The organism is Desulfuromonas acetexigens (assembly GCF_900111775.1).
Taxonomy (GTDB): domain Bacteria; phylum Desulfobacterota; class Desulfuromonadia; order Desulfuromonadales; family Trichloromonadaceae; genus Trichloromonas; species Trichloromonas acetexigens.
Map to the genome: position 1 here is coordinate 1 of NZ_FOJJ01000011.1, position 49,452 is coordinate 49,452.

At 59.0% G+C, this 49,452-nt stretch carries 41 protein-coding genes and 1 tRNA gene; 15 read left to right on the plus strand and 27 right to left on the minus strand.

What is annotated here, in order from left to right:
* The 14 genes from BQ4888_RS06365 to BQ4888_RS06430 all read right to left on the minus strand — a co-directional run.
* On the minus strand, positions 1-563 hold a 563-nt coding region (locus BQ4888_RS06365), incomplete at its 3' end, for an IS66 family transposase (protein ID WP_170232982.1).
* A 111-nt stretch (positions 564-674) separates the two neighbouring features.
* Positions 675-1,001: an IS66 family insertion sequence element accessory protein TnpB gene (tnpB, locus tag BQ4888_RS06370; RefSeq protein ID WP_140396608.1), complete on the minus strand. Its 327-nt coding sequence runs from the start codon at positions 999-1,001 to the stop codon at positions 675-677.
* A gap of 3 nt (positions 1,002-1,004) precedes the next feature.
* Positions 1,005-1,286 carry an IS66 family insertion sequence element accessory protein TnpA gene (gene tnpA, locus BQ4888_RS06375; protein ID WP_092055220.1) on the minus strand — a complete coding sequence of 94 codons (282 nt, stop codon included), beginning with the start codon at positions 1,284-1,286 and terminating at the stop codon, positions 1,005-1,007.
* 854 nt (positions 1,287-2,140) lie between these two features.
* Positions 2,141-2,896, minus strand: coding sequence for a hypothetical protein (locus tag BQ4888_RS06380; protein WP_092055223.1), 756 nt, complete (start codon positions 2,894-2,896; stop codon positions 2,141-2,143).
* Positions 2,896-4,890 (minus strand): BREX-3 system phosphatase PglZ, encoded by a 1,995-nt coding sequence (pglZ, locus tag BQ4888_RS06385; protein ID WP_092055226.1) that lies wholly within the window; start codon positions 4,888-4,890, stop codon positions 2,896-2,898. The genes BQ4888_RS06380 and pglZ overlap by 1 nt, the downstream gene beginning before the upstream one ends.
* Entirely contained in the window at positions 4,887-7,796 is a 2,910-nt protein-coding gene (locus BQ4888_RS06390; RefSeq protein WP_092055229.1) for a DEAD/DEAH box helicase, read from the minus strand. Before BQ4888_RS06390 ends, pglZ begins: the two co-directional genes overlap by 4 nt.
* Positions 7,793-8,482: an RNA ligase family protein gene (locus BQ4888_RS06395; RefSeq protein WP_205748053.1), complete on the minus strand. Its 690-nt coding sequence runs from the start codon at positions 8,480-8,482 to the stop codon at positions 7,793-7,795. Before BQ4888_RS06395 ends, BQ4888_RS06390 begins: the two co-directional genes overlap by 4 nt.
* An 8-nt stretch (positions 8,483-8,490) precedes the next feature.
* Entirely contained in the window at positions 8,491-9,018 is a 528-nt protein-coding gene (locus BQ4888_RS06400) for a hypothetical protein (RefSeq protein ID WP_092055232.1), read from the minus strand.
* Positions 9,015-10,415: an AAA family ATPase gene (locus BQ4888_RS06405; RefSeq protein ID WP_092055235.1), complete on the minus strand. Its 1,401-nt coding sequence runs from the start codon at positions 10,413-10,415 to the stop codon at positions 9,015-9,017. The genes BQ4888_RS06400 and BQ4888_RS06405 overlap by 4 nt, the downstream gene beginning before the upstream one ends.
* 2 nt (positions 10,416-10,417) lie before the next feature.
* Entirely contained in the window at positions 10,418-13,207 is a 2,790-nt protein-coding gene (locus BQ4888_RS06410) for a DNA methyltransferase (RefSeq protein ID WP_092055239.1), read from the minus strand.
* On the minus strand, positions 13,204-13,593 hold the full coding sequence (locus BQ4888_RS06415) for a four helix bundle protein (RefSeq protein WP_092055242.1): 390 nt from the start codon (positions 13,591-13,593) through the stop codon (positions 13,204-13,206). Before BQ4888_RS06415 ends, BQ4888_RS06410 begins: the two co-directional genes overlap by 4 nt.
* Positions 13,594-13,597: 4 nt before the next feature.
* Positions 13,598-17,401, minus strand: coding sequence for a DUF6079 family protein (locus BQ4888_RS06420; protein ID WP_092055244.1), 3,804 nt, complete (start codon positions 17,399-17,401; stop codon positions 13,598-13,600).
* On the minus strand, positions 17,388-17,912 hold the full coding sequence (gene brxF, locus BQ4888_RS06425; protein ID WP_092055247.1) for a BREX-3 system P-loop-containing protein BrxF: 525 nt from the start codon (positions 17,910-17,912) through the stop codon (positions 17,388-17,390). The genes BQ4888_RS06420 and brxF overlap by 14 nt, the downstream gene beginning before the upstream one ends.
* Positions 17,913-17,921: 9 nt before the next feature.
* Positions 17,922-18,134: a helix-turn-helix domain-containing protein gene (locus tag BQ4888_RS06430; protein WP_092055250.1), complete on the minus strand. Its 213-nt coding sequence runs from the start codon at positions 18,132-18,134 to the stop codon at positions 17,922-17,924.
* A 425-nt stretch (positions 18,135-18,559) separates the two neighbouring features.
* On the opposite strand from BQ4888_RS06430, the gene mobI reads away from it, so the two are divergent.
* Entirely contained in the window at positions 18,560-19,135 is a 576-nt protein-coding gene (gene mobI / locus BQ4888_RS06435; protein WP_092055253.1) for a conjugative transfer protein MobI(A/C), read from the plus strand.
* Between the two features lie 57 nt (positions 19,136-19,192).
* Entirely contained in the window at positions 19,193-19,459 is a 267-nt protein-coding gene (locus BQ4888_RS06440) for a hypothetical protein (protein ID WP_092055257.1), read from the plus strand.
* 298 nt (positions 19,460-19,757) lie between these two features.
* On the opposite strand, the gene BQ4888_RS06445 is transcribed toward BQ4888_RS06440, so the two are convergent.
* The 6 genes from BQ4888_RS06445 to radA all read right to left on the minus strand — a co-directional run bounded on the left by BQ4888_RS06445 (position 19,758) and on the right by radA (position 25,183).
* A tRNA-Ala gene (locus BQ4888_RS06445) sits at positions 19,758-19,833 on the minus strand.
* Between the two features lie 37 nt (positions 19,834-19,870).
* Positions 19,871-22,183 (minus strand): ATP-binding protein, encoded by a 2,313-nt coding sequence (locus BQ4888_RS06450; RefSeq protein WP_092055260.1) that lies wholly within the window; start codon positions 22,181-22,183, stop codon positions 19,871-19,873.
* A 39-nt stretch (positions 22,184-22,222) separates the two neighbouring features.
* On the minus strand, positions 22,223-22,579 hold the full coding sequence (gene dksA / locus BQ4888_RS06455; protein ID WP_092055265.1) for an RNA polymerase-binding protein DksA: 357 nt from the start codon (positions 22,577-22,579) through the stop codon (positions 22,223-22,225).
* Between the two features lie 109 nt (positions 22,580-22,688).
* On the minus strand, positions 22,689-23,213 hold the full coding sequence (locus BQ4888_RS06460; RefSeq protein ID WP_092055269.1) for a PH domain-containing protein: 525 nt from the start codon (positions 23,211-23,213) through the stop codon (positions 22,689-22,691).
* 35 nt (positions 23,214-23,248) lie between these two features.
* Positions 23,249-23,734 (minus strand): cyclic pyranopterin monophosphate synthase MoaC, encoded by a 486-nt coding sequence (gene moaC, locus BQ4888_RS06465; protein ID WP_092055273.1) that lies wholly within the window; start codon positions 23,732-23,734, stop codon positions 23,249-23,251.
* Positions 23,735-23,824: 90 nt separating this feature from the next.
* Positions 23,825-25,183: a DNA repair protein RadA gene (gene radA, locus BQ4888_RS06470; RefSeq protein WP_092055276.1), complete on the minus strand. Its 1,359-nt coding sequence runs from the start codon at positions 25,181-25,183 to the stop codon at positions 23,825-23,827.
* A 166-nt stretch (positions 25,184-25,349) separates the two neighbouring features.
* On the opposite strand from radA, the gene BQ4888_RS06475 reads away from it, so the two are divergent.
* The 7 genes from BQ4888_RS06475 to BQ4888_RS06505 all read left to right on the plus strand — a co-directional run bounded on the left by BQ4888_RS06475 (position 25,350) and on the right by BQ4888_RS06505 (position 34,871).
* Complete coding sequence (locus BQ4888_RS06475) at positions 25,350-26,123, plus strand: hypothetical protein (RefSeq protein ID WP_092055281.1); 774 nt, start codon at positions 25,350-25,352, stop codon at positions 26,121-26,123.
* A gap of 19 nt (positions 26,124-26,142) precedes the next feature.
* On the plus strand, positions 26,143-28,536 hold the full coding sequence (gene ppsA / locus BQ4888_RS06480; protein ID WP_092055284.1) for a phosphoenolpyruvate synthase: 2,394 nt from the start codon (positions 26,143-26,145) through the stop codon (positions 28,534-28,536).
* 71 nt (positions 28,537-28,607) lie between these two features.
* Positions 28,608-29,879: a nickel-dependent lactate racemase family protein gene (locus BQ4888_RS06485; RefSeq protein WP_240746432.1), complete on the plus strand. Its 1,272-nt coding sequence runs from the start codon at positions 28,608-28,610 to the stop codon at positions 29,877-29,879.
* On the plus strand, positions 29,876-31,429 hold the full coding sequence (locus BQ4888_RS06490) for a sensor domain-containing diguanylate cyclase (RefSeq protein ID WP_092055288.1): 1,554 nt from the start codon (positions 29,876-29,878) through the stop codon (positions 31,427-31,429). The genes BQ4888_RS06485 and BQ4888_RS06490 overlap by 4 nt, the downstream gene beginning before the upstream one ends.
* Before the next feature lie 36 nt (positions 31,430-31,465).
* Positions 31,466-32,845 carry an FAD-binding oxidoreductase gene (locus tag BQ4888_RS06495; RefSeq protein WP_092055292.1) on the plus strand — a complete coding sequence of 460 codons (1,380 nt, stop codon included), beginning with the start codon at positions 31,466-31,468 and terminating at the stop codon, positions 32,843-32,845.
* A gap of 56 nt (positions 32,846-32,901) precedes the next feature.
* Complete coding sequence (locus BQ4888_RS06500) at positions 32,902-34,167, plus strand: (Fe-S)-binding protein (RefSeq protein WP_092055296.1); 1,266 nt, start codon at positions 32,902-32,904, stop codon at positions 34,165-34,167.
* 101 nt (positions 34,168-34,268) lie between these two features.
* Positions 34,269-34,871, plus strand: coding sequence for a TorD/DmsD family molecular chaperone (locus tag BQ4888_RS06505; protein ID WP_170232983.1), 603 nt, complete (start codon positions 34,269-34,271; stop codon positions 34,869-34,871).
* Between the two features lie 64 nt (positions 34,872-34,935).
* Here BQ4888_RS06505 and BQ4888_RS17860 read toward each other — a convergent pair whose 3' ends face one another.
* Positions 34,936-35,655 (minus strand): lytic transglycosylase domain-containing protein, encoded by a 720-nt coding sequence (locus tag BQ4888_RS17860; RefSeq protein WP_092055303.1) that lies wholly within the window; start codon positions 35,653-35,655, stop codon positions 34,936-34,938.
* A gap of 153 nt (positions 35,656-35,808) precedes the next feature.
* Between BQ4888_RS17860 and BQ4888_RS06515 the strand changes: the two genes are divergently transcribed.
* The gene (locus tag BQ4888_RS06515) at positions 35,809-36,129 is read left to right on the plus strand and encodes a cytochrome c3 family protein (protein WP_092055307.1); all 321 of its coding nucleotides are present in this window, start codon (positions 35,809-35,811) and stop codon (positions 36,127-36,129) included.
* 53 nt (positions 36,130-36,182) lie between these two features.
* Here BQ4888_RS06515 and moaA read toward each other — a convergent pair whose 3' ends face one another.
* Both moaA and BQ4888_RS06525 read right to left on the minus strand, forming a co-directional pair.
* A complete protein-coding gene (gene moaA / locus BQ4888_RS06520) occupies positions 36,183-37,199 on the minus strand; it encodes a GTP 3',8-cyclase MoaA (RefSeq protein WP_170232984.1) in 1,017 nt (338 codons plus the stop codon).
* Positions 37,199-38,275: a type IV pilus twitching motility protein PilT gene (locus BQ4888_RS06525; protein WP_092055312.1), complete on the minus strand. Its 1,077-nt coding sequence runs from the start codon at positions 38,273-38,275 to the stop codon at positions 37,199-37,201. Before BQ4888_RS06525 ends, moaA begins: the two co-directional genes overlap by 1 nt.
* A 419-nt stretch (positions 38,276-38,694) precedes the next feature.
* Between BQ4888_RS06525 and BQ4888_RS06530 the strand changes: the two genes are divergently transcribed.
* Positions 38,695-39,672 carry a DUF814 domain-containing protein gene (locus tag BQ4888_RS06530; protein ID WP_092055315.1) on the plus strand — a complete coding sequence of 326 codons (978 nt, stop codon included), beginning with the start codon at positions 38,695-38,697 and terminating at the stop codon, positions 39,670-39,672.
* Between the two features lie 104 nt (positions 39,673-39,776).
* Here BQ4888_RS06530 and BQ4888_RS06535 read toward each other — a convergent pair whose 3' ends face one another.
* The 4 genes from BQ4888_RS06535 to pckA form a co-directional block, all read right to left on the minus strand.
* Positions 39,777-41,828, minus strand: coding sequence for a BCCT family transporter (locus BQ4888_RS06535; protein WP_092055318.1), 2,052 nt, complete (start codon positions 41,826-41,828; stop codon positions 39,777-39,779).
* Positions 41,829-42,118: 290 nt separating this feature from the next.
* Entirely contained in the window at positions 42,119-42,703 is a 585-nt protein-coding gene (locus tag BQ4888_RS06540; RefSeq protein WP_170232985.1) for a DUF2179 domain-containing protein, read from the minus strand.
* Between the two features lie 127 nt (positions 42,704-42,830).
* Complete coding sequence (gene ric, locus BQ4888_RS06545) at positions 42,831-43,544, minus strand: iron-sulfur cluster repair di-iron protein (protein WP_092055325.1); 714 nt, start codon at positions 43,542-43,544, stop codon at positions 42,831-42,833.
* A 259-nt stretch (positions 43,545-43,803) separates the two neighbouring features.
* Positions 43,804-45,393, minus strand: coding sequence for a phosphoenolpyruvate carboxykinase (ATP) (pckA, locus tag BQ4888_RS06555; protein WP_092055330.1), 1,590 nt, complete (start codon positions 45,391-45,393; stop codon positions 43,804-43,806).
* 255 nt (positions 45,394-45,648) lie between these two features.
* On the opposite strand from pckA, the gene BQ4888_RS06560 reads away from it, so the two are divergent.
* From BQ4888_RS06560 to BQ4888_RS17510, 4 genes are all read left to right on the plus strand, one after another.
* On the plus strand, positions 45,649-46,272 hold the full coding sequence (locus BQ4888_RS06560) for a cyclase family protein (RefSeq protein ID WP_092055334.1): 624 nt from the start codon (positions 45,649-45,651) through the stop codon (positions 46,270-46,272).
* Positions 46,273-46,386: 114 nt separating this feature from the next.
* Positions 46,387-46,803, plus strand: coding sequence for an archease (locus BQ4888_RS06565; RefSeq protein WP_092055337.1), 417 nt, complete (start codon positions 46,387-46,389; stop codon positions 46,801-46,803).
* A gap of 19 nt (positions 46,804-46,822) precedes the next feature.
* Complete coding sequence (locus BQ4888_RS06570; RefSeq protein ID WP_092055339.1) at positions 46,823-48,265, plus strand: RtcB family protein; 1,443 nt, start codon at positions 46,823-46,825, stop codon at positions 48,263-48,265.
* Between the two features lie 626 nt (positions 48,266-48,891).
* On the plus strand, positions 48,892-49,065 hold the full coding sequence (locus tag BQ4888_RS17510) for a hypothetical protein (protein WP_170232986.1): 174 nt from the start codon (positions 48,892-48,894) through the stop codon (positions 49,063-49,065).
* Positions 49,066-49,452 lie beyond the last annotated feature (387 nt).

The window sequence follows — 49,452 nt, forward strand, 5'->3', positions numbered from 1 at the left end:
ACATCGCTGCGTCGCAACATCTGCGCCTGCCGGTAGAGCGGCAAGTGATCGGCGTACTTGTCCGTTAAAATCGAGGCCAGCAGACTTTCATCCGCCGGACAACGAGCGATGACGCTGTCGGGCAGCGTCGCCGTCAGGATCCCCTGATCGGGGTCTTTGCGGGAGGCGTACTTGGGGCGGACATATTCGATGACAAAGAACTGCTCCGCCTTGCGGGCCAACTTGCGGGTAATCTCCTCGCCGATGCGAACCAGCGGTTCGCCCGTCTCCGCACAGATCTTCTCGTCTTCGGGCAGATCGAGAAGCCGGCGCTCGACGGGCAGATCGTCAGGATAGGAGATCGTGTCGTTGCCCCGGTTCTTAGCGGATTTGTGCCGCTGGTAGCGGATCTCCTCCGTCGCCTCGGCAGCGGGAGCCGCCACTATCTCGGCTTCGGCGAAGGGCAGACTCTGCTGCCCGAGGTCGGCCACGATCCGCTCACTTTTGGCGCCGAACAGCTGCTTCTTCAACCAGGATAACTGCTCTTGCAGCAGGGCAATCTGCGCGCTTTGCTGCTCGATCAATTGCGCCTGCCGGCGAACCAGATCCTGCAGATTATCGGTGAGTTTTGACGAGGTTAACATGCCGGAAATATAGCATGTTTGCCCCTGTTTTCGAAGCCAAAAGAGCCCACATTATAAGGAAAAACGCCGGCTTAAGCGCTTCGGAACGATCCCTTCCAAAAGCAGGACAAACTGCTGTCGGGTCAGTTCCCGGCGGCCGGGAAAGCAGTCCGGAAAGGTGCCCTGCTCCAACCGCTTGTACCAGATGGCGAAACCGTCGCCCTCCCAGGCCAGGATCTTGATCAGATTCCGGCGGCGGTTGAGGAACAGAAACAGCGAGCCGGTCAGAAGCTTTCCGGGGAAAGCGGCCTCGACCAGGGCGCTCAGCCCCTCGAAGCTCTTGCGCATGTCGACCGCCTGGTCGTACAACAGAATCGGCTGACAGCCCGTGGGACGCACCGGTTACACCGCTCGCAAAACCGACAGCACATCCCGCAGCAACTCAGGATCGAATCCGCGCTCGATATGCAGGGTCATGCCGTTGCAGGAAAGAAGCAGCGACGAGGGCCCGAGGGTCAGCTCGACAAAGCGACCTGCCTTCTCCTGTTTCGGCCCCAGGCGCTTGCGCCAGTAGATGAAGCGATAGTAGCTTTCTTCATGATGCCGGCACCAGGCGGCGATGCTCTGGCCGCTCTCGCGCCAGGCGGTAATTTTATCTGTCCATTCCTGCTTCAGGTCCGGCATCGGACAACCTCCTTGGGAGAAATACCATGGAGGCCAGCTTAGCCGACGCCTGCAGGCTCAACAAGATGGCTACGGTTGACGCTTACCTGGAGAACGACTAAGTCGCATTTGGCGTTTCTCGATCCCTCCCGGTTTTCTCAAATGCGAGATAGTCGACCTGGAGAACGACTGAGTCGCATTTCGGGCATATCGACCACCACCCGAAAAAAGTCGAACTCAAAAGAGGGAGATTCAATGGACGAAAGGCCAAGGTGGCGTAAATCAACAAGAAAACGGACTGGGGAGGGCGCTGCGGACCTAACATCATAGGTATAGTATGGGCGACAATTCGGCTCGTTTGATCCCCACCGAATCGCGGGCGGGCTGAAACACACTTGGACCCTTCCGTAGGCCCCTTATGCGGAAATCGATAGTCGAGTACCTAACATAATAAGCAGAATTACTTTCAAAAACCGAACGAGTGTTTGGTATGAATTGTGGTTTGGCACTTTGACCATTCAATTTTTAAAAAAAAGAGACTTAAAGTACCTAACATAATAGAGAAAAAGTTATTAAAAAACTTAACATGTTAAGTACCGTAAAATTAATGGAAATTGTGCGGAATGTTTGGTAATTAAACTATATGTTCCGAACAGATAGTAGTTAGGTAAATTCATGCAGAAAATATAATTCACATGTAATCTATTTTTTATAGATCGGAACGAATTTTTTTGACCAATAAAATAGCTTTTGGATTGCACAATCCAACGTGTTTTCATCTTGAAAATAATCATGGCGATTAATGGGCGGATTTTTTAGACGTGGACGACACAATCATCTGACCCCTGGGAAATAGAAAAGGTAAGAGCACTTGGTCAACCATCTTTCAACTTCAACAGTTCGTCGTCCAGTCCATAGCGAACTACGTCGATACGCTCGCTGCGCTGGGAGACAAAATCACCGGTCATCACTGGGAGCTGAAACGGGAAGAATGCCGGGTTGTTCAGGAGCAGCCCCAATGCACCCCTGGCCTCAGGGGTGGCCAAAAGTGCGGACTCGAACATCAGGATGGCCAGGTTGGGCTCGGCAATGCTCACCGGGGCAGCTTTCTCATAGCAGCCCTTGGCATCAACATCCTGCAGCACCCCCCATGCCACAAATGACCGCAATACATAACGACCATATCGAAAAACCGTCTGCCGATCGCCATACTGTTCCTTGAGCCGGTTGATGATCTGCGCCTGGGTCACCTGATCCTGCAAGGCCAGCAAACGGCCGGTCTGGCGGGCCACGTTGAACCAGAACGGATAGACCGCCGAGATCATCCCCCAGTGAACCGCCAGGGCCATGGACGGGTTTTCCCGCAGAAACGCCAGCGAGGCATCCCGGAACGGGATCAACTCGGGGTCAGGAGAGACCCAGATCTTCATCAGGTTGTTGACCACGAAGGTCCGGGTCTGATCGCTTCGCTCGCCCTCTGAGCCGTTGCCTTTTCTGTCCGCGAGGAACTCATGCAGCTCCTGGCGGATGGCTTTGGCGTCGAGCCCCGCCAGCAGCAGATTGGCTGCCTTCTGCATCCACTCGAAACGAATCGCCTGCTTGATGCCAATGGCTTCGTGTCTTTTGCCCATCACCGTGTTCTCCTTTCAAACTTCACAAGGGGCACGATGACTTCTTCGATGGCTACACCGCCGTGACCTACGATGGCATCTCCCGGGTTCACGAATGCGTCGCGGCCACCGGCCACCAGAGGGAAATAATTTGCCGGCAATCCAACTGGCTGCCACTCGTGGGCAAACGGGAAGGCCCCAGCTACCTGAGCGCGGAGTTCCGGCGTGGGATAGACACGAACACGCTCGCCGCGAGTTTCGGCAATCACACCCTCAGACGGGCGGCCTTTGCCTTCGCATTGGATGTTGCCGTGATCGGCCGTCAGCCAGACCTCATAGCCGTAATCCAACAGTTGGCCGACCAGCGCGGAAAGAAACCCGGCATGGCACCACTGCTTGATCTGGTTGTGCATCCCGGCCGAGCCGAGTTGCATGCCGTGCATGATCTTGTCGACCTTGTCCACGACCAGCCCCACCACCTTGGTCTTCCCGGGATTGATCAAGGAGTCGAGGATGCCCGCAGCATCTCCGTCGCCGAGGCCGCGATGGTAAGCGACATCCAACCGGGACAGATCATGGCCTTCCCAGAACTGCTTCCAGAGTTTCTCTTCGCTGTTGGTCGAGTTGATGGATGACGGGAAATAGAGCGGCGGCTTGCCCGAGAAGATCGATTGCCGCGATACCGAGGTGAGCGTCGGAATCCAGGCGAAGGTCGCGGATTCGCGCATGACCAGATTGCCGTCCTGCTTTTGAAGAAGCTGGCGGATGGTCACCCACTGATCGAGGGCCAGACCATCGACCACGATCAGCGCGGCACGGCAGCTACCGGAGTCCTCGATATCCCGAGCCAGGCGGCGCGGCACATGGTGCAGCATGGCCGGATTGGTCGGCGGCAAGTTGATCAGACTGGAGTAGTGGTCGGCCAGCCAACCGGCAAAGGTCGTGTTCAGTGTGTCGCCGATTTCCCTGAGTCGGGTCTGATACTCGGCGCTGTTGCCACAATGAACCAGCGAAGAGAGTTCGGCCCATTTCAGTGCGAAGGCGGTCCAGATCGAGTAACGGGCCTCCGCAGTGGGCAGTTCCTTCTCGACAAGGCCAAACAGGCGGGAGATCCGTAGCTCGTCATCGTCCACGCCGGACGTGGCGATACCGCTTCGGACCCAGGACCCGGCATCCACTTGAATGCCCTTGGCCGGGACAGGGGTGAGTTTCCCCTCCAGGAACAGGTTGTCGATGTAGACCTTGATGTCCTGATGGTCGAACGGCAGGTGATCAGGGCCGGGATACTTGAGCCCGTATTCAGGCGAATCTTCCCATGCCTTGTTGGCGCTACCCAGCCTGGAAAGAAATAGCGGCCAGCGTTCCTGTAAAAAGGCGAAGAAGGCCTCATCGTCCGGAACGATCTCGGAGAGCGGCCAGGCTTTGAACCCATCATGGCCTTTGAGAACCTGGATGAGCCGCTCGGCCAGCATCAGCGGGATTTGGAGCTTGCCGTAGTGCAGGCGCAGCAAGGCGCGAAACAACTCCACCTCGTTGGCAATAAGTTCCGCCGCAATGCCGAACACATGACGGAGAATGAAATCCTTGGTGGCGTTGTCGCCCATGCGATCCGATGGCGACTTACGCTGGGCCTCGAACAGCGCGTCCAACAGGCTTCGGTCGAGCTTCTCGATGACCGGATAGCTCAGGTTGGGGAAGAGATCCCCCAGGTTGAACGACAGCTTGCGACCCGCCTGGAGCAGGTCGTAGGGCAGGGATTCCAGCTCGGCATCCTGCAAGCGGAGAATCACCACCAGGTCGGTATGTTCGCCTTGATCCCAGATCGAGCGGTACTTGGACTCATAGGCATATCTGAATTCGACCGGGTCACTGAACTCGATCAGCTCGAACCCACGCTCCCGAAGCCCCAGCGCCAGTTTTTCCTCGGTCAGCAGACCATCCGGGTCCGCGACCAGGGTCAGCTTGCTGACGTTGGGGACGAAGTCATTCAGGATAGCGTCTCGCCAGCTACTCATTGAACGCCTCCCTTGACGATGCGCAGCATCAGCAGCGACCGGATTTCCGGTACGATCTGCCGCGCTGATTGCAGTTCATGCCGCCACTCAGTTTCCTCGGCAGCGCAGCGGGCCAGACGGTACTGGCGCACTTCGGGCAGCCCCACCCGCTCGATGGCCTTCCGCCGTGAGGTAAAGGCGACCATGCCGCGCTCCTCTTCCCGGGTCACAGAAGCTATGTGCGCCTGCTGCAGGGCGTCGAACAGCTCCTGTCCGGCCTGTTCGGCAGCAATCTGCAAGCGCTCATGGGCGGTGATGGATTCCTCCTGGCCGAGGGTTGCCTGCACCTGAGTTTCGGCTGTCTGCAGCGCATCCCAGATGTGCCGAGCCGTGGGCAGAAACAGTTTGCCTTCCTCGCTCAGGAACACACTGACATATCCCCGCCGCACCATGGGGATGCGCAGGAGTTGTGTCTTCTGGTGCCTCCCGGCCTGAAGGCGGATCTCAAAGAGACCCCAGAGCCCGGAAATACTGGCTGGCAGTCCGCTTACGGTTACGCAAGGTAAAGGTTGGCCAGCCGCGACCTGCGGCAGGTTCAGGGCAAGGCCACGGACACGGCTGTTTTCGAGATTGAGCAGGGTTGCGTCGGTCAGGCGGTTCGCTTCCCGGGCGTTGAACACGGCTTTGCGATGTTCCTGACCGTCCGGCCAAGTCAGATCCCACCAAGAGCGTTTACGGCCGGCCGTGCCGCCGTGCGAATTGAGATAGCCCACCGTCATCCGCTCCACCCAGTGGGGCAGCGGATGGGAGCGCAGACGCTCAGCCGTCTGCACGTCCGGCTCTTCGGAGATGCCATAGATGGCGGAGGACTCGCGCACCTGCTGAATCTCATCGCGGATTCTGGCCACCGTGTGATCGACGGAGGTTTCGATACCGCCAGGATTAAGGATGGCCGAGGCGAACATATCTTCGAACAGTTCACCGGCCTGGGCGGAGTCAAGCACATCGCCGGTCTTGTCGATGCCGAACTCGTCGAAGATCACCGAGAGCTTCTGCTCCAGCACTTCGCGGACCCGGAACTCGACCGAATCCTCAAACACGAAGTTGATCGCACGCACCGTCTTGGGCTGGCCGATACGATCCACGCGACCGATTCGCTGTTCCAGCCGCATCGGGTTCCAGGGGATGTCGTAGTTGATGATGACATGGGCGAACTGCAGGTTCAGACCCTCACCGCCCGCATCGGTGGAAACCAGCACGCGGTGGGATTTGCGGAAGGCGTCCTGGGCCTGCTTGCGTTCCTCCATATCCATGGAGCCGTTCAGGGTGACCACCGAGATCCCCCGGGCTTCCAGAAACTCCTTCAGCATCTGCTGGGTCGGCACGAACTCGGTGAAGATCAACACCTTCAGGTCCGGCTCGTTTTCCTCGGCCTGCAGTTCGTAGATCCACTCGATCAACGTCTCGGCCTTGGCGTCCGGTCCCGCCTGTTCGCAGCGAACCGCCGCATCCAGCAGGGTCTCCACATGGCTGCCTTCGCTCTGCAGGGCCGACACATGGGATTTCAGCAGCTCATCGAGCAGCTCCTGGCCGTCCATGTCATAAATCAGTTCCGAGGATTGAGGACTGAGGGCTGAGTCTTCCGAATCGAAAAGGGTCTCTGATTTTTCACTCAGTCCTCGTTGCTCAGTCCTCAGCACTTCAAGACGGCGCTCAATCGTCGTCTTGATCGCCCGGGCGCTGGAAACCACCAGGCGCTGCATCAGGATCATCAGGAAGCCGATGTGGCGTTTCTTCTCGCGCAGGGCTTGGTTGTAGCCCTCGCGGACATAATCAGTCACCGCCTCATAGAGGAGTTGCTGCAGGCGATGGCGGCTCTCCCAGGCCACCGGGACCATCTGTGTGCGCCGGGGTTTGAAGAGCGGCTTGCCGTCGGCATCGATGGCCTTGCGTTTTTCGGTGCGGATGACATGCGGTGCCACCCGCTCACGGGAGACGCTGTCCATGTCCGGAAAGGCGTCATCATCCAGCAGGTTCATCAGGCGATGAAAGGCGTCGGTCTTCCCCTGGTGGGGAGTCGCCGAAAGGAGCAGCACATAGGGCGCGGCCTCCGCCAGGCCCTTGCCGAGTTTGTAGCGGGCGACCTGATCGGTGCTGCCGCCCAGCCGATGCGCTTCGTCCACGATCACCAGGTCCCAGCCAGCGGTAATCAGATCCTCGAACCGGCTGCGGTTGTATTCGGCAACGCGCTCGGCGGTCCAGCCGCGTCGCTTGTCCATGGGCTTGACCGAATCCAGAGAGACAATGACCTGATCGAACATCGACCAGGCTGAGTTCCGCTGGTCCGTCCCTGAAGCCAGGCGTTGTAATGTGCCAATGTCGTCGCCCAGCACAAGCTGGAACTGTTCATTGAAATGGGTCTGCATTTCCGCCACCCACTGGGTAGCGATTCCCTTCGGCGAGACGACCAATGTCCGACGCACCAGCCCGCGCAGCTTGAGTTCGCGCATGACCAGCCCGGCCTCGATGGTCTTGCCGAGACCCACTTCGTCGGCCAGCAGGTAGCGCACGCGGTCGCCGGAGATGGCCCGGGACAAGGCGTGGATCTGGTGCGGCAGCGGAATGACGTTGGACTCCATGGGAGCCAGCAGCACATGGCCGTCGATGGCGCTGGTGGAGCCTTCGAGCACCTCGGCCACCTTGGCGGCGGCGGCCACATAAGCAATGCGACCGGCCTCGATCTCCGGCTGCAGATCGGCACTCAGCGGCCGCAAGGCGGAGCGGGGCACGCGCACCACCGCGTCCTGGTTCGGCAACCAGACACGGCACACCGTCTGCCCCCACAAGGTCTGTTCTTCGATGACCTTGCAGGCGCTGTTATGAACGGTGCTGAATTGCCACTTCTGGGCACCACTGGAAGATTTCATTCTTGAACCTCCAGTCTCAACCTGTTTGGCTTGATGACGGAGCGTGACCAGTGCTGCTCCATAGCCTGGATAAACGCCGGACGAACCAGTTTGGCCCGTTGCGCCAGCCAGTCGTCTTGGTCAAATCGAAGATAGATGCCTTCCGCAGGCTGTTCGCTGAGTTTTGATGTCGATAGGAATTTTTGAACTTCCGGGTACGCGAAGTGCCCGAATGCGAGAACAGGAACTTGAGCAACACCCATTTCCGTAAAGAGATCATCCCGGCGCTTTGAAGATAGAAATCGGCCAAATCGTTTGTCATAAACATCGAAACCAAGAAACCAATCTGGCAAACGGTCATAAAAAACCGAGTGCTGAGCATAGCACCATTCCCCGAAGAGTATGAAATGGTCGGAAAGATGCTCAAACAGCGTACAGGCCCGTGGCGTCAACCAATCGCCAAGTTTTTTCCATTGACCAGATCCAGGTAAATGCAGGTATGCGCCCCTGTTCTGTACTCGAATATTTCCTTCCGAATCAAAAGAGATTCCCAAATTCGCGCCATCTACCTTTTCCTCAACAATAAGATTGTGCTGCAAGAATTCACCACGCTCCGATTTCGACAGTACCTTGTCATCCCGGATGTCAACACCAGCCAGCGTTGCCAAATGTGGTGTGGAGGGGAATTTGAAGAAATCTTCTTTCATATATCGCTCTATTCAGCGAACTTCGCATATTTGATCTTCGTATATTCAGGGCAAAGGAAATTAACGGTAATACCTACTTTCTCCAAGGAGTCCTTCCATCCCCACCATTTGTTGTCGGTTGCCTGCAGAATTGGCGGCTTATCCTTATGTGCATTTGCGGCAGCAACAAACTTACGATCCGATTTATCGAAATTTTCCAGTCCGTCGTGATCTGGGAACTCATCGTATGAATCACCGGTTTTTGTGATGGTCACTCTATCGCAATATTCTGGATTATGACGGTGGTCGTTCACCCATTTCATAAAAGCATCGCCAATACCAGGTTGACCCTTCATAGAAAGCTGCTGCCGATATTCGTTGAAGATTTCATCCCCCGCATCGACAACCAGGCAACGCTTTTTGATGACATGCTCAACCGCATTAATACATGCGAGCACACACGCTTCGGGTACGTCAGAGTCCGGGTCTGGTTGGTTGGCGAGATTGGCCGTCTTGGGCACATTGGTATCCACCAGACATTTCTTCGGCAGGCTCATTCCGATGCCTCCGCCTTTTCGACTTTCTGCATTCGCTTCTTCATGGCGGCCTTCGCCTGCTCAGTGATGTCACCCATTTCATCACCGAAGAAATTTTCCGGCCAGTTCTGGATGTTGCCAAAGATGTCAATTTGCAGAAGGTCGAGTGTAGGAGGGATCTTGTCAATATTTGCAAAGTAAGCCGACACTTTTTCTTGGGGAACCACGTTCTCGGCAATTCGACGTTGCAACCGCCGCAGAAAATGTTCCGAATGGGTCTCGATGACCAACTGAATATTTCTATCCGTCCCGTTTTCTCTTGAGTTGATCACGTCAATCATCACATCTGCCAAAGCAGATTGCGCACTCGGATGTAAATGAATTTCCGGCTGTTCCATAATGATTATTGAACCGGGAGGTGCGTAAAAACATTGAACCAGAACCGGTAGTACCTGTGAGATGCCAAACCCGACATCGGGAAGATCTACCCAGTCTTTTGATCCTTTTGTTTGGACATTGACTTCATATTCCTGGCGATTTTCAGCAATTTTTTTAACCCTGAAGCTATCAATTAGCCCCATGGATTTTAGGCTTGCGGCAATTATTTCCTCGAAAGGTTTGGTAAGCTTTTTATATCCGAGGCTAATTTTTCTGTTTTTGCTTGCAAGAAGGGCCGCGATGGTAAGTTCACCTGAATAACCAACACTTTCAGGTGTAATACCGCCCCAAGTGTAGAGTCTTTCCGTTTTGATTCTTAATGGCCCGAGATAGCATATCGACTTAAATAGCTTTTCTTGGGCGAGATTCAGATCTTGGACAAATTCCGAGTTTTTATAGTAGTTGACCACTTCATCAGGGAATCCATAAAAACGTACTGGTGGACTTGGATACCAGACTCTGCCCGGGTTTCTGATCAATGAATATTGTTCAGAATTGACCTCATATTGACCTGGTTTCTTTGCAGATGGGCTCATCCCAACTTTCAAAACAGATTCTTCGCCTTCCTTTAGGTGGTAATTTAATTCTTCGATTTTTAAACTATCCGAGTCTTTGTCGCCTGCTACCTTTGCAGTAAAGGCGATCGTATCAGCTGTAAAATTAGTCTGTGAAACGGTGTCCCTGAATTTCAATTTTTGAAATGTCTCCCACTCGTATTCAAAGGCGATCTCATTTTCGAGATTCCTTTGATAGACCATCTCGCGAAACGACCCCAGCTGAACGACACTGTTTTTACCACCTGGATAAAAAATAGCCTTGCGATCCTGTGATTCAGCTGTTTGTTTCAGCATCATCAGGAACTGACCAATGCTGGATTTTCCGGAGCTGTTTGCGCCGAAGATCAAAGAAATAGGGGCCAGGCGAATGGTGCCGGTATCCTTCCATCCTTTGAAGTTCTGTATTCGTAACTGTTTGAGCATAACTATTCCCCTCCCATCCGAGTTACCGCCTGGTCGTACCACATGAGCAGTTTGGGGTCTTCTTCGAGGACGTTGTTGGGGATCTTGTCGGCCACGGCGACGATAACGGCGTAGTCGCGTTCCTGCCAGGCTTTCTTGAATCCGGCGCGGACAGCTTCCAGGCGGAAGACCTTGAGTTTCTTTTTGACCTCTTTGTATTCCTCGAACTCCTTGAGCAGTGCCTTCTCGCGCAGTTTCTCCAAATCGCCTGCCTTGTTGGGATCGGGCACGAACCAGCGGTCGCGGGCCTTGGCGACCAAGGTCGGGTCGTCCTTGGGCAGGTTGCGCAGCTCTTTCCAGTTGGTGGAGAGGTAGGCGTGGATCTGCTCGGGCACGGGGCCTTTACCGTCGTAGCAGAGGAAGTTCTGGTTCAGTAGTTCGCGCAGATCGAGCTGGGCCTCGTTCTTACTCCAGCCACCGAGCTGCTGCATGAACTGCGGATTGATGTCGGAGAAAGTCTGCGGTTTCTCCCTAATGAGCTGGCGCAGCCACTGGATCGACGATGCCTCATCGCAAACGAACATGGCCATTTGTGTCAATTCGCCTGAGGTCATTTTTTTACGGTCGTATTCGGCCACCTGGTCTGGCAGGAAGTACATGCCGTCACGCTCGATGAAGCGCTGCGCCAGACCGATCTGGAACTCCTGACTGGAGATCGGCACGGGATAGCCCTTACGGACGTAATAAGCCACCATCTGGTCAAACAGGATGCGGGGATCACGTTCGGAGACAAACTGCAGCGAGGCTCCCTGTTGCTTAATTACCGGCAGATACTGCAAATGCGTACGGACAAAATCCCACACGCCTTCTTCGGTTTGTGCCTCTTTCTGGAAACGCTCTTCAAAACCGCCATTGGGTTTGTAGGCTGAGATAACGAGGTCTTGTTTGACGGCTGTAGTAGTTGTTATAGAAATGAAGCTACCTTTCTTTTTATCCAAGACTGATACATTTGCCACTACAAAACCAGCATCGGTAAGAGCGTTTTGAATAGCGTTCCATACAGCTGCCTTACTGTTAGAAAATTCAACCGTCATCCAGCGCCCTGGCTTTAGTACTCTGAATGCCTCTGAAAAACATGAGGTCATCAATACTCTATAGTCATGAAGATCTTTTTTCTGCCCTTTGTCTTCAATGGCTTCCTTTTCTCTGTGTGTAATTACCCCCAACCAAGATTCCCAAATAAAGTTGAGTTCGGCATAGTTTAAATTTGCACCGAAGGGTGGATCGAAAAATAAATAATCAATCGAACAGTCCGGCATATTTATGGATGTAGATGATTGGGTCGTTATTATCGATGTTTGTTTCTTGGACTTGAACGCCTCTACGTGCTTTTTAAGTGCCTGTTTGAGCATTTGAATGACGTTTAAATCTTTAACCAAGGAAGGAAGATACAAGGTGCCACTCGTAGGTCCACCGCCAGCTCCCCAAACCCCAGCTTGATATGTCAAGCCGTATCGTTTATTAATTCGAAAGGCAACAGCAGAAAGAATGTTCCAGTATATGGATGATGATGCTTTGCTCCTGTAAGTTGCCAGGGAAGCGAGCGTGCTCTTGTAATAAAAATGGTGTACGTGCGTGATACCATTCGGATCATTGCGTCTTGTTTCTCTGCCCTCAATCATTCGGTCAGTTGGATGCCATTTAGCTAATGGCATCTTCAGAATTTTTTCAATCTTAATCAGATCGGATTGATCTGGTTCTTTTTGACACCGCGTTGTCCCGACAGAATAGTTGATAAGAACAGGAACCTGCTTTGCTTGACGAATGGAATCATTCAGAGATTCGTCATAAATGGTTGACCAAGCCCTATCCAAACTTCTTTTGTTCAATGCGGCTTTACAATGACTACATGAAAATTCATCAAGAACTTTTCCTCCATTAATGTCTACAGCTTCATGCCAAAAGACGATTTCGTTAGCACATTCCGGACATACAAATACATCTGACCAAACGATGTAGTTTATTTTTCCTTTCCTTCCGTCAGAATGGATTGTTTCATACATCCAGCCGCACTCTTTCTCAACCTCGCGTATAATCCGTTTGGCTTCTTTCTCGAAGGCGGATGAATTTATTGGTGAATTGTAATTGTATGCAATAAAGGTTGCGGCTGGAGAGAGATCATTCTGAATTGTCCAACGTGGACCTAATTTGGAAAATTCCCGCCAAACCTTTTTTCCATTCTCGTCTATTTCTTCCTGCAAAATAATGCCGTCTGGTTTGACTTGGTATCCAAGCGAAATAACCTCATCTCTATCACCACACAATTGAGATGCAACACCAGTCATTCCTGTACCGCAAAAGCCGTCAAATACAATATCTCCTGGCTGGGTGTAACGCAGCAGATAGCGCATTATTGCCTTGTGCGGAACCTTTGTGTGGTATGGGTGCATTTTATAGAGGGGGTCATATTTTCCCTCACTTACATCAGCCGCAAAAGGCTCACGGTGGTAGTGATAGCCTTCAGGCTGCTCCGGCTTCTGCGCCTCCCACTCGGCGATGAAGTCAGCGATCCACGGGTTCGGGCAGGCGGTGTAGTACGGCGGGTCACTCAGGTTCAGGATGTCCTCGTCGCTGCCGATGGGAAAGCCTTCGATCTTGCGGAACTCCGGGTTGCGCAACCGGTCGCGTAGTAGCTCGGTGAAGTGTTGGCGTCGCGCTTCATCACTTGGGAATTCGATGCCGAGACAGGTGACCGGTTGCGGTTCTGTGTTCTGGGTTCTGTGTTCTGAGTTGAAAAGCTCGTCCTGTTTCATTTGTACTTGGCTCCCTTGAAGTCGCTGTTCTGTAAATACCGCAACAGTCCAGCGATCATCCGCGCCGTTGCTTCGGTTTCCGAATAGAGTTTTTGGAATTGATCTTGGTTTATGTAGCCAGCGTCGAGGGCGACGTAGAGTTGGGCTTGCACTTCGGATGCTGAGCCTTTGGCGGTGGATAAGAACTGGATGAACTCCTTGTTACCGCCTCTGCCGAAACCTTCAGCGATGTTGGACATGATTGAGACCGAAGCGCGGCGAATTTGGTCGCGCAGGCCGAAATCACGAGCAAACTGGCCGTCGTTTGACATGGCGTAAATTGCCTTTGTCAGTTCCCGGGCCTTTTGCCAGGCTTCTATGTCCTCGAATCGCTGAAAGCTGCTCATTGCATTACTCCAGTACGATGCGGACTTTGTTCTGGTCTTTGCCTTTAGTCAGGCTGTCCACGTAGTCACTGACTGCTTGCTTGATTTCATTTGGCGTAGATGGTCCAAGGTCGGTGACGATCTTCAGCAAATCGGCTTTCTTAACCGACACCTTCTGCAAACCAGCGAGGATGGTTTTTAAGGTCTGCACAAAATTGCCATCAACCGGGTCGGGCAGTTCCTTTGAATTCATGAACGACTGGATGACCTGCTTGTCATCCTCATGAAGCAGTTCCTTCACGTTTGCCTGAGTCATCGGATCGTCGAGATTGTTCAGCAGGGTCTTCGTCCACTGCTCTATGATCCGATCCAACTGTTCATCCATTTGATCGAGCTGCTTCGAACCAGCAACAAGTAACCCTGAACCAGAAACCCCAATTTCCGCCGCAGGCCGAAATTGGCAATGCGGGCAGATGGGCGAGGCGTCGAGGTTTTGCTCGGTTAGGGCGAAGCAGCTCTTCAGCCCGGCCAGGCGGTTCTGGTAATCGGTGAGCTGCTGCCGGGGCATCAGGTCGATACCGGCCAGTTTGAGCAGGGTTTGCAGGCGCTGATCGTTGAGTAATCCCGCCTTACGCTTGTCGTCGTTCACGCCCAGCCGGGCGCGCGCGTGGAGGGAGATGTATTGGTTGATGTAGTCGCGTTTGAGCTTTTTCAGTTTTTCGCCGACTTCGGACGAAAGGCGCGCGAGTTGCGGGTTCTGAGTTTTGAGTTCCGAGTTGATGGAATCCAAAACATCGCCCCGGATGGCCTTCACTTGATCAACCCAGAGATCCAGTCCTTGGGGTTTTGACTCGGAACCCGTAACCCGGAACTCGGAACCGCGGCTTGCGGAGGCTTCAGCCGTAGCAAGCCAAGCCGCCGTCGGGCTGTGGTCCATGATGAACTCGCGCAGGGCGTCCAGCTCATCCAGGGCCTTCACGGCCTTTTCGTGGGCCAGCACTTCGGGAGCGCTGTAGCGGAAGTTTTTCAGCTTACCCGGCGAGGAGTAGGCCTGGAGCGATTCAAAGAAGCCCTTGGCCTCGTCCAGCCCGCTGGCCTGGCTGGCTAGGTCGGTTCCCGCGAGCAGATCTAGCCCCCAGAAGGAGAGCCCTTCGCGCAGGGTCTGCTGGGTCATGACGATGCGCTTGACGATCTTGCCCACCGCTTGTTGCAGGTTCTGCACCGGCTCGTCCTTGCCCTGGGTGACGAGCTGGGCCATGCCCGGCGTCATGCCGAGCAGTTCGAACAGCGCTTTGAGCGCGGGCAGGTTCCATTCCTTGGGCTGCTCCAGGTGCTTGAAGCGGACCAGCTCGTCCATGCCGGTCGCGGCAAGCTGCTGTAGTCCGGTGGCGTCAAACTTTTTGCCCGGAATGGCGAGCACGATGTCGCCGGAATAGACCAGCGAAGCCAGGATGACCGCCACCCATTCCGGCTCAAGCCGACCACCGCCGGGGTTCATGTATTCCAGCCCGTGGTCGTCCTGGATGATCTCGCTGCGGTTGACTACCTGGCCGTGCCCCTTGGCCTTGACGGTATCGAGAATGAACTTGGTGTACTTCGACTTGTAGGGGTCGATCTTCTCGCCGTCGAGCAGCTCCAGGGCGTCCAGCACGGCGGTGGCCTGCTTGGTGCGGTTTTGCCCAGCGATGGCCCGTAGGGCGTCCTGTGCGGCCTGGGTGCGGTTATTGCCAGTGATCAGGACAGAGAAGAACGGATAGTCCGGGGCCTGGTTCTCAAAGTTTGGAGCAAGGCAAACACCGGCGATGGTGTTGACCAAGTCGCGGAAGTTAATGGTCTCGTGCGGCGATAGGCCAGAGAGATCACGGATGGACTTACCTTTGACCCACTCAACCATGGATTTGGCTCGTCCTTGATAGGTAACCTCGAAGGCATCATTCATGTGTTTTTGTAGCCACTGAACCAGCTTCCTTAGGAAGCCGTTGGCCTTCGATTCATAGGTTGCTTTGGCGTGACCCGATGATGTCGCCGCAAGATCCAAGGCTGCCGCGTAGTTCTTCAACTCGGCCTGGAATTCTTCGTCAGAACCTTTCAGACGGAAAAAAACTTCATCGCTAGTTTTGTCGTCTTTGAAGCGTGGAGGATCATTGGGTTGAATGAAGTAGAGGTAAAAGTCGCGCTGCGGCACAGCTGTAGAACGCTCATTGGGAGCGCCGAAAAAGAGGTAGCCAGATCGAGCTGCCTTGTGCTCTTGCCAGATCAATTCATGTTGCCATATTTTGTATCCAGTCACATAGGTGCTGTCCTGACATTCCATGACTCTCTTGAGCGCCTCATAGTAGAAACGATCGAGTTGAGCCTGCCCCAGGCTTTCGGCCCTTTTTTCGATTAGAGCGTCAAAGTCATCGGTTTTCTTCAAATCAAGATAAAACTGGCGGTTATCGGCATTGAAGGAGATGAACTGGCCGCTGACCGTTTTGTGGATCTCGCGCAGGACCGTTTCCACATGGGTCTGGAGATCCTTGTCGGGCTCGTCGCTGCCCAACTCAGCAATTAGAGGATCAAAAAGACAGAGGCGGTCGCGCAGCTCCTCGGCGGATGCGCCCATGGGGGCATAGATGTCGCCAGTGGTAAGGCGGTGGACGGACAGCGCATGGATCAGGCGCACCGCCATCGGCTTGTATTGCTTGCGGGTGATGGCGTTCTCGATGCGGGATTCCAGAACCTGGCTGCAATCAATGACTGCCCGGATTTCAGGAATGGCGCGGAACGAGGCGTTCTGTTTGAGCGTGTTCCAGTAGCTGTCGAATGCGATCAGGCCGGGCTCATCTTGTGGCACGTCCTTATCGAGAATGCTTTTCATGCCCATGGACAGAGTCTTGAGCACCTCGCGCTTTTCTACCACGGTGACACGCTCGAAGGTGTCGATGTAATCGGGATGCACCGGGAAGAGCCGGACAAACTCGTCCATGCGCTCGTTGAGCCCACCGTAGTATTTGGCGAAAGGCATCAGGTATTCGCGGATTTTGGCCTGCTGTTCGGTGGTTTTCTTGAGCAGACGCTCGGCCACGACAAATTTCACGTCACTGCGGGCAATAAGAACCTGTTCGAAACGATCCTTCACACGACGAATGCTGTCAGCTACAAACGCAAAGCGCGGGCTATCGAAAATAGCTTCCTGAACACCTGCCATAAAACGAAAACGCAAATCTTTGCATACTTCGCCTACTTCACGCAGGAAGTTGAGGTCAAGGATCAGCTCCTGATCCTTACGGGTGCGTAGGTAGTCAAGTAACTCGTCAACAACCAGCAGCAGTCCGTGATCTGGAAAGGCTTCGCCGAACTTGGCCATCATGTCTTCGAAGGCCCGTTTATGGCTGGTGATGGTCCCGACTTCGGGGAACACATACTCCACGCCAAGTTTTTCGAGATGCTCTTCCAGTTCGGCCACCAGGATGTCGCGCAGGGACATGGTGGTGGCACCGATCTCGGTACGGATGACCTTGAACCGACCGGCGATCTGAGCGGCTGCGTCGCGGACACCATCGTTCTTCAGCCCTTCCAGCAGGGAGGCATCTGCGGCAAGGCTGGAGACCACCGACATCAAGTGCGACTTACCGGTGCCGTAATTACCGACCACCAGCAGCCCCTTGTTATCGACCGGGTTGTCGAACTGCATCTGAGGAATGACAAGCTGCGTGAGCCGTTCGGCCATTTCCTCGGAAATGACATAGGTGTTCACGAGGGTGTGCGCGGCGCTCGATTTGTCCGCGTCACGCAACTGAACGACCGACTCGATCGGGTCGAATTGGATTAGATCACCGTATTTCATCTTTACTTCTCCCCCCCTCCATTCTTGAAAGATCAATAGTCGCGCTGCCATCCATGCCCACAATCAGCGCATCGACCGAGTCATAGTTGCGGTACTCGGGATGGCCGGTTTCGGCGTACAACAGCCTCCCTGAATTCATGGTTCCGTTCCACGAAGCGACCACGGTCCGGTTTCTCGAAAGGGCCTGCAGCAGACGCAAGGGATCCTGCTGGAGATCCTTGTCGAAGAGGATCTCGAGATTATCCAGCACCACAGGTGACTGAGGCTGGTCCGCGATCTGGTCGAGGATGCCCGGCAGCCGCAGTGACCGCTGCTTTGCCGTCAGCTCCAGCAGTTCGCCTGAAAGCGCCAGATTGACGTTGATGACGGATGACCCGAACCCCTCGGCAACTTCCCGAAGAACGCCGGTCTTGCCGGAACCGGTCTCCCCCACCAGCAGTACCAGGCGGTGATACAGCCCTTCGGCGGCCTGAAGGGATCGTTTTATCTTGTCGTGAATCGGTTCGGCCATGGTCGCCCCTTACTGCTCGGTGTCCGGCTTGTCGGATTTTTCCGCCGCACCGCCGGAGCGAACCCATGCGTCCACTTCGTCTTGTTTAAATTTCCAGAGTCGGCCCATGCGATGGGCCGGCATGCCGGGCCTGCCAATCCACTTATATACAGTATCTTTGCTGACCCCCAGGTGTTTGCAAATCTCATGAATCGACAGCCAGCGGTTTTCCGAATCAGGCATGGGAGTAACTCCGACCACGGGGAAGATATCGTTGCGGGTGGGAAAATGAAGAGCCCCTCCTATTGAATGAGAACATTTCTAGAGAATGCATTAGCCCACAGGAAAAGGTCAAACTATTTAAGCCGGTTTCATCTGGTTTGACGAGGTTTCGGCCAGGTTCCGGCCGAAACCTGTCCCTCGATTGCCAGCTCATTTCGGAATATCCGCCCCCCCCCTTAACCATCGTCGTCGGCCCCTCCCCAACGGCACCAAAATCGTAAAAAAATGATGACCCTTGGAAAAGGGGCGTTTTAGCCTCCTTTTCGGCAGATGGCTACTTAAGGCGCCGGTGTAGCCTGTTAGCACCGACGGAGAAAAGGAGGACTCGTCGAGTGCTAGTCGGCAAAAGGTGTCGGCGCCAAAACCATACAAACCAGGAGAAAACGATGGAAACGAAAACAAGCGGGAAAAAGAAATCCCCATGGAGGAAGACGGAGACCCTGGAGGCCGAAATGGCAGGACTGGGGGATCGGACGTATGTGGTGAAAGACCTGAATCTGGAGGATTATCTGGAGATCCTCAGCTATCAGGTAGTGGTGCTCAAGCAGCAGGCGGCGTCCTATATCGACCCATATTGGGAAAACCAGATGCGCGAAAATCAGAGGCGCCCGGTAACGGATCGGTCGCAGCTGTCCTGCCGGATCCGGCTCAAAAACGACTCGGTGTACCCCGAATGGTATTGGAATTACTGGGTTTCTGGAACGAATGACAAAGGAGAACCCTGCCGGCGCCCCAAAGGGCAACACATCCGCCGGGGGGGCAAAGGCTACTCGTATCCGATCCAGACCCTGCTCCGCCATTCGCGGGACTGGGAACATGAGATGGTAACAAAAACGGAAGAGGCTTTGACCCATATTCGGCGCCAAAACCACTACTTGGCGAAGGCTAGGCAATCCATCCGCGAGGCCATCAAGTCCTGCGGAGCTCTGGAAAGTCTCGACGAGAGCCGGAAGGACTCGTAGGGCAGCGCATGATGTCCCTAGTTTGAAAACACAACAACCCAATGAAGGGAAATTCTAATGAAAAGAGAGAAAAAACCGCGAAAATGCCTTCCGACGGCGATGCTGGACTTTGACCAGATGGCCGCTAAGTGGGCGAAACCGCTGGTTAAAAGGAGCGATGTGAAAGAATTCAGTTGCGGCTTGATCGCCCCGAAAACGCTCGCAAATTTGGCGGCTCGGGGGGAGGGCCCCCCGTACTACTACGTATCCGGCTATGCCGTTTATCAGACGACCGACCTCACGGACTGGTTCACGGATACTTACGGCCCCTCCCAACTCTCGTAAAAAGACAGACTTATTACCACGTCTATTGTTCACCATTCCTTACCAGGCGTCCTTTCGCGGGACGCCTGTTTTTTGTTTGCCCAGCTGCTGTTAGCGAAAGCATTATTCACGGATTTCCCCGCTGTCAGTATGGCTGGCGACCACAGGAGGGAATCGGAGGGGAAAAAAGGGAAGGGTTGCCTGTCGAAGACTGGGGGTCGGTAGAATCTTGCTACCTATCTTGCAACCCAACCGGGAAAATCGAGCATAAAACAAGAACAGGCACCCACGGAATTAACCGTAAGTGCCTGTTTTTATTTGGTGGAGCTGAGGGGGATCGAACCCCTGACCTACGCATTGCGAACGCGTCGCTCTCCCAGCTGAGCTACAGCCCCAAAACGCGGTAAAGATAATCCAAGCGAACGGAATTTGTCAATGAAAAGCTTCCACGCCGGGGCCAAGAGGTAGGCGTAGGGTGAAGACCGCGCCACCATCTTCGTTGTGGACTTCGATGGTGCCCCGATGCTGCTGCAGGATGCGCTGGCTGATGGCCAGACCGAGGCCGGTCCCCTGTTTTTTCGTGGTGTAGAAAGGGGCGAAGATTTCCTTGAGAACTTCTGGGGGAATGCCGCCGCCGGTGTCTTGGACTTGGACAACCAGCGCCGGCTCGTCGCGCAGATGTCCCAATCCGGCACGGATGCGCAACACCCCACCTTCACCCATGGCGTGTCGGGCATTGTCGATGATATTCATCAAGACCTGCAACAGTTTCTGGTCATCCCCCTGGAATGGTGGCAACGCGCAATCATAATTCAGCTGAACCTGAATGCCGGAACCACGCAGGGCATCGTCCTCCAGAACCAGGGCCTGCTCAATGATCCGCTCGATCCGGCATTCGTTGTAGCAGAGCAACTGTTTCCGGGAAAACCCGAGAATTTCCGAAAGGATCTGCTCCATGCGCCGGGTTTCACGTTGGATGATCTCGCAGTATTCCGCCTCCTTGCTCCCCGGCGTCACCCGCTGCCCGAGACGCTTGGCGAAGCCGCCGATGGGGACTAGCGGGGTTTTGAGTTCATGAGCGATGGAGGCCGCCAGTTCCCCGAGAGCCGCCATCTTTTCTCCCTGGATCAGGCGCTCCTGCGCCTCCCGCAACTCCCGGTTGACCGTTTCCAGGCGCTGCATGAGCATGGAGTTGTCGATGGCGGTACCCGCCTGATGGGCGAAGAGTTCGAGAAAACGCAGGCGGTCGAGGCCAATGGGCTCGCCGCTTTCGCAACTGTCGACGACCAACACACCGAAGGGCCGATCCTTGGTGCGTAGTGGCGCACAGGCGTAGGGGCCCAATTGCAGCTCGGCGGCCAGCGCTGCCCCCGCCGCCGGTTCGGTGCCGGGCTGGGAGACAAAGATGACGCGCCCCTTGAGGACCGCCCGTGCCAGGGCGTTGTCCTCGGCGTCCAGATTGAGGCGCTGGCGCATGACTTTCTGGGAAAAAGGCATTTGCCGCTGGATTTCGCGGATTTCCGGGCTCACTGCGGGCTGCTCCCAGGCCCCGCGCTCGTCGTGGGGGGGGAAGACCAGAGCGGCGCCATCCTGGTCGACGCCAAGCATCCCCTGCAGGGAGCCGCTGCGTTCGTTGACAGTAAAGAGCATGGCACGTTCGAAGCCGCCGCCGGCAGGGATGGTCGCCGTCGACAGGATCAGGTGCATCAGTTCGTTGAGGTTGAGGGTGCTGTGAATTGCCCGGAAGGTCCGGTAGAGGAGGGAAAGTTCCTGGAATTTGAGATCATTTTCCGCCGAGAGGGTTTCCAGCCGCTCGAGGGTCGCCACCCGCTCCAGGGCATGGCCGAGGAGGGAACCGACGGAATGATAAAATTCGCGGCTGGCATGCTTGCTCGCCAGGGGCAGCTCGGCCGGTTCGCGGTCGAAAAAGAGGGTCAGGTTACCCAAGGGGCGCTGTAGAAAGCGCAGGGGCATGATCACCATGCGCAGCGGGGGGGGCTCTCCTCCCGAATCGGCAGGGAGCTCGTCGAAGTAGAGAGGCTCGGCCTGGCGCAGGGCGCGCTGGCCATACTCTTCTTCAAGCTGTTCCAGCCGGGGGCGATATTTACGATAGAGGGAATCGATGCGCAGGGAACTGCTGCCCATGACGGTACCGCCGAGCAATGGGCGCAGAATGACACAGGCGGCCTGGGAATGGCGATGGATGCTCTTGGCGGCGGTGGTCAGCAGTTCCTTGAACTGCTGGGCGTGGGTCAACTGGCGGCCGAGGTCGGAAAGAAACGCCAGCTGCTCCATGCGCCAGCGATCTTCGGCCTGAATAGCGACGTTGCGGGCCAAGGTCGCGAGTTCCTCGGCGACGAGAGCGAGGGTACGTTGGTCCTGTTCAGAGAGCTCGGCATCATCGGCGAGAGTCAGGGCGAGAACGCCAAAATTTTCTTCGCAGCAGAAGACGGGAAGGTACAGGGTCTCGGTCTGGCGCTGGGGTTGACGGGAGGTCAGGGCCTGACCGGGGGGGGAGTCGGCGACTTCCTGGCGGCAGGGGCGAAAGAGCTGGGAGCCGCCGGCATCGATCGATTGCGCAAAATAGCGACCACCGGAGTCGAGCAACAGCAGGGTAACACCGTCTACCGGATAACAGCGCTCCAGGAGCTGAAGAATATCCTTAAAGGCCTGGGGTTGGTCATGGACCGCGCAATGGGCAATGCGGACAACCTTGTAAAGAAGTTCAAAGCCATCGCACTTCATGAACCGTTCTCCCTGGGGCGCGTCATCATTTCATAGGGTTCAACCGATCCGTTCTTGGCGCTCCTGCTCGGTTTTGCAGTCGATACACAGGGTCGTCACCGGGCGGGCGCGCAGCCGGGCTTCGCCGATTTCTTCGCCGCAACTGTCGCAGATGCCGAACTCACCGGCATCGATCCGCTCGATGGCTTCCTGGATCTTCATGATCAGCTTGCGCTCGCGATCGCGAATGCGCAGCTCGAAGTTACGATCCGATTCCAGGGAAGCGCGGTCGGTGGGATCGGGAAAGTTGGTCTTTTCGTCCGTCATCTCCGACACAGTTTTATCGGCTTCCCGCAACAGACCGTCGATCTGGGATTGCAGGAGCTGCCGGAACTCTTCGAGTTTTTCCTTGTTCATGCAAGGGTCTCCTTGGCTTTTGTTTATCCCGGCATATTAGGTTAATCAGCTTCTAAAGTCAATCCGGATCGCCGCCCCAGAAGTGGGTAACGACCGAAGAAACCGGCGTTCAGTACTTTCCCTGAAATTGCACATAGAGGATAAAAGCCAATAGGGCCACCGCCAGCCAGCAGGAGATGATGTCGGTCGTCTTCACCGGCGGCGCCTGAGCCATGACACGGGTCTCGTCGCTGATCGCCGACGGCGGCACTCGGGTCAGAAGTGCCCGGACCAGATCGGGAAAGTCGGCGTAGGCGTTGGAGAGAATGACGAATTCCTCACCGACGCAGAGGGTGAGGAAAGCCCGCTTGCGCACCAGGACCGTCTCAACGGCGGTCATTTCGGCAAAGGACAGGTGCTTGCTGCGCAGGAACTTATGGACGGTGATCCCTTCGTCCGTAATGACCGCCCGGCGAAAAACGCTCTCCACAAAAAAGGCGGTGACCGGCAGCAGCATAAAACCGAGAATCAGCGCCTTGGCCAAGGGCTGTCCCTGGGCCAGCACCGTGACCAACAGCGCCAGGGAAAGGACCAGGAGCAGAGCCAGGGGCAGAAGAAAGGTCCGGCGGATATAAAAGGTCTGTTCTTGAGGCACGATAGAAACTCCCGGTCGCTCACGCGGCCTGTCGGTTAGTCGTTGCGGATGAAGGAGCCACTCTTGCCGCCATGCTTTTCCATCAAGCGGATTTCGCCGATGACCATGGCCTTATCCACCGCTTTGCACATATCGTAGACACACAGGGCCGTGGCGGCAACGGCGGTCAGGGCTTCCATCTCCACCCCGGTCTGGCCGGCGACCTTGACCGTCGCCTCGATTTCGAGACGCCCCTCACCGGGATGGGGCAGGAATTCGATCGCCACCGAGGTGAGCAGCAGCGGATGGCAGAGGGGAATTAGCTCGGGCGTCTTCTTGGCCGCCATGATCCCGGCGATGCGGGCCACGGCCAGGACATCCCCCTTCTCGAAACCCCGGTCGAGAATCCGGGTCAGGGTCGCCTCATTCATGCGCACCTCCCCCCGGGCCACGGCGACGCGACGGGTCGGTGCCTTATCTCCCACCTCGACCATGATCGCCTTGCCCTCAGCGTCGAAATGGGTGAATTGATTATCGCTCAAGAGAACCTCCGGAAAAGCGGTGATTGGTGACTGGTGATTAGTGATTGGCGGACCTGGTTTTAACCAATCACCAATAACAAATCACTGTTTCTACTCAAACAGCCCATCCAGCGCCTCTTCGGCGCGGCGGACGCCGATCAGCTCCATCCCCGGCGGGGCTTCCAAGTTCTTCAGGTTGCCGGCGGGGAGGAGGCAGCGATCGAAACCGAGCCGGGCCGCTTCCTTGACCCGCAGTTCCGGCCGGGAGACGGCCCGCACCTCGCCGGCCAGGCCAACCTCGCCAAAAAGAATAGTGCGGGCTGGGATCGCTTTATTGAGATGGCTCGAAGCCAGCGCCGCCATCACCCCGAGATCGACGGCGGGCTCGGCCAGACGCACCCCGCCGGCGACGTTGAGAAAAATATCCTGAGCCAAAAGCGAGAGACCGACCTTCTTTTCCAGCACCGCCACCAACAGCGAAACCCGGTTGTGGTCGATGCCCATGGTCGTGCGCCGGGGCGTGCCGTAGGAGGAGCCGGAGACCAGCGCCTGCAGTTCCACCAGGATCGGCCGGCTCCCCTCCAGGGCCGGGACCACGGCGCTACCGGCGGCCCCTTCCGGACGCTCGGCGAGAAAGAGTTCCGACGGGTTGGTGACCTCGGCCAGCCCCGCTTCCCCCATGGAAAAGACGCCGATTTCGTTGGTCGAGCCGAAACGGTTCTTCACCGCCCGCAGAATCCGGTAGGGATGGCCGGGATCTCCTTCGAAATAGAGGACGGTGTCGACCATGTGTTCGAGCATACGCGGCCCGGCGATGGAGCCGTCCTTGGTCACGTGGCCGACGATGAAGGTCGGGATGCCGTCCCCCTTGGCCACCTGCATCAGTCGTCCGGCGCATTCCCGCACCTGGCTGACGCTCCCCGGTGCCGAATCCAGGGCGGCGGTAAAGATGGTCTGGATCGAATCGACGACGAGAAAGGCCGGCTTGAGCTCGCGCACCCGATCGAGGATTGTTTCGAGCGCCGTTTCCGGCAGCAGAAAGAGGTCGCGGGCGGCGACGCCGAGTCGTTCCCCGCGTAGCTTGACCTGGCGGGCCGACTCCTCGGCGGTGACGTAGAGCACCGTACCGACCCGGGCCAACCGATCAACGGCCTGCAACAGCAGCGTCGATTTGCCGATGCCGGGATCGCCGCCGATCAGGGTGAAGGACCCGGCCACCACGCCGCCGCCGAGCACCCGGTCGAGCTCGCCGATGCCGCAGCGCATGCGGTCATCCTCGCTGCTTTGCACCTCGGTCAGGCGTTGCGGGGGCAGGCCGGAGGCGGCGGTCGTCTGTTTCCCCTTGCCTTTCAGCACCGCCAGGGTTTCTTCGACCAGGCTGTTCCACTGGTGACAGTCGGGGCATTTACCGAGCCACTTGGGACTCTGATAACCGCATTGCTGACAGGTATAGATGGATTTCTGTTTCAACCGGATTCCTTCCAAGGCTCAAAAGCTTCTCATCTTAGGCAAAAGGACTGGGAAGTGTCAATCATCAAGGGCGACCTGTCGGCGTGTTGACATCCCGCCGGGGGCTGATAGAAGTCATGAAAGAGGGGCTTGGCGCGCCGCTTACGACGGCGGGAAAGGACCACCCATGAACACGACCATCCTCTTTTCCGTGGGGAGCTTTATCCTGATCCTGGCGGCGCTGGTCCTGCTGCGGGCCAAAAACGCCCGCTTCGAGGTCAAGCCGTCAGACATTGTGGTGGCGGTGGTGCCGGTGGTCCTCTTTCTGCTGGTCACCGGCAAACTGCAGAAACTTGAGGTCGGCGAGGGGGGCGTCAAGATCGAGACCGCCTTCGTCCAGGCCTCGGCGTCGACCATCGATAAACAGGTGACGCCCCTGGTCGGCATCCCCGCCGAGCCGGTGCGGCTCGGCCCCAAAGGCGGGGTCAACGAAATCCCCCGCCTGCTCGAAAGCGAAACCGAGGGCCTGACCTTTCGCCTCGGCCACGGCGGCTACTGGGGTCCGGCCATCGCCGAATACTTCGCCGCCCTCTCCCGCCAACCCTTCCTCAAATACGTCATCATCGAAGACCGCGACGGCCGTTTCTTTGGCCTGGCCAACGCCCGGGCCCTGGCTGAATTTTTCGAGCAGGGGTACGGCGCTCCCGTCCTCCCCGAACAGTTCGCCGCCTGGCTGAACGAATCGGACACCAAGGCCCTCGTTCAACTGCCGGGCTTCATCGGCGCCGCCGATGCGGTCAGCAAAGGGACGGACAAATATCAGGCTCTGCTCAAGATGGAAACTCTCGCCGTCGACCGGCTGCCGGCGACGAATGAGGCGGGACGCTTCGCCGGCATGGTCGAGCGTTCACGGCTGACCGCCAGTTTGCTCATCGACGTGGCGAAAAATCTGAACAAATAACCTTCCCGGGAGGTGATCCATGACCGACAAGTCGGGCTTCATCCGCTGGTTCGAGACCCTCGGCAACAACGATGTGCCCCTGGTAGGAGGGAAAAACGCCTCCCTTGGCGAGATGATCGCCACCCTCAAGGCCGAGGGGATCCGGGTGCCGGACGGTTTCGCCACCACCGCCGAGGCCTACCGGCAGTTTCTCACCGCGAACGCCCTGGATGAAAGAATCCGCACGCTGCTCGCCGACTTCAAGGCGGGAAAGGCCTCCCTGGCCGAAACCGGCGCCGCCATCCGCAAACTGATCCGCCGAGGGCGCTGGCCCGCGGATCTGGCCGACGGCATCGCTGTCGCCTATCGCGAACTGGGTGCCCGTTTCGGCCGCGACGAGGTCGACGTGGCGGTGCGCAGCAGCGCCACCGCCGAGGATCTGCCGGAAGCGAGCTTCGCCGGCCAGCAGGAGACCTTTCTCAATATCAGCGGCGAGGAGGAGCTGTTAGATGCCTGCCGCAAATGTTACGCCTCGCTCTTCACCGACCGCGCCATCAGCTATCGCGACCACCACGGCTTCGATCATCTGCAGGTCGCCCTCTCCATCGGCGTGCAGAAGATGGTGCGCTCCGACCTGGCCGGGGCCGGGGTGATGTTCTCTCTCGACACGGAAACCGGCTTCCCCGACGTGGTAGTGATCGACGCCGCCTGGGGGCTGGGGGAAATGGTCGTACAGGGGGCAGTGAATCCCGACAGCTACACGGTCTTCAAGCCCCTTCTAACCTGGCCCGGGTTGCGGCCGATTTTGCGCAAACGCCTCGGCACCAAGGAGAAAAAAATGGTTTACGGCCGCGGTGGCAGCCACGCTACCCGGATCAGCGACACCACCGCCGACGAGCGTCACGCCTTCGTGCTCTCCGACGACGAGGTGCTGCACCTGACCCGCTGGGCCTGCGCCATCGAGCGTCACTACGACCGGCCGATGGACATGGAATGGGCCAAAGACGGCGAAACCGGCGAACTTTACATCGTCCAGGCCCGGCCGGAGACGGTGCAGTCCCGGCGCGAGGCCGGGGTGCTGATGAGCTACGCCCTGGAGGAATCGGGGCCGCTGCTCCTCACCGGGTTGGCCATCGGCGAGGCGATCGCCGCCGGACCGGTGCAGGTGATCAAGAGCGCCGCCGACATCGAGCGCTTCGTTCCCGGCAGCATCCTCGTCACCGGCATGACCGACCCCGACTGGGTGCCGGTGATGAAAAAAGCCGCCGGTATCATCACCGACCACGGCGGCCGAACCTCTCACGCCGCCATCGTCAGCCGCGAACTCGGCATCGCCGCCGTGGTTGGCACCGGGCACGGCACCAGCGAACTCAAGGACGGCCAGGAAGTAACCCTCTCCTGCGCCGAGGGGGAAACGGGCAAGATCTATCGGGGCCGGCTCAAGTTCCGCGCCGAGGAACTGAGTCTCGACCAACTCCCCGAAATCCGCACCCGCATCATGCTCAACATCGCCAGCCCGGCGGCGGCCATGCGCTGGTGGCGCCTCCCCTGCCGGGGGATCGGCCTGGCGCGCATGGAGTTCATCATCAACGGGATTATCCAGGCCCATCCCATGGCCCTGGTCCATTTCGACCAACTGGAAGACAAGGAGACGAAACAGCGCATCCGCGAACTGACCCGGAATTATCCGGATAAATGCGAGTACTTTGTCGACCAACTCGCCCAGGGGATCGCCACCATCGCCGCCAGCCAGTACCCGGAGCCGGTCATCGTGCGTATGAGCGACTTCAAAACCAACGAGTATGCCGAGCTGATCGGCGGACGCCAGTTCGAGTTCGCCGAGGAGAACCCGATGATCGGCTTCCGCGGCGCCTCCCGTTACTACAGCGACCGTTACCGGGCCGGTTTTGCTCTGGAATGCGCCGCCATCCGCCGGGTGCGGGAGATCATCGGCCTGACCAACGTCATCGTCATGATCCCCTTCTGCCGCACCCTGACGGAAGCGGATCGGGTGCTCGCAGTCATGGCCGAGGAAGGGCTCACGCGGGGGGAGAAGGGTCTGGAAGTCTACGTGATGGTGGAGATTCCGGCCAACGTTATCCTCGCCGAGGAGTTCGCCCAGCGTTTCGACGGCTTCTCCATCGGCTCCAACGACCTGACCCAGCTGACCCTCGGCGTCGACCGTGATTCGGCGATCCTGAAGACCCTCTTTGACGAACGGGACCCGGCGGTGATGGCCCTGATCCGCCAGGCGATCACCTCGGCCAACCGCACCGGCACCAAGATCGGCATCTGCGGCCAGGCCCCCAGCGACCACCCCGAATTCGCCGCTTTTCTGGTCGAGGCCGGGATCGACTCCATCTCCCTCAATCCCGACAGCGTCCTCGGCGTCATTCTCCGTTTGGCCGAGCTGGAGTCCCAACGCCCGGCCTGAGGGCGCGCTTTCGCATTGTCTTTTGCCGCCAAAATCCGTAGACTTGGAAAGATTAACGACGGAGGTGGCAATTGACCAAGATCCCCCTCAAATACGGCACCGCGACCCTCACCTGCGATCTTCCCGGGGCGCGGGTGCTGCGCCCGGCGACCATCGCGTCGCCGCCCTCCCCTCGGGAGCTGATCGCGTCGGCCTTGGCTGCGCCCATCGCCTCCCCCCCACTGGAGGCGATTGTCCGCCCCGGCGAGAATGTGGTGATCGTCACTTCCGACATCACCCGCTACACCGGCAGCGAGCACTACCTGCCCCTGCTGGTCGAGCGCCTCAACGCCTGCGGCGTGTTGGATAAGGAGATCGCCGTCGTCATTGCCCTCGGCATCCACCGCAAGCAGAGCGAGGCCGAGCAGCTCAAGATTCTCGGCTCACTCTTCGGCCGCATCGCCGTCTTCGATCACGATTGCGACGATCCGGCGCAGCTGGTCGATCTCGGCGTCACCGCCACGGGCATCCCGGTACGCATCAACCGGCGGGTGGCCGAGGCCGACCGGGTGATCGTCACCGGCACCGCCGGTTTCCACTATTTCGCCGGCTTCGGCGGCGGCCGCAAGGGGCTGGTCCCCGGTGTCGCGGCCCGGGAAACCTGCATGGCCACCCACTTTTCGGTCTTCAATCCGCCAGAGGTCGGCGGCAAGCATCCCCTGGCGAAAACCGGCATTCTCGACGGCAACCCGGTCCACACCGCTCTGCTCGAAGCGGCGCGGATGGTGCGTTGCGACTTCCTTCTCAACACCGTCCTTGCCCCCGACAAGCAGATCCTCGGTGTCTTCTGTGGCGAACTCGATGCCGCCCATCGTGCCGCCTGCGAGCTCGCCCGCGAGTTCTACACCGTCCCCCTGGAGCAGCCCGCCGATCTGGCCGTCGTCTCCTGCGGCGGGCATCCCAAGGACATCAATTTCATCCAGTCGCAGAAGGCCTTCGATTACGGCGTTCAGGCCCTGCGCCCCGGCGGCACGTTGATTCTGCTCGCCGCCTGCCCCGATGGCTTCGGCAATCCGACCTTCTTCGACTGGTTCCGCTATCAGGATCTGGACACCTTCGAAGCGGCGCTGCGGGCGCGCTACGAAATCAACGGCCAGACCGCCCACGCCACGTTGAGCAAGGCCCGCCAGTACCGGGTGATTCTGGTCAGCGGTTTCAGCGCCGAGCAGACCACCGCCATGGGGATGGAGAAGGCCGCCGATCTCGACGCCGCCCTGGAACTGGCAAAAGCAGGATTGTCGACATCCCCCCGGATTGTGGTCATCCCCGACGGCGGCACGGTCCTGCCCGAGGTCAAGTCATGACCCGCGAAGAGACCCTGGCCCAGGTCCTCCAGTCGGACAGCCTGCCGACGTTGCCGGCGGTGGCGGCCAAGCTTTTGGCCATCGCCTCGCGGGAAGAGACAACCATGGCCGAGATCGCCGATCTGGTCTCGATGGACGTGGCCCTCTCGGCGAAAATCCTCAAAGTGGTCAACTCGGCCTTTTACAGCTTTCCCCAGTCCATCGGCTCGATCCACAAAGCGGTCTCGGTCCTCGGCACCAACGCTGTGCGCAGCCTCGTCCTCTCCTTTTCGCTGCTCAGCATCAAGGCCAAACGCACCGGCGAAGCCTTCGACTACGATGCCTTCTGGAGTCGCTCCCTGGCGGCCGGGGTCGCGGCCAAGCTGATCATGAGCCAGATGAAGCAGACCGATCCCGAGGAGATTTTCATCGCCGGGATGCTGCAGAACGTCGGCGAAATGATCCTGGCTCGCGCCTTCCCCCAGCAGTACCCGCCCCTGCGCGAGCAGGCCGGCGGCGACGAGGAACGCCTGCTGGCTTTGGAGCAGGCGGCTTTCGCGGCGGATCATGCCTTCATCGGCGCCAAGGTGCTGCAACACTGGAAATTGCCCTCATCGCTGGTGCTGCCCACCGCCTACCACCACAGCCTCGATCAGTTCAAGGGGGGCAAACCGGAACTGCTGCGCACCGCCCGGGTCGTCTATCTCTCCTCGCTTCTCTCGGGCATGTTCTATTCGCAGCGCCCCGACCTGCTGCACAAGCAGTTTCGCACCGAGGCCGCGCGCCTGCTACGCTTCGACGGCCGGGTGCTGGACCGTATCGAAAACAGCGTGCAGGCCGAGATCAACCAGACCGCCCGCTACTTCGACCTCAACCTGGTCTTCGAGCACCCGATCGAGGAGCTGTTGCAGGAAGCCAACCAGAAGCTGGCCCAGCTAAACATGTCCTACGAGCAGGTGAACCGCGAGCTGCTGCGGGCGAAAATGGAGCTCTTCCGGGTGAACAAGGAACTGCGGGAAAAGAACGCGCGGCTGGAGGCGCTGGCCAACGTCGACGCCTTGACCGAAGCCTATAATCACCGCTATTTCCAGAATTTCCTCCGTGACGAGGTGCGCCGCATCAAACGCAACGGCAAGCCCCTGGCCCTGGCCATGATCGACGTGGATAACTTCAAGAAGTTCAACGACGAGCATGGCCACCAAACCGGCGACTTCGTGCTGCGGGAAGTTTGCCGTGTCGCCGCGACCATGCTGCGCGAACACGATCTCTTCGCCCGCTACGGCGGCGAGGAGTTCGTCTGCGTCTGGCCGGAAACCGACCCGGATCATGCCCGGGAACTGGCCGAGGCGCTCCGTCTGGCGATTTCCACCCATACCTTCGAACAGGGGCTGGAGCGTTACGGGGTCACGGTCAGCCTCGGGCTCTCCGGCTGCCTCGGCGACTCGGAGGAGGCGGCCCCCGACGCCCTCATCGGCATGGCCGACCAGGCGCTGATGACCGCCAAAAAAAACGGCAAGAACCGGGTGGAAGTCTATTCCCCCAAGACCAAGTGGTTTAAATTCAAGAACTGAGGCGGTCTGTCGCCGCCGGCAAAGGATCCGATACCCATGCTCGATTCACGCATCATCGACCAGCTTCGCCAGATCGTCGGCAAAGACCAGGTTTCCGCGGAAAAGGCCGATCTCATCTGCTATTCCTACGACGCCACCCAGCAGAAGTTCATGCCCGACGTGGTCGTCCATCCCCAGACCAGCGAACAGATCAGCCGCATCATGCGCCTGGCCAACACTGAAAAGGTGCCGGTCTTTCCCCGGGGAGCGGGGAGCGGCTTCACCGGCGGCAGCCTGCCGACCAAGGGCGGCATCGTGCTGACCACCGAACGCATGGATAAAATCCTCGAAATCGATGAGGAAAACCTGGTGGCGGTGGTTCAGCCCGGGGTCGTCACCGAGCAGTTCCAGATCGCCGTGGAGAAAGTCGGGCTCTTCTATCCCCCCGATCCAGCCTCGCTGAAATTCTCCACCTTGGGAGGCAACGTCGCCGAGTGCGCCGGCGGGCCGCGCTGCGTCAAGTACGGCGTGACCAAGGATTACATCCTCGGTCTCGAAGTCGTCACCCCCACCGGCGACATCATCACCACCGGCGGCCCGACCATGAAGGGGGTGGTCGGCTACGACCTGACCAAGCTCATGTGCGGCTCGGAAGGGACGCTCGGCATCGTCACCCGGATCGTCATCAAGCTGCTCCCCCTGCCGGAAGCGAAGAAAACGATGCTGGTGCTCTTCGATTCCATCGACGGCGCGGCGCAAGCGGTTTCGGCCATCGTCCGCAACAAGATCATCCCCACCACCCTCGAATTCATGGACGGCCGCACCCTCGACTGCGTCAAGCAGGCCACCGGTCTGCAGGTGCCGGACGCGGCGCGGGCGGTGCTCATTATCGAAGTCGATGGCGACCGCGAGTTTCTCGACAAGCAGGCGCGCCGGATCGCCGACATCATCCAGCCCCTCGGCGTGGTCGAGACCCGCATCGCCGAAACCCCCGAGGAGAGCGAGGCGCTCTGGCAGATCCGCCGTTCGGTCTCCGCTTCCCTGCGCAAGGTCAACCCGGACAAGTACAACGAGGACATCTGCGTGCCGCGCTCCAAGGTGCCGGAGATGATCCGCAAGGTCGACGAGATTTCCGACCGTTACGGCGTCCCCATCGTCAACTTCGGCCACGCCGGCGACGGCAACATTCACGTCAACATCATGATCGACAAGAAGATCCCCGGCGAACAGGAGAAGGCGGAAAAGGCCATCAAGGAAGTCTTCGAAGGCGCCCTGGCCCTTGGCGGCACCATGAGCGGCGAGCACGGCATCGGCATTGCCAAGGCCCCCTACATCCCCCTGGAGATCACCCCGGAAACGGCCCTCTACATGAAGACCCTGAAAAAGGCCCTCGACCCCAACAATATTCTCAATCCGGGGAAGATCTTCCTGGATTGATCCAACCATGTAGGGCCGAGATATGCCTCGCCCCTACCACGGCAGATAATAAAATCATGAGCAAATTGAAAGACCTTGAAGACTATCGCGAAGAGATCAACCAGTGCGTCAAATGCGGCGCCTGCCGGGCGCATTGTCCGGTCTTTGGCGCCGAGAAGCACGAAGGACGGGTGGCGCGGGGCAAGGTAGCCCTGGCCGGGGCAGTGCTCGACGGCGAAATCGGCCTGGAGGCGAAGGTGCTGGAGGACCTTTCCCAGTGCCTGCTGTGCGGCAGTTGCTGCGCCCAGTGTCCGAACAAGGTGCCGACGGAGGAAATCGTCGCCGCCGCCCGGCGGCGGATCGCCGAGGAAAAGGGGCTCTCCAGTTTCGGCAAGGGGGTGGCGGCGGTCCTCGGTCGACCGAAACTGATGGATCTGCTGGCCAAGACCGGCGGCACCCTCTCCAATCTGCTGTTCAAGAAGGTGCCGGAAAACAGCGGCCTGCGCCTGCGCTTTCCCGCTCCCTACATCGACGCCGACCGCACCCTGCCGCCGATCGTCGCCAAGCCCTTCCGCGAGCGGGTGCCGGAAGTGATCGAGGGCAAGCCGGGGATGCCGACGGTCGCCTTTTTCACCGGCTGCGGCATCAACTACATGTATCCGGCCATCGGCGAGGCCTTTCTCAAGTCGCTGAAATTTCTCGGGGTCACTGTCATCATCCCCAAGGATCAGGCCTGCTGCGGCCTGCCGGCGGTGAGCGCCGGGTCGGCGAAAACCGTGGAAGATCTGGCGGCGCTGAACCTTGCGGCCCTGACCCGGCGGCCGGTCGATTACGTCGTGACCGCCTGCGCCTCCTGCAACGCCGGCATCGGCAAGATCTACGCCGACCTCGGCGACGACTACCAGGCGCTGGCGGCCAAGACCATGGATATCTTCGTCTTTCTCGTCAAACACGGCCTACCGGAACAACTGGCGGCCCTGCCGAAGGCGGCCACACGGACCAAGGTGACCTATCACGACCCTTGCCACCTGCGAACGCGCGGCATTACCAAGGAGCCCCGGCAGATTCTCAAGGCCCTGCCCCAGGTGGAATTCGTCGAAATGACCGGTGCCGGCACCTGCTGCGGCCTGGGGGGGACCTACTCGGTCTACCACTACGACACCAGCAAAGAGATCGGCGCCAAGAAGGCGGCCAACATCGCCGCCAGCGGCGCGGAGCTGGTCGCCACCGACTGCCCGGGATGCATCATGCAGCTGCAGGATTCCATCAACCACGCCGGAGGAAAAGCGCGGGCCGTCCATCTGCTCGAACTGCTGGTCGCCGCCCTGCCGGACGAAAAATAAAATCCTTCTGAATATCTTAGGATTTTTTGCACGATAATTGCAAAACTCACGACATCCTGTTGTTATGGAAATCCGACCCGAAGGAGAACCGGATGTTGCACGTGAGTGAACGTAAACAGCTCTACCGCTTTCTGGCTGGTCTGTTCGCCTATCCCGACCAGGAACTGGTGACGGCCCTGGCCCGGGGGGAGGCGGCGGAAGCAGTACGGCTGACCGGTTTCGAAGAAGCCCCGCCAGTCTTGGCCGAAGACGACCCCCTCGCCGAGCTCGAAGCCGGCTTCACCGATCTTTTCATCAACCGTCTGGGCGGTGTTCCGGCCCCCCCCTACGGCTCCATCTACCTGGAACAAGCGGGCATTCTCATGGGTGCCAGCACCCTCAAGGTGCTCGACGCCTACCGCCGGGAAGGACTCTCCCTGGAAGGGAGCGGCGAGCCCCCCGACTATCTGGCGACGGAACTGGAGTTTCTCTACTATCTGGTGGGGCAGGAGGAAGAGGCCTTACAACAGCGGCAGGTCGAGGCAGCCCGAGACTTTTCCCTCAAGCAGCGGGCCTTCGTGAGTGAGTTGCTGTCACCCTGGCTGCCAGTCTTTTGCCGTCGGCTGGAAGCCGCCCCCGGGGGTCATCCCCTCTATCTCTGGGGCGGAAGATTGCTGCAGCGGTTCGGTGAACTGGAAGAGGACTGGCTGAAGCGCCTGCCCTGAAGTAAAGGCAGGCATCAAAAGATGAGAATGAGAACGGCGGCCCCTTGAGGCCGCCGCTTTTGTTTCAGGCGAGGAATTCCGACTGGTAACGTTTGACCCGGCTCAGATAGTTGCGGGTCTCCTCGGGGAGAACGTCGATCCCCTTGCGGTCGACATTGCCCATGCCCCAGTTGTAGGCGGCCAGGGTCTTGTCCAGATCGCCGTCGTATTTACTGAGCAACTGCTTCAGGTAGCGGGTGCCACCCATGACGTTCTGTTCGGCATCAAAGGGATCGGAAACGCCGAGATCCTGGGCGGTCCCTGGCATCAGCTGCATCAGGCCCTGGGCGCCGGCATGGGAAACGACGGTGGGATTGAAGTTGCTCTCGGCCTTGATGACCGCCTTGACCAGCGCCGGACTGACACCGTAACGTTCGGCAGCGCGCTCAGCGATATCCGTCACCGCTGTCCGCGGTGGGGCACTCTTCTCGCGGGCGACGGTAGTCAAAGCTGCCGGCGCCAGGTCGGTTTTTTGACTGGCGGCGGCGACATAGGCATCGAGGGAGGCCAAGGGCGAGGGGAAACTCTGCTCGAAAGCGCTGTCGTCGGCCAGAGAAACGCTGCTACTGAGCACGGTCAGCCGGCACAACTCCGCCAAGGCGCCGTAATCGGTGGAATTTTTCTGGGCGATGGTGGAAAGCACATCGGCGAAACCGATGCGCTGTTGCCCGGCGATCTGCGTGCGGCGGTTCTCCTGCTGAGGGAGATTCAGCTTGTGCATGAGATCGGAAGGCTTGATGGCCATAACTCCTCCTGAACCAAGGGGGATGGGACTCTTTAGCAATTTGCAAATTCTACGCCGGAACAAAAAGATTATCCCGGTTGCATTTCTTATCGGTCAGGGCATAATTAAACCTTAGAAAAATCACCGCCCCATCGTAAAGGAGGAAAATCAATCATGCGTATTCGTCTCATCCTGACACTCCTGCTGGCTGGAATCGGTCTCGCCGGCGTCGCTCTCGCGGTCCCCCCGGGACGCACCTTGAACTTCGACCAGAGCCCCACCGGCAAGGTCGTCTTCGACGGCAAGATTCATGCGGACGCCGGCGCCAAGTGCGCCGAGTGCCACAATGCCGACACCTTCCCGAAAATGAAGCAGGGAACGGTGACCATCACCATGGAGCAGATCTACGCCGGCAAGCTCTGCGGAGTCTGCCACAACGGCCAGCGCGCCTTCGACGCCAAGGGCAACTGTAACCGCTGCCATCTCGGCGAATAATCCGCGCGGCATGCATCGCAAAAAAAGGGCGGTCCACTGTGGCCGCCCTTTTTCTATCCGCCGATCCGCTCCATCCCTCGTTCCCCTTCCCGATAGTCCGCCTCCCCCAGCCGATGCCCTTTCGGTTTGGCCACCGCCGCCGCCCGCAGCAACCCTTCCAACTCCGTACCGTCGACACCAAGTCGCAGCGCTTCGCGAATATCAATTTCGTCCGAGGAGAGCAGACAGGGGCGGATGCGCCCATCGGCGGTGATGCGCAAGCGGTTGCAGTCGCCGCAGAAATGCTGGGAAACGGCGGGAATAACGCCGATCCGGCCAAGGCCATCGGCATAACGAAAGAGCCGGGCCGGACCGGCCGGACCGCGCCGGGGGATGGGCAGCAGCTCGCCGAGGCGCGCCAGTTCGGACAGGATCGCCTCGGCTGGAAAACGCTCATCGGCCGAGTAGTCGAGGCCGGTGCTGACCGGCATGAATTCGATGAAACGCACTTCCCAGGGATGCTCCCGGGTCAGCCGGGCGAAGTCGACGATCTCGTCGGCATTGACTCCCTTGAGTGGCACCATATTGATTTTCATCGGCGCCAGCTCCGCCCCTTCCGCCGCGGCGATACCAGCCAGCACCCGCTCCAGGCCAGAGCGGCGGGTGATCTCGACGAAACGTTCAGGGCGCAGGGTGTCGAGGCTGACGTTGATACGGGCGAGCCCCGCCGCTTTGAGCGGAGCAGCCAACTCGGCCAAAAGCAGGCCATTCGTGGTCAGGACGATCTCGGGCTGTCCCGGCAAAGCCGCCAGGGCAGCGATGAACTCGACCACCCCCTTGCGCACCAGGGGCTCGCCACCGGTCACGCGAATCTTGCGCACGCCGAGGCGCACGGCGGCGGCAGCGATGCGCAGCAGCTCTTCGTAGGAGAGAATGCCGCCGTGGCCCACCGAATCGACCCCTTCTTCGGGCATGCAGTAGCGGCAGCGCAGGTTGCAGCGGTCGGTGATGGAAAGACGCAGGTAATCGATGGTCCGGCCGAAGGTGTCTTGCAAAGCTCTATCCGTGACGGGGGTTTCGGTAAGAAGCATCAGGGCTTGTTGCCGTCCTGTTTAGGCAAAAACTGCTCAAAGGAGCGTTTCTCCACGGCGCAGCGATAGGCTTCCTCGGGGGTGATTTTCTTCTCCTTGAGCAGTTCGAGGATGCGCTGGTCCATGAGCTGCATCCCTTCCCCCTTGGCGGTCTGCATGATCGAGGGAATCTGGAAGGTCTTCCCTTCGCGGATGAGGTTGGCCACCGCCGCGTTGCCGATAAGGATTTCGTGGGCGGCGATGCGCCCCTTGCCGTCGGCGGTCTTCATCAACTGCTGGCAGATGACCCCTTTGAGGCTCTCGCCGAGCATAGTCCGCACCTGTTCCTGGGCATCCTTGGGGAAGGCGTCGATGATGCGGTCGATGGTCTTGGGGGCCGAGTTGGTGTGCAGGGTACCGTAGACCAGGTGTCCGGTCTCGGCGGCGGTCATGGCCAGGGAGATGGTCTCCAGGTCGCGCATTTCGCCAACCAGGATGACGTCCGGGTCCTCGCGCAGCGCCCCCTTGAGGGCGGCGGCGAAGGAGAGGGTATGCTGGCCGATCTGCCGCTGATTGAGCAGCGACATCTTGTTCTCATGAATGAATTCGAGGGGATCTTCGAGGGTCAGGATGTGTTCCCGGCGGGTCGAGTTGATCAGGTCGATCATCGCCGCCAGGGTCGTCGACTTGCCGCTGCCGGTCGGCCCAGTGACCAGCACCAGCCCCTTCTTCAGATTGCACATCTTGCGGATGCCCGCCGGCAGGTTGAGTTCGTCGGCGGAAAGAATCGTGCTGGGGATGATACGGAAGACTCCGGCGATCCCCCGGTAGCTTTCCAGGATATTTCCCCGGAAGCGGGCGATGCCCGGCAACTCATAAGCAAAGTCGAGATCGTGGGTGGCCTCAAACTGGGCGCGCTGTTCCTCGTTGAGGATCTCGAAGAGCAGCGCCTTGGCCTGTTCGTTGGTCAGGGGCGGATAGTTGAGCTTCTCTATCTCGCCGTGCTGGCGCAGGATGGGCGGAGCGCCGCTGGAGATATGCAGGTCGCTGGCACCCTGCTGTTTCATCAACTTGAAGAGACCGTCGATCTTGGCCATAAGCGACTCCTTGTGCCAATATGAATCCGCCGTGCGAACACCTTTTTCCGCACATCCAGGCGAAGACAAGCAAAAATCCAGCCGGAATCGGCACCGCTTGCCCAGGATTTTTCATCATAGCACCATTTAAGGAAAGTCCTCAGTGGAAAAGTCCGTAACCGCCCGGCAGCAGCTGAAGGTGAATCCCGACGCGAGCGCCATGTCAAACCGAAAAGGACCAGGGCTGTGCCGCCCCCCGGCGCACATTTGGACGCCGGCTCCCGTCGAATGGCGGAGTCTATTTGACCTCGGCTGCAACTTCGCGTATCCTCCCCCCTTTCCGGAGACGACGGATGCGGCACCTTGGTGCCGTATCCGTCGTTCATCAGCTGACAAGAACCCCGCTGCGAGAGACTGCGCGGGAGCATGGGAGAATCGCCATGAGTAAAGGACTGGGACTTCTGTCCGGCGGGCTGGACAGCATCCTGGCCGCACTGACGCTGCGCCGCCAAGGGGTCGAGATCGCCTGCGTCGCCTTCGTCACCCCCTTCTTCGGCGCCGACAAGGCTCTGAAAACCGCGCAGGCCCTCGACTTTCCCCTGCGCGTCGAAGACATCAGCGAGGTGCATCTGGAGATGCTCAAAGCCCCCCGCTACGGCTACGGCAAGAACATGAATCCCTGCATCGACTGTCATGCCCTGATGTTCCGCCTGGCCGGAAAGATGATGGAGGAAGAAGGCTTCGACTTCCTTTTCTCCGGTGAAGTGCTGGGCCAGCGGCCGATGAGCCAGAACCTTTCCGCCCTGCGGGCGGTGGCCAACTATTCCGGCTACCCCGAGCGGGTGCTGCGTCCCCTCTCCGCGCGGCTGCTCCCGATTACGCCCATGGAGGAAGCGGGGCTGGTCGACCGCGAACGGCTGCTCGATATCCAGGGACGTTCCCGCCGCCGCCAGCAGGAACTGGCCGACAAATGGGGCGTGACCGACTACCCCTCCTCCGGCGGCGGCTGCCTGCTCACCGAATCTTCTTTTTCCGGACGCCTGCGCGATCTCTTCACCCATCGTCCCGAAGCCGACGTCACCGACGTGGAGCTGCTCAAGGTCGGCCGCCAGTTTCGCCTCTCCCCCCAGGCCCAGCTCGCCGTCGGCCGCAATCAGAGCGACAACGAGGCGATCAAGCGCCTGGTCCGGCCGAGCGACATCCTCATCCGTGCCGACAACTTCTCCGGCCCCTTAGGCCTGGTCAGCGGCGCCGCCGGGGCCGAGGAGCTGGCGGCGGCCGGCGCCATCATCGCCACCTACGGCAAGGGGAAAAACGAAGGGACGGTGCGCGTTCTGCTGCAGCAGGCGGAACGGAAATGGACCATCGACGTTATCCCCATGCCCCAGGACGGCATCGGTCGCATGCAGATCCTCTGAGGCAGATTTGGTACAAACGAACGAAAGACGGAAACGGGGGACGGCCACTTGGCCCGTCCCCCGTTTCCGTTCCGTTTCACATAGAAGCCGAACAAAAGCAACGTTTACGGCTCGGAGGATGCCCCCCCGCCCTGCAGCATCTCATCGTGCTCATCCATGTTCCATGGGAGGACTCCTGGAGTCACATGGAGGAAGTGCAGATATTTTTCAAACTGGCTGAGAATGTCGTCAATAATCTGGCTGCTGTCATAGCCGTAAATATCATAGGACTGCCCCCCCCGGCGGAGAAAGACTTCGGCGCGGTAGTAATGGGGTGATTTGCTCTCGTCCGGCGGCAATTCCGGATAGGCGAAATCGGGCATGAGATACTCGCACAGGCGGATGTCATAAAGAAAATCGACATGGTCCTGGCGCGACACCTCCAGATAGGCGCGAACATTATCCTCATCGTACGTCACCTTGGCCTCCCAGCCCTGCTTGGACAACTCCTCTTGAACGTGCTTCATGCTGTGCATGACTTCACTGTTGATAAAACCTGAGACTTCGGCCCGGCCGGGAAAGCGAACCAGCCCCGCAAGTCGGGCCTTCCAGCCCCCCTTACCCCCTTCCGTCCCATGTCGGGTACGGCGCATATGGCTTTGCAGGCTCACTTCGGTATGCCCTTCGATTACCAGGGCGCGCCACATGCCGAGCGCCGCCAGCAACATAATGATGGCAAAGGGGAGAGCCGTCGTAATCGCCATAGCCTGCAAGGCCTTGAGCCCCCCCGCCAGCAACAGGGTCGAAGCGACCACGCCTTCGGTGATCGCCCAGAACGCCCGGTGCCATACCGGAGAATCATCCCGGCCACCGGCTGAAAGGGAATCGATGACCAGGGAGCCGGAGTCGGAGGAGGTCACGAAGAAGGTGATGATCAAAAAGACCGTCACCAGAGAAGCCAGCGACGACAGGGGCAGTTGCTCGTAAAGCTTGAACAAGGCCATCGCCTGATCGGCCTGAACATAATCGATCAGCTTATGGTAGCCCTCGTTCATGATCAGGTACAGGGCGGTGTCGCCAAAAATGGAAAACCACAGGAAGGTAAAGAGCGACGGAACCAGCATGACACCGAAAACAAACTGGCGGATGGTGCGCCCCCGGCTGATCTTGGCGATGAACAATCCGACAAAGGGAGCCCAGGCGATGGTCCAGCCGAAGATAAAGAGCGTCCAGTTACCGATCCAATCCCCGCGGACATAGGCTTGAAGATTGAAGGTGCGCTCGATGATGTTGTTCAGGTAGCTGCCGGTATTCTGTAAAAAGGTTTCAAGAATGAAGAGGGTCGGTCCGACGACGAAAACGAAGGTCATCAGAATAATGGCCAAAACCATATTCAAAATCGAAAGCCGCTTCACCCCCTTGTCCATACCGGCCAGTACCGAAGCCAGTGCCATGGCGGTAATCAGCGCGATAGCCGTGATCTGTACCCAGGTTGCCACGGGGATCTGTGGCCAGAGATAGTTGATTCCGGCATTGATCTGCGCTACCGACAGCCCGAGGGTGGTTGCGACCCCGAAGAGGGTGCCGAGAATGGCAAAGACATCTACCGCGTGCCCAATGGGACCGTAGATGCGGTCACCGACGAGCGGGTAGAGGGCCGAGCGCATGGAGAGCGGCAGGCCGTGACGAAAGGCGAAATAGCTGAGAACCAGCCCCACCAATCCGTAAATCGCCCAGATATGGAATCCCCAGTGAAAAAAAGCGATCTGCATCGCCTGTTTGGCCGCATCGACCGTGGCGCCGGCACCTTGGGGCGGAGAGGCATAATGCAACACCGGTTCCGCTACCCCGAAAAACAACAGGGCGATGCCATAGCCGGCGGAAAAGAGCATGGCGAACCATGCGGGAAAGCTGTACTGGGGCTCCGCGTGATCCGGGCCCAGCTTTATATTGCCCCAGCGGGAAAGGGCCACCAGCACGACGAACACCAGGAAAATCGCTACCGAGAGCATGTAGAACCAGCCAAAGGTCCTGGTAATGAAAGACAGGGCCGTGGCAAAAAGCTCTCCGGCCAGATCCGGGTTGCTGATCGTCCCCAGCACTAAAAGGAAAATCACCACCACTGCCGGCACGAAAACCGGCAACAGAATCGTCGCATGCCACGCCTGTTTTTTCATCCTCTCTCCTTGGTTATTACAACCGACAAGCCCGGCGGACAACCTTTCTCACATCGACCCGACTTGACCAGAAAAACTTCATTTCAGCGACAAACGCCTCGACATACCCAGCTCAAGGCATCCACCCAGCCAGATTCACAAAGAAAATTCTAACAAGGATTCCACTTGAAGGAAACCATCCGAGCGCTTTTTTCCTCCTGCGCGCACCCGTCGACAGAACAAGTGAGGGGCGGCCCCATGGGACCGCCCCTCACTTGTTTCACGCACAACCCTTCCCGGATCATCCCCCGTTACTTCCGTATGCTAAAGAGACCGCTTGAACCACTATTTTTGCTCGCCGGCACATAGGTCTCGTTGAAAAACCGGACATCTTCGATGGTGTAAAAGGCATCCTTGTTAAAGGTCTTGATCAAGGCGATCGCTTTTTGCAGATCCCGCCTTTTCACCACGGTAAAGATGATTTTGACCGGCCCCGATTCGCCGTGGGCGTTGACGTTGGTGACGCCGAAGCCCGCATTCCACAGGGCCGAGCTCAGCCCGGGATCGGTGTTGGGCGTGATGACGCGAAGGATCAGGTTGCCGAAGGCCAGGCGCTCCTCAAGCAGCAGGCCGACAAAGTTCCCGGCGCCGAAACCCAGGGCGAAGGCCAAATAGGTGATCCAGTTGTCCAGGTGCTGCATGACCTGGGAAATCGCCAGGACCCAGACCAGCGCTTCCAGAAAACCCAAGGGGGCGGCGAGATGCTTCAGCCCCCGGTAAACCATTGAAATCCGCAGGGTGCTCAAGGTGACATCGAGAATGCGGGCAAGAAAAACCAACAGCGGCACCGCCACCATGGACACCAGCCCTGAACCGCCGACAGCTTCCGTAAACATCGTGAATTTCTCCTGTTCGATGACGAGCCCTGGGCGGCGGACTCGCCGCCGGGACATGCGTCGAATTCAAACGCAATAAGAGGATTTATTTTCCCCGAAACCCTTTTTTCAATCCCTCTTTCGCGATTTACAACCGCGCGGCCTTGGGGAAAAGAATGTTGTTTTCCAGATGAACATGTTTGTGGAGATCATCCTCAAACTCCTGGAGCTTGCGATACGCGAGGGTGAAGGTGTTGCAGGCATCGGTCGGAAGCGCGTATCCCTGTGAAAGACGGCGAATGGTATGAATCGCATCGCCGACTTCTTCGTGTTCGCGATGGAGACGAACCAGGGACTGGCGGATCGTTTCCCGGTCGTTCGCATCCGGGGTTTTGCCGGCGACGACGGCGGCTTCCGCGCGTTTGAGCGCCGGGAAGAAAACCTCTTCCTCCTCGCGCAGATGTCCGACCATCTCTTGCGCGATTTTCTCGAAAATGGCGGCGATCCGGATGACCTCGGGATGGCGTTCGCCATGCACGGCGGCGATCTTCCGTGCATACGAAGCGATCTGCTCGTCGTTCTCCTTGAGATAGGCATGGTGCGTGTTGACGATGTAGTCGGCCAGGAACGACAGGGTCCAGGCCGAGTAATTCCGGCTCCGGTCGACCGGGGCCTGTGCCAAGCCCTCGATTTCCCTCACGAGAGCCGCCGGATTGAGCCCTTGCTCCCGACAGGCGTCGGCGAGGGTAACCTTGCCGCCACAACAAAAATCGATCCCGTGCTTTTCGAAGATCTCGGCCGTCCGGTAATCGTCCGTGACAATGTCCCCGACCGTCTTCTCAGAGAGGTTTGTTGTCGTCATGGCTTTCCCCTTTCTTGATGTCCTCTGAGTTTAAATTCTCAGCCCCGCAACACGGCACCCAAAACAATCCGGAATTCTTCGCCGAAGTTGGTAAACATAATCAATCTAGCCCAGGGGTACAAACCGGTCAATGCGTGAATCCACCGAATCTTCTCGATTTTTCCCTTCGCACCCCGACCGAGAGAATCGTCGTCAACGCAAGCGAGGGGCGGCCCCATGGGACCGCCCCTCGCTCATTCATGCCTCATCAAATCTGGAATCAGACCCGCGGACCGGCCTGGGTGAAGTCGAAGTCGTCGCCGTCCTTGATGTATTTCTTGAAGTTCTCGATAAACATCCCGCACAGTTTATTCGCCGTCCGGTCGAAGGACTCGGCATCGGGCCAGGCGTTGCGGGGGTTGAGCAGGGCACTGTCGACGCCGGGCAAGCTCTTCGGGATGTGCAGGCGGAACCAGCGGGTCTGGTCGAACTCGGCCTTCTCGATGCTGCCGTCGAGGATAGCGTTGACGCAGGCGCGGGTCGCCTTGATGCTCATGCGCTTGCCGACGCCGTAACCGCCGCCGGTCCAGCCGGTGTTGACCAGATAGGCGTTGACGCCGTGTTTTTCCATCTTCTCGCCAAGCAGCTTGGCGTAAGCGGTCGGGTGCAGGGGCAAAAAGGCCTCGCCGAAACAAGCCGAAAAGGTCGCCTGGGGCTCGGTGACGCCACGCTCGGTGCCGGCGACCTTGGCGGTGTAGCCCGAGAGGAAGTAGTACATCGCCTGCTCCTTGGTCAGCTTGGAGACCGGCGGCAGTACGCCGAAGGCGTCGCAGGTGAGAAAGATGATATTTTTGGGATGGCCGGCCTTGAGGCTCGCCTCGTGGTTCTCGATATGTTCGATGGGATAGGAGACGCGGGTATTCTCGGTCTTGGCGCGGCTGTCGAAATCGATGACGCCGTCGTCGTCGGCAACGACGTTTTCGAGCAGGGCGTTGCGCTGGATGGCGTTGTAAATTTCCGGCTCGCTCTCGGCCGAAAGGTTGATGCACTTGGCGTAGCACCCTCCTTCGAAATTGAAGACGCCGTCATCGTCCCAGCCGTGTTCGTCGTCGCCGATGAGCTTGCGGGCGGCATCGGTCGACAGGGTGGTCTTGCCGGTGCCGGAGAGCCCGAAGAAGAGGCAGACGTCCCCCTCCTTGCCGACGTTGGCGCTACAGTGCATGGAGAGAATCCCCTGCAGCGGCAGCCAGTAGTTCATCATGGTGAAGATGCCCTTCTTCATCTCGCCGCCGTACCAGGTGCCGCCGATGATGGCGACGTTCTTCTCGATATTGAAGACGACGAAGACCTCGGAGTTGAGGCCGTGTTTCTCCCAGTTTTTGTTCACCAGGTTGCTGGCGTTGTAGACGGTGAAGTTGGGAGCGAAGTCCCGGATGTCGTCCCCTTCGGGACGGATGAACATGTTCTTGACGAAGTGCGACTGCCAGGCGAATTCGGTGATGAAACGCACGGATTTGCGGGTCTTTTCGTTAGAACCGCAGAAACCGTCGGTAACGTAGAGATCCTTGCCGGAAAGGTAGTCGGTGACTTCGGCGTAGAGTTCGTCGAAAACCTCGGGGGCCATGGCGACGTTGACCTTGCCCCAGGCGATATTTTCGAAAGAAGGTTTCTGGTGGACAAAGTATTTGTCCTTGGGGGAGCGCCCGGTGAATTTGCCGGTGTCGACCATCATGGTGCCGTTGGCGGAAACCCGCCCTTCGCCATTGGCGGTTTCATGGTCGAAAAGCTCGTCATACCCGAGATTGTGATAAACCTTGCCGATGCTTTTCAGCCCCAGTTCCTGGGCACTTACCGCACTTGCTTTGCTCATGCTTTCTTCTCCCATTGGTTTTCGACTGAACGCGATGAGTTAGAACTACCCTCCGGAAAGCGGCGAGTTTGCGTCTCACCCGTAAGCCTCACCGGAATGGGCACTTTTAACAAATTTAAGCAAAATAAAAAAGATAAAAAGTTTAAATAAACTTGACACCCCCTCTACCATTCATGGGAAAAAGCCGTCATCCCTGCCCGCCGCCAGATTACCCCGCTATACTTGAACCCACACCCGAAGAGACAGGAGTCCGCCATGTCCCTCATCGACATCTCCGTCCCCCTATCGGAAGACCTGCCCGCCTTCCCCGGCGATCCGGCGATCCGCCTGGAGCGAGCCGGCGTTGCCGCCAATCCTTTTCATCTGACCCGGCTTTCTTTGGGGAGTCACGCCGGCACCCATATCGACGCCCCGGCCCATCTCCTTGGCGAGGGGGCGACCGTCGACGCCATCCCTCTCGAATGGCTGATCGGCCCCTGCCGGGTAGTCGATCTGCGCGGGCGGAAGGGAGCGATTGCCGCCGGCGAGCTCAAACCCTTGCCCTTGGCCGGCGTCCGGCGCCTGCTGCTGCGCACCGACAACTCGGAGCTTTGGCTGCGGCCCGGCTTCTGTGAAGACTATGTCGGCCTCGCCCCCGATGCCGCCAACTACCTGGTGGAGTTGGGCATCCGCCTGGTCGGCATCGACTATCTCTCCATCGAGCCAGCGGGAGAGACAAGCACGGTCCATCGCACCCTCCTCGGCGCCGAGGTGGTGATCCTCGAAGGACTCAATCTGGCCGGGACTCCCGCCGGCGACTATGAACTGCTCTGCCTCCCCCTCAAGCTGATCCGGGTCGACGGCGCCCCCTGCCGGGCGGTGCTGCGCCCCCTGGCCTGATCAGGCTCGCGGTTGACGCTTGGAGTGCTATACTGCCAAACCAAGCCAAGTCAAATCGTCCCCTTCCGAAAAAAGACGGGCAAAGGACCAAGAACCATCAGGACGAACTGAAGGATGAATGACTTTCGCTTGCTGGCACACACCGCCGACATGGGGATCGAGGCGACCGGGAACTCCCGCGCGGAGGTCTTCGTCGCCGCCGCCCAGGGGCTGAAGGAGATGATCTTCGGCGACGCCCCGGTGACGCCCCGACAAAGCGCGCCGGTCTCCCTCGCCAACGGCGATGTTGGTGAGCTGCTGGTCGCCTGGCTCGGAGAAATCCTCTACCTCTTCGAGGTGCGGGGGCTGGTGCCGGCAGAATTCGTGATCTATGAAATTACCGAGAACTCCCTGCGTGGCGAAGTGTACGGCGAACCCTTCGACCCGAAGCGCCACCCCGTCGAGCGGGAAGTGAAGGCGATCACCTACCACCAGCTTTCTGTCGAACGGGACGGCCAGGGCTGGCGCGCCAAGGTTTACGTCGATCTGTAATCCAAACTGGAACATCTCCATGACCGTCAAACTCCAGCAAATCGACGACTGCCGCTGGCGCATACCCCGCGAGGGAGCGATGCGCACCGAGGGGCTGGTCTTCGCCGACGCCCGGATGATCGCCACTCTGCAAGAGGAACAGGCGCTGGAGCAGGTGCGCAACGTCGCGACGCTGCCGGGGATCGTCGGACCGTCCCTGGCCATGCCGGACATCCACTGGGGCTACGGTTTTCCCATCGGCGGGGTGGCGGCCTTCGACGCCGAGGAGGGGGTGGTTTCCCCCGGCGGCGTCGGTTACGACATCAACTGCGGGGTGCGCCTGCTGCGCAGCGCGCTCACGGCCAATGACATCAAACCGGTGCTGGCGAAGCTGGCCGACACCCTCTTTCGCAACGTGCCGGCCGGGGTCGGCTCCGAACGGCGCGACCTCAAGGTCTCCCTGGCCGAACAGCGCCGGGTGCTGGAACGGGGTGCGGCCTGGGCCGTCGCCCGGGGCTACGGCGAGACTGAAGATCTGCGCCATATCGAAGCCGGCGGCATGCTCCCCGACGCCGATTCCGAGCTTATTTCCGAGCGGGCCATGGAGCGCGGTCGCGCCCAACTCGGCACCCTGGGCAGCGGCAATCATTTTCTCGAAGTGCAAGAGGTGGAGGAGATCTTCGATGCGGCGGTCGCTGATGTCCTCGGCCTCTGCACCGGCCAGGTCACGGTGAGCATCCACACCGGCAGCCGCGGCCTCGGCTATCAGGTCTGCGACGATTTCCTCAAACGCATGCTCCAGGCCAGCCGCAAGTACGGCATTGAGCTTCCCGACCGACAACTCTGCTGCGCCCCCCTGACCAGCCCGGAAGGAAGGGAGTATCTGGCGGCCATGGCTGGCGCCGCCAACTTCGCCTTCGCCAACCGGCAGATCATCACCGCCTGGGTGCGGGAATCCTTTGAGCAGGTCTTGGGCTTAGGTCCGGCGCAACTGCGCCTGTCGCTGATCTACGATGTCTGCCACAACATCGCCAAATGGGAAACCCATACGGTGGACGGCCGGGCGCGGCGGCTCTGTGTGCATCGCAAGGGGGCGACTCGGGCCTTCCCGCCTGGGCACCCGGAAACCCCCGAGGCCTATCGCGCCGTCGGCCAGCCGGTGCTGATCCCCGGCGACATGGGACGCTATTCCTACGTTCTGGTCGGCAGCGCAGGGGCGATGGCGGAAACTTTCGGTTCCACCTGCCACGGCGCCGGGCGGGTCCTTTCGCGCCATGCCGCGAAGAAGGTCGCCCATGGCCGACGCATCGAGGCGGAACTGGCCGAGCGCGGCATTCTCATCCGCGCCGCCGGTCGGGCGGCGGTGGCCGAAGAGATCTCCGAAGCCTACAAGGATGTCGCTGAAGTGGTCGACGTGGTGCGTCGCGCCGGACTCGGCAAGATCGTTGCCCGCTTGCGCCCGCTGGCGGTGATCAAAGGTTAATCGACGGCAAGGAAAACGCGGCGGCTCCCTTTTATGTCTGTACGCGGACATTTAAAACACTAAACGCGGACAATTAAAACACTAAACGCTTTAACGGTATTATTACCCCTAAAAATGGCCTTTTTAATCTCATAAATACCGCCTAAATTCCCACAAAATCAAGGTGGGAAATGGGTGGGAAAATCCTCCCCCTAATTTGGTCGCCTGAGCCATCCTTGCATGACCTGGCGGCGGTCCCTTTTGGCCGCCGTTCCGGTAGCTCCTGGCGGTCATTCTCCGGCCTTTTTCGACCCCTCGCAACAGCCCCGGCGGGCCTCTCTTCGCGGCCGTCCCGGTCAACCTGGCGGCCTCGCTGCGGGCGTGATCCGCTCCGGGCCTGCGGTCTGCTGAACTGGTTCCAGGCGTCACGGCGGACCCTCTGCGGTGGCCCGGCGGCGGTTCCCTTGGCCGCTGTTCCGGTGGCTCCTGGCGGTCATGATCCGGCCTTGTTCGACCCCTCGCAACAGCCCGGCGGGCCTCTCTTCGCGGCCGTCCCGGCGCAACCTTTCGGCCTGGCTGCGGGCGCGATCCGCTCCGGGCCTTCGGTCTGTTGAACCGGCTCCGAAAGCCCCGGCAGGCTCCCTACTGTGGCCCCGCTTCGGGCGGTCCCCTTGGCCGCTGTGCCGGTGGCTCCTGGCGGCCATTCACCGGCGATTTTCGACCCCTCGCAACAGCCCGGCGGGCTTCTCTTCGTCGCCGTCCCGGCGCAACCTTTCGGCCTGGCTGCGGGCGCGATCCGCTCCGGGCCTGCGGTCTGCTGAACTGGTTCCAGGTGTCAAGGCGGACCCTCTGCGGTGGCCCGGCGGCGGTCCCCTTGGCCGCTGTGCCGGTGGCTCCTGGCGGTCATTCTCCGGCCTTGTTCGACCGCCCCGGCGGGCCTCTCTTCGCGGCCGTCCCGGCGCAACCTGGCGGCCTGGCTGCGGGCGCGATCCGCTCCGGGCCTGCGGTCTGCTGAACTGGTTCCAGGCGTCAAGGCGGACCCTCTGCGGTGGCCCGGCGGCGGTCCCCTTGGCCGTTGTGTCGGTGGCCTCTGGCGGGCATTCTCCGGCCTTGTTCGGCCCGTCGCAACAGCCCGGCGGGCCTCTCTTCGCGGCCGTCCCGGCGCAACCTGGCGGCCTCGCTTCGGGCGTGATCCGCTCCGGGCCTGC

Excerpts from the sequence above, each read along its gene's own strand:
- BQ4888_RS06490 (WP_092055288.1), top strand. The coding sequence starts at position 29,876 with ATGACCCGCGAAGAGACCCTGGCCCAGGTCCTCCAGTCGGACAGCCTG.
- mobI (WP_092055253.1), top strand. The coding sequence starts at position 18,560 with ATGGAAACGAAAACAAGCGGGAAAAAGAAATCCCCATGGAGGAAGACG.
- pckA (WP_092055330.1), bottom strand. The coding sequence starts at position 45,393 with ATGAGCAAAGCAAGTGCGGTAAGTGCCCAGGAACTGGGGCTGAAAAGC.
- BQ4888_RS06570 (WP_092055339.1), top strand. The coding sequence starts at position 46,823 with ATGACCGTCAAACTCCAGCAAATCGACGACTGCCGCTGGCGCATACCC.
- BQ4888_RS06540 (WP_170232985.1), bottom strand. The coding sequence starts at position 42,703 with ATGTTTACGGAAGCTGTCGGCGGTTCAGGGCTGGTGTCCATGGTGGCG.
- BQ4888_RS06410 (WP_092055239.1), bottom strand. The coding sequence starts at position 13,207 with ATGAAACAGGACGAGCTTTTCAACTCAGAACACAGAACCCAGAACACA.
- BQ4888_RS06450 (WP_092055260.1), bottom strand. The coding sequence starts at position 22,183 with ATGAAGTGCGATGGCTTTGAACTTCTTTACAAGGTTGTCCGCATTGCC.
- BQ4888_RS17860 (WP_092055303.1), bottom strand. The coding sequence starts at position 35,655 with ATGGCCATCAAGCCTTCCGATCTCATGCACAAGCTGAATCTCCCTCAG.
- ppsA (WP_092055284.1), top strand. The coding sequence starts at position 26,143 with ATGACCGACAAGTCGGGCTTCATCCGCTGGTTCGAGACCCTCGGCAAC.
- BQ4888_RS06530 (WP_092055315.1), top strand. The coding sequence starts at position 38,695 with ATGAGTAAAGGACTGGGACTTCTGTCCGGCGGGCTGGACAGCATCCTG.
- BQ4888_RS06390 (WP_092055229.1), bottom strand. The coding sequence starts at position 7,796 with ATGAAATCTTCCAGTGGTGCCCAGAAGTGGCAATTCAGCACCGTTCAT.
- pglZ (WP_092055226.1), bottom strand. The coding sequence starts at position 4,890 with ATGAGTAGCTGGCGAGACGCTATCCTGAATGACTTCGTCCCCAACGTC.
- BQ4888_RS06395 (WP_205748053.1), bottom strand. The coding sequence starts at position 8,482 with ATGAAAGAAGATTTCTTCAAATTCCCCTCCACACCACATTTGGCAACG.
- BQ4888_RS06515 (WP_092055307.1), top strand. The coding sequence starts at position 35,809 with ATGCGTATTCGTCTCATCCTGACACTCCTGCTGGCTGGAATCGGTCTC.
- brxF (WP_092055247.1), bottom strand. The coding sequence starts at position 17,912 with ATGGCCGAACCGATTCACGACAAGATAAAACGATCCCTTCAGGCCGCC.
- BQ4888_RS06420 (WP_092055244.1), bottom strand. The coding sequence starts at position 17,401 with ATGAAATACGGTGATCTAATCCAATTCGACCCGATCGAGTCGGTCGTT.
- BQ4888_RS06400 (WP_092055232.1), bottom strand. The coding sequence starts at position 9,018 with ATGAGCCTGCCGAAGAAATGTCTGGTGGATACCAATGTGCCCAAGACG.
- dksA (WP_092055265.1), bottom strand. The coding sequence starts at position 22,579 with ATGAACAAGGAAAAACTCGAAGAGTTCCGGCAGCTCCTGCAATCCCAG.
- BQ4888_RS06430 (WP_092055250.1), bottom strand. The coding sequence starts at position 18,134 with ATGCCTGATTCGGAAAACCGCTGGCTGTCGATTCATGAGATTTGCAAA.
- BQ4888_RS06560 (WP_092055334.1), top strand. The coding sequence starts at position 45,649 with ATGTCCCTCATCGACATCTCCGTCCCCCTATCGGAAGACCTGCCCGCC.
- BQ4888_RS06500 (WP_092055296.1), top strand. The coding sequence starts at position 32,902 with ATGAGCAAATTGAAAGACCTTGAAGACTATCGCGAAGAGATCAACCAG.
- BQ4888_RS06535 (WP_092055318.1), bottom strand. The coding sequence starts at position 41,828 with ATGAAAAAACAGGCGTGGCATGCGACGATTCTGTTGCCGGTTTTCGTG.
- BQ4888_RS06415 (WP_092055242.1), bottom strand. The coding sequence starts at position 13,593 with ATGAGCAGCTTTCAGCGATTCGAGGACATAGAAGCCTGGCAAAAGGCC.
- tnpA (WP_092055220.1), bottom strand. The coding sequence starts at position 1,286 with ATGCCGGACCTGAAGCAGGAATGGACAGATAAAATTACCGCCTGGCGC.
- BQ4888_RS06565 (WP_092055337.1), top strand. The coding sequence starts at position 46,387 with ATGAATGACTTTCGCTTGCTGGCACACACCGCCGACATGGGGATCGAG.
- ric (WP_092055325.1), bottom strand. The coding sequence starts at position 43,544 with ATGACGACAACAAACCTCTCTGAGAAGACGGTCGGGGACATTGTCACG.
- BQ4888_RS06380 (WP_092055223.1), bottom strand. The coding sequence starts at position 2,896 with ATGGGCAAAAGACACGAAGCCATTGGCATCAAGCAGGCGATTCGTTTC.
- BQ4888_RS06525 (WP_092055312.1), bottom strand. The coding sequence starts at position 38,275 with ATGGCCAAGATCGACGGTCTCTTCAAGTTGATGAAACAGCAGGGTGCC.
- BQ4888_RS06405 (WP_092055235.1), bottom strand. The coding sequence starts at position 10,415 with ATGCTCAAACAGTTACGAATACAGAACTTCAAAGGATGGAAGGATACC.
- BQ4888_RS06475 (WP_092055281.1), top strand. The coding sequence starts at position 25,350 with ATGAACACGACCATCCTCTTTTCCGTGGGGAGCTTTATCCTGATCCTG.
- moaA (WP_170232984.1), bottom strand. The coding sequence starts at position 37,199 with ATGCTTCTTACCGAAACCCCCGTCACGGATAGAGCTTTGCAAGACACC.
- BQ4888_RS06440 (WP_092055257.1), top strand. The coding sequence starts at position 19,193 with ATGAAAAGAGAGAAAAAACCGCGAAAATGCCTTCCGACGGCGATGCTG.
- BQ4888_RS06495 (WP_092055292.1), top strand. The coding sequence starts at position 31,466 with ATGCTCGATTCACGCATCATCGACCAGCTTCGCCAGATCGTCGGCAAA.